At 71.1% G+C, this 57,671-nt stretch carries 50 protein-coding genes and 3 tRNA genes (2 of these 53 cut by a window edge); 24 read left to right on the top strand and 29 right to left on the bottom strand.

Annotated features, from left to right (window positions below; genetic code table 11):
• Both J0P97_RS03635 and J0P97_RS15865 read left to right on the top strand, forming a co-directional pair.
• Positions 1–215, top strand: partial view of an LPXTG cell wall anchor domain-containing protein gene (locus J0P97_RS03635; RefSeq protein WP_215486407.1) — the end only. It extends 469 nt beyond the left edge of the window; only the last 215 of its 684 coding nucleotides appear in the window; its start codon lies off the left edge, out of view; the stop codon is at positions 213–215.
• Between the two features lie 3 nt (positions 216–218).
• Complete coding sequence (locus J0P97_RS15865) at positions 219–1,991, top strand: DUF4012 domain-containing protein (RefSeq protein WP_215486406.1); 1,773 nt, start codon at positions 219–221, stop codon at positions 1,989–1,991.
• A 4-nt stretch (positions 1,992–1,995) separates the two neighbouring features.
• Here the strand turns inward: J0P97_RS15865 and J0P97_RS03625 are convergent, their stop codons facing one another.
• Positions 1,996–3,759, bottom strand: coding sequence for a bifunctional 3'-5' exonuclease/DNA polymerase (locus J0P97_RS03625; RefSeq protein ID WP_215486405.1), 1,764 nt, complete (start codon positions 3,757–3,759; stop codon positions 1,996–1,998).
• A gap of 13 nt (positions 3,760–3,772) precedes the next feature.
• The gene (locus tag J0P97_RS03620) at positions 3,773–4,504 is read right to left on the bottom strand and encodes a zinc ribbon domain-containing protein (RefSeq protein WP_215486404.1); all 732 of its coding nucleotides are present in this window, start codon (positions 4,502–4,504) and stop codon (positions 3,773–3,775) included.
• 113 nt (positions 4,505–4,617) lie between these two features.
• On the opposite strand from J0P97_RS03620, the gene J0P97_RS03615 reads away from it, so the two are divergent.
• Positions 4,618–6,120, top strand: coding sequence for an amino acid permease (locus J0P97_RS03615; protein WP_215486403.1), 1,503 nt, complete (start codon positions 4,618–4,620; stop codon positions 6,118–6,120).
• A 13-nt stretch (positions 6,121–6,133) separates the two neighbouring features.
• Positions 6,134–6,206 (top strand) — tRNA-Val (locus J0P97_RS03610).
• Between the two features lie 5 nt (positions 6,207–6,211).
• Here J0P97_RS03610 and J0P97_RS03605 read toward each other — a convergent pair.
• Positions 6,212–7,024: an MOSC domain-containing protein gene (locus J0P97_RS03605; RefSeq protein ID WP_215486402.1), complete on the bottom strand. Its 813-nt coding sequence runs from the start codon at positions 7,022–7,024 to the stop codon at positions 6,212–6,214.
• 158 nt (positions 7,025–7,182) lie between these two features.
• Between J0P97_RS03605 and aceE the strand changes: the two genes are divergently transcribed.
• The 6 genes from aceE to J0P97_RS03575 all read left to right on the top strand — a co-directional run bounded on the left by aceE (position 7,183) and on the right by J0P97_RS03575 (position 14,822).
• Positions 7,183–9,912 carry a pyruvate dehydrogenase (acetyl-transferring), homodimeric type gene (gene aceE, locus J0P97_RS03600; protein WP_215486401.1) on the top strand — a complete coding sequence of 910 codons (2,730 nt, stop codon included), beginning with the start codon at positions 7,183–7,185 and terminating at the stop codon, positions 9,910–9,912.
• 8 nt (positions 9,913–9,920) lie between these two features.
• Entirely contained in the window at positions 9,921–11,129 is a 1,209-nt protein-coding gene (locus J0P97_RS03595; RefSeq protein ID WP_215486400.1) for a PucR family transcriptional regulator, read from the top strand.
• Positions 11,130–11,247: 118 nt separating this feature from the next.
• A complete protein-coding gene (locus J0P97_RS03590; RefSeq protein ID WP_215486399.1) occupies positions 11,248–12,168 on the top strand; it encodes an ACP S-malonyltransferase in 921 nt (306 codons plus the stop codon).
• Positions 12,165–13,184 (top strand): beta-ketoacyl-ACP synthase III, encoded by a 1,020-nt coding sequence (locus J0P97_RS03585; protein WP_215486398.1) that lies wholly within the window; start codon positions 12,165–12,167, stop codon positions 13,182–13,184. The genes J0P97_RS03590 and J0P97_RS03585 overlap by 4 nt, the downstream gene beginning before the upstream one ends.
• Before the next feature lie 87 nt (positions 13,185–13,271).
• Positions 13,272–13,520 (top strand): acyl carrier protein, encoded by a 249-nt coding sequence (locus tag J0P97_RS03580; protein WP_005049448.1) that lies wholly within the window; start codon positions 13,272–13,274, stop codon positions 13,518–13,520.
• 63 nt (positions 13,521–13,583) lie between these two features.
• Positions 13,584–14,822, top strand: coding sequence for a beta-ketoacyl-[acyl-carrier-protein] synthase family protein (locus tag J0P97_RS03575; protein ID WP_215486397.1), 1,239 nt, complete (start codon positions 13,584–13,586; stop codon positions 14,820–14,822).
• Positions 14,823–15,029: 207 nt separating this feature from the next.
• On the opposite strand, the gene J0P97_RS03570 is transcribed toward J0P97_RS03575, so the two are convergent.
• The 3 genes from J0P97_RS03570 to J0P97_RS03560 all read right to left on the bottom strand — a co-directional run bounded on the left by J0P97_RS03570 (position 15,030) and on the right by J0P97_RS03560 (position 16,935).
• Positions 15,030–15,542, bottom strand: a complete 513-nt coding sequence (locus tag J0P97_RS03570) for a DUF3145 domain-containing protein (RefSeq protein WP_215486396.1) — start codon at positions 15,540–15,542, stop codon at positions 15,030–15,032.
• A gap of 155 nt (positions 15,543–15,697) precedes the next feature.
• Positions 15,698–15,772: transfer RNA gene (locus J0P97_RS03565), tRNA-Ile, on the bottom strand.
• A 71-nt stretch (positions 15,773–15,843) separates the two neighbouring features.
• The gene (locus J0P97_RS03560) at positions 15,844–16,935 is read right to left on the bottom strand and encodes a DMT family transporter (protein WP_215486395.1); all 1,092 of its coding nucleotides are present in this window, start codon (positions 16,933–16,935) and stop codon (positions 15,844–15,846) included.
• A gap of 42 nt (positions 16,936–16,977) precedes the next feature.
• Here J0P97_RS03560 and def point away from each other — a divergent pair, with 42 nt between their 5' ends.
• Genes def through J0P97_RS03530 form a run of 6 tightly spaced genes read left to right on the top strand, consistent with a single transcriptional unit; the run spans position 16,978 to position 21,660 of the window.
• Positions 16,978–17,544, top strand: a complete 567-nt coding sequence (gene def, locus J0P97_RS03555) for a peptide deformylase (RefSeq protein WP_215486394.1) — start codon at positions 16,978–16,980, stop codon at positions 17,542–17,544.
• A 10-nt stretch (positions 17,545–17,554) separates the two neighbouring features.
• Positions 17,555–18,298, top strand: a complete 744-nt coding sequence (locus tag J0P97_RS03550) for a DUF4129 domain-containing protein (RefSeq protein WP_215486393.1) — start codon at positions 17,555–17,557, stop codon at positions 18,296–18,298.
• Positions 18,295–18,750, top strand: coding sequence for a hypothetical protein (locus J0P97_RS03545; protein WP_215486392.1), 456 nt, complete (start codon positions 18,295–18,297; stop codon positions 18,748–18,750). Before J0P97_RS03550 ends, J0P97_RS03545 begins: the two co-directional genes overlap by 4 nt.
• A 23-nt stretch (positions 18,751–18,773) precedes the next feature.
• Positions 18,774–19,739 (top strand): AAA family ATPase, encoded by a 966-nt coding sequence (locus J0P97_RS03540; protein WP_215486391.1) that lies wholly within the window; start codon positions 18,774–18,776, stop codon positions 19,737–19,739.
• On the top strand, positions 19,736–21,085 hold the full coding sequence (locus tag J0P97_RS03535; protein ID WP_215486390.1) for a DUF58 domain-containing protein: 1,350 nt from the start codon (positions 19,736–19,738) through the stop codon (positions 21,083–21,085). The genes J0P97_RS03540 and J0P97_RS03535 overlap by 4 nt, the downstream gene beginning before the upstream one ends.
• A complete protein-coding gene (locus tag J0P97_RS03530; protein ID WP_215486389.1) occupies positions 21,082–21,660 on the top strand; it encodes a hypothetical protein in 579 nt (192 codons plus the stop codon). The genes J0P97_RS03535 and J0P97_RS03530 overlap by 4 nt, the downstream gene beginning before the upstream one ends.
• An 8-nt stretch (positions 21,661–21,668) precedes the next feature.
• Here J0P97_RS03530 and J0P97_RS03525 read toward each other — a convergent pair.
• From J0P97_RS03525 to dusB, 5 genes are all read right to left on the bottom strand, one after another.
• Positions 21,669–21,741, bottom strand: a tRNA-Asn gene (locus J0P97_RS03525).
• A gap of 69 nt (positions 21,742–21,810) precedes the next feature.
• Positions 21,811–22,575: an ATP-binding cassette domain-containing protein gene (locus J0P97_RS03520; protein WP_215486388.1), complete on the bottom strand. Its 765-nt coding sequence runs from the start codon at positions 22,573–22,575 to the stop codon at positions 21,811–21,813.
• A gap of 55 nt (positions 22,576–22,630) precedes the next feature.
• Positions 22,631–24,508, bottom strand: a complete 1,878-nt coding sequence (gene dnaG / locus J0P97_RS03515) for a DNA primase (protein ID WP_215486387.1) — start codon at positions 24,506–24,508, stop codon at positions 22,631–22,633.
• A gap of 19 nt (positions 24,509–24,527) precedes the next feature.
• Positions 24,528–25,916, bottom strand: a complete 1,389-nt coding sequence (locus J0P97_RS03510) for a deoxyguanosinetriphosphate triphosphohydrolase (protein WP_215486386.1) — start codon at positions 25,914–25,916, stop codon at positions 24,528–24,530.
• A complete protein-coding gene (gene dusB, locus J0P97_RS03505) occupies positions 25,906–27,063 on the bottom strand; it encodes a tRNA dihydrouridine synthase DusB (RefSeq protein WP_215486385.1) in 1,158 nt (385 codons plus the stop codon). Before dusB ends, J0P97_RS03510 begins: the two co-directional genes overlap by 11 nt.
• Before the next feature lie 62 nt (positions 27,064–27,125).
• On the opposite strand from dusB, the gene J0P97_RS03500 reads away from it, so the two are divergent.
• Complete coding sequence (locus J0P97_RS03500; protein ID WP_215486384.1) at positions 27,126–27,629, top strand: glutathione peroxidase; 504 nt, start codon at positions 27,126–27,128, stop codon at positions 27,627–27,629.
• Positions 27,630–27,650: 21 nt separating this feature from the next.
• Here J0P97_RS03500 and J0P97_RS03495 read toward each other — a convergent pair whose 3' ends face one another.
• The 3 genes from J0P97_RS03495 to recO all read right to left on the bottom strand — a co-directional run bounded on the left by J0P97_RS03495 (position 27,651) and on the right by recO (position 29,936).
• On the bottom strand, positions 27,651–28,313 hold the full coding sequence (locus J0P97_RS03495; RefSeq protein ID WP_215486383.1) for a DsbA family oxidoreductase: 663 nt from the start codon (positions 28,311–28,313) through the stop codon (positions 27,651–27,653).
• A 94-nt stretch (positions 28,314–28,407) separates the two neighbouring features.
• Entirely contained in the window at positions 28,408–29,211 is an 804-nt protein-coding gene (locus J0P97_RS03490; protein WP_215486382.1) for an isoprenyl transferase, read from the bottom strand.
• On the bottom strand, positions 29,208–29,936 hold the full coding sequence (gene recO / locus J0P97_RS03485; protein ID WP_215486381.1) for a DNA repair protein RecO: 729 nt from the start codon (positions 29,934–29,936) through the stop codon (positions 29,208–29,210). Before recO ends, J0P97_RS03490 begins: the two co-directional genes overlap by 4 nt.
• A 109-nt stretch (positions 29,937–30,045) precedes the next feature.
• On the opposite strand from recO, the gene J0P97_RS03480 reads away from it, so the two are divergent.
• On the top strand, positions 30,046–30,741 hold the full coding sequence (locus tag J0P97_RS03480; RefSeq protein WP_215486380.1) for a trimeric intracellular cation channel family protein: 696 nt from the start codon (positions 30,046–30,048) through the stop codon (positions 30,739–30,741).
• Positions 30,742–30,866: 125 nt separating this feature from the next.
• Here J0P97_RS03480 and leuA read toward each other — a convergent pair whose 3' ends face one another.
• From leuA to lepA, 13 genes are all read right to left on the bottom strand, one after another.
• Positions 30,867–32,627, bottom strand: a complete 1,761-nt coding sequence (gene leuA / locus J0P97_RS03475; RefSeq protein WP_215486379.1) for a 2-isopropylmalate synthase — start codon at positions 32,625–32,627, stop codon at positions 30,867–30,869.
• Between the two features lie 186 nt (positions 32,628–32,813).
• Positions 32,814–33,749 (bottom strand): quinone oxidoreductase family protein, encoded by a 936-nt coding sequence (locus tag J0P97_RS03470; RefSeq protein WP_215486378.1) that lies wholly within the window; start codon positions 33,747–33,749, stop codon positions 32,814–32,816.
• Positions 33,749–34,642 (bottom strand): GTPase Era, encoded by an 894-nt coding sequence (gene era, locus J0P97_RS03465; protein ID WP_215486377.1) that lies wholly within the window; start codon positions 34,640–34,642, stop codon positions 33,749–33,751. The genes J0P97_RS03470 and era overlap by 1 nt, the downstream gene beginning before the upstream one ends.
• On the bottom strand, positions 34,639–35,988 hold the full coding sequence (locus J0P97_RS03460) for a hemolysin family protein (RefSeq protein WP_215486376.1): 1,350 nt from the start codon (positions 35,986–35,988) through the stop codon (positions 34,639–34,641). The genes era and J0P97_RS03460 overlap by 4 nt, the downstream gene beginning before the upstream one ends.
• Positions 35,985–36,452 (bottom strand): rRNA maturation RNase YbeY, encoded by a 468-nt coding sequence (gene ybeY, locus J0P97_RS03455; RefSeq protein WP_215486375.1) that lies wholly within the window; start codon positions 36,450–36,452, stop codon positions 35,985–35,987. The genes J0P97_RS03460 and ybeY overlap by 4 nt, the downstream gene beginning before the upstream one ends.
• Positions 36,449–37,561: a PhoH family protein gene (locus J0P97_RS03450; protein WP_372449667.1), complete on the bottom strand. Its 1,113-nt coding sequence runs from the start codon at positions 37,559–37,561 to the stop codon at positions 36,449–36,451. Before J0P97_RS03450 ends, ybeY begins: the two co-directional genes overlap by 4 nt.
• Positions 37,554–37,901: a histidine triad nucleotide-binding protein gene (locus tag J0P97_RS03445; protein ID WP_215486374.1), complete on the bottom strand. Its 348-nt coding sequence runs from the start codon at positions 37,899–37,901 to the stop codon at positions 37,554–37,556. Before J0P97_RS03445 ends, J0P97_RS03450 begins: the two co-directional genes overlap by 8 nt.
• 52 nt (positions 37,902–37,953) lie before the next feature.
• Entirely contained in the window at positions 37,954–38,679 is a 726-nt protein-coding gene (locus J0P97_RS03440) for a 16S rRNA (uracil(1498)-N(3))-methyltransferase (protein ID WP_215486373.1), read from the bottom strand.
• A 1-nt stretch (position 38,680) separates the two neighbouring features.
• Positions 38,681–39,793 carry a molecular chaperone DnaJ gene (gene dnaJ / locus J0P97_RS03435; protein WP_215486372.1) on the bottom strand — a complete coding sequence of 371 codons (1,113 nt, stop codon included), beginning with the start codon at positions 39,791–39,793 and terminating at the stop codon, positions 38,681–38,683.
• Between the two features lie 53 nt (positions 39,794–39,846).
• Positions 39,847–40,893 carry a heat-inducible transcriptional repressor HrcA gene (hrcA, locus tag J0P97_RS03430; protein WP_215486371.1) on the bottom strand — a complete coding sequence of 349 codons (1,047 nt, stop codon included), beginning with the start codon at positions 40,891–40,893 and terminating at the stop codon, positions 39,847–39,849.
• A gap of 100 nt (positions 40,894–40,993) precedes the next feature.
• Positions 40,994–42,211: a radical SAM family heme chaperone HemW gene (gene hemW / locus J0P97_RS03425; protein ID WP_215486370.1), complete on the bottom strand. Its 1,218-nt coding sequence runs from the start codon at positions 42,209–42,211 to the stop codon at positions 40,994–40,996.
• A complete protein-coding gene (locus J0P97_RS03420) occupies positions 42,211–42,861 on the bottom strand; it encodes a DUF1990 domain-containing protein (protein WP_215486369.1) in 651 nt (216 codons plus the stop codon). Before J0P97_RS03420 ends, hemW begins: the two co-directional genes overlap by 1 nt.
• 21 nt (positions 42,862–42,882) lie before the next feature.
• Positions 42,883–44,730, bottom strand: coding sequence for a translation elongation factor 4 (lepA, locus tag J0P97_RS03415; RefSeq protein WP_215486368.1), 1,848 nt, complete (start codon positions 44,728–44,730; stop codon positions 42,883–42,885).
• Between the two features lie 232 nt (positions 44,731–44,962).
• Here lepA and J0P97_RS03410 point away from each other — a divergent pair, with 232 nt between their 5' ends.
• Both J0P97_RS03410 and J0P97_RS03405 read left to right on the top strand, forming a co-directional pair.
• Positions 44,963–49,738: an ExeM/NucH family extracellular endonuclease gene (locus J0P97_RS03410; RefSeq protein WP_308163392.1), complete on the top strand. Its 4,776-nt coding sequence runs from the start codon at positions 44,963–44,965 to the stop codon at positions 49,736–49,738.
• A 40-nt stretch (positions 49,739–49,778) separates the two neighbouring features.
• A complete protein-coding gene (locus J0P97_RS03405; protein WP_215486366.1) occupies positions 49,779–50,519 on the top strand; it encodes an alpha/beta fold hydrolase in 741 nt (246 codons plus the stop codon).
• Here J0P97_RS03405 and J0P97_RS03400 read toward each other — a convergent pair.
• The gene (locus J0P97_RS03400) at positions 50,508–51,770 is read right to left on the bottom strand and encodes an MFS transporter (protein ID WP_308163391.1); all 1,263 of its coding nucleotides are present in this window, start codon (positions 51,768–51,770) and stop codon (positions 50,508–50,510) included. The two genes, J0P97_RS03405 and J0P97_RS03400, sit on opposite strands and share 12 nt — an antisense overlap.
• Before the next feature lie 216 nt (positions 51,771–51,986).
• On the opposite strand from J0P97_RS03400, the gene rpsT reads away from it, so the two are divergent.
• A complete protein-coding gene (gene rpsT / locus J0P97_RS03395) occupies positions 51,987–52,247 on the top strand; it encodes a 30S ribosomal protein S20 (RefSeq protein ID WP_215486364.1) in 261 nt (86 codons plus the stop codon).
• Between the two features lie 235 nt (positions 52,248–52,482).
• Here the strand turns inward: rpsT and J0P97_RS03390 are convergent, their stop codons facing one another.
• A complete protein-coding gene (locus J0P97_RS03390) occupies positions 52,483–53,406 on the bottom strand; it encodes a heme o synthase (protein WP_215486363.1) in 924 nt (307 codons plus the stop codon).
• 266 nt (positions 53,407–53,672) lie between these two features.
• On the opposite strand from J0P97_RS03390, the gene tkt reads away from it, so the two are divergent.
• The 3 genes in view from tkt to J0P97_RS03375 are tightly spaced (each overlapping or abutting the next) and all read left to right on the top strand, a layout consistent with a single transcriptional unit that may run on beyond the window.
• A complete protein-coding gene (gene tkt, locus J0P97_RS03385) occupies positions 53,673–55,751 on the top strand; it encodes a transketolase (protein WP_215486362.1) in 2,079 nt (692 codons plus the stop codon).
• A complete protein-coding gene (gene tal / locus J0P97_RS03380; protein WP_215486361.1) occupies positions 55,748–56,872 on the top strand; it encodes a transaldolase in 1,125 nt (374 codons plus the stop codon). The genes tkt and tal overlap by 4 nt, the downstream gene beginning before the upstream one ends.
• Positions 56,869–57,671: the 5' portion of a glucose-6-phosphate isomerase gene (locus tag J0P97_RS03375; RefSeq protein WP_215486360.1), read on the top strand. Its footprint extends 826 nt past the window's final position; only the first 803 of its 1,629 coding nucleotides appear in the window; it begins with the start codon at positions 56,869–56,871; the stop codon falls past the right edge of the window. Before tal ends, J0P97_RS03375 begins: the two co-directional genes overlap by 4 nt.

Here is a 57,671-nt window from a genome sequence, read left to right as displayed (position 1 = left end):
CGTACGCGGTGGCCCTGAGCTACCCGCCGTCGACGCCCGAGTGCCTCACCGCTCCGGAGGGCTTCGCCGCGGTCGCGGCGCTGTCCGACACCTCGGCGCTTCCCGAGACCGGAGGATCAACCCAGGCCGTCCTTCCGCTCGCCGCGGGTGGAGCCCTTGTCGTCGCGATCGGGTCCGTTTTGCTTCTGCGTCGCCGCCGGCACGAACGGGGCTGAGAGGTGCCGCAGCGCGACGGGGGGTCGCGCCGCAGGCACCGCTGGCTCTGGTGGATCGCCGCGGGTGCTGTCGCACTCGTCGCGGCCGCCGGCATCTGGGTGGGGGTGCGCGGCATCCTCGCCAAGAATCAGCTGGAAGCCCTTCCGCCGCTGGCGACCCAGGCGCAGCAGGCCGCCGCGGCCGGTGATCTCGTCGCACTGCGCGAGGTCACCGGTCGCATCGCCGCGCACGCCGGCGAAGCCGCGAGCCTCACGTCCGATCCGATCTGGCGGGCCACGGAGGTTCTCCCGTGGGTCGGGCCGAACACGGCGGCCGTCCGGCTGACGTCACAGTCGCTTCGGGACGTCGCGACATCGGCGGGGCCGGTCATCGACGCGCTGGACGCGACAGGCGAGGCGTCGACGGATGCCGAAGGGTGGGACCTCGGCCTCATCCAGAACGCGGCGTCACCGCTCGCGGACTTCGCCGGGGCGCTCGGCGCCGCATCGACAGAGCTCTCGGGGATCGATCCGTCGGTCCTCCTCGCACCCCTCCGTGACGGCGTCACCCGGCTGAGTGCGCCGATCACCGAGGCGGCGGGGGCCGCGGCCTCGGCATCGTCCGCGGCGTCCGTCCTCCCGGGGATGCTGGGAGCGGATGGTCCCCGGAGCATCCTGCTGATGGTCCAGAACCCCGCGGAGGTGCGCACGGCGGGCGGTCTCGCCGGATCGTTCGTGCTCCTGAGCGCCGATAATGGACGCGTGCGGATCGCCGGCCAGGCGGACTCGTCGCAGTTCCCACCGCTGCCCGACCCGGCGCCTCTCATGACCCCGAGCTCGATCGAGCTCTACGGCGAGAACGCCGGCACCTACGTGCAGAACATCACGATGACGCCCGACTTCGCCGCGACCGCGCAGTTGGCGCTGCAGTGGTGGGCGTCGGTGTCCGCAGAGCGCCCCGATCTCGTCGTCTCGATCGACCCGACCGTCCTCGGAGCGCTCATCGGGCCGAGCGCCCCGATCACCCTCAGCGACGGAAGCACGCTGACCTCCGACAATCTCGTCGATCGTGTTCTCGTGAATCCCTACCTCACGATGACGGCCGAGGAGCAGACCGCCTTCCAGCGCTCGGTGACGGAGGCCGTCTTCGATCGCGTGCTCACGGGTCGCCCCGACCCTGTCGGCTGGGCGCGCGCACTCGCGGATCCGATCGGCGCGGGACGGGTGTCCCTATGGAGCGCGCGCGAGGACGAGGAGAACCTCCTCGCGGCGAGTCCGCTCGGGGGATTGCGCGCGCGACAGCTCGCGGCCGGACCCGGCGCGGTCTCCGTCGCCCTCAACGATGCGACGACCGGAAAGCTCGACTCGTTCCTCGAGACATCGGTGAGCGCCGGCATCGCCGCGTGCGGGTCCACCGGTCGGGAACTCGTCGTCGAGGTCTCGCTGACGTCGACGGCGACCGACGCCGCGCGCGCGTACCCTCCGCTGATGACCGGATCCCTGGGGGAGGTCATCCCACCGGGCGACATCGCGACGAACGTCGCGGTGGCCGCTCCCCCGGGCTACCTCTCGCAGGGCGTGTTCCTCGACGGGACACCCATGACGTCGCGGTCCGCGGATGATGACGGTCGTGCGACGACGGTGGCGCGGCTGCAGCTCCCGCCCGGGGCCGGCGGGACGCTCGCGTTCCACTTCCTCGCCGCGTCCGGCGCCGCGGAGGCGGAACCGGTGGTCGTCCTCCCGCCGCTCCTGCGCCCGGCGTCCCTGGGCTCCCCGGTGACGCCGACCTGCTCCTGAGCTCTCAGCCTTTGGCGGCGTCCGGCGTGATGCGCAGATCCAGCGGGAAGTCGATGGGGAATCCGCCGAACAGCAGGTGCGTGGCGCGCACCGCGGAGCACCGGATGAGATCGGCGACGACCTCCGCCTGGCCGAGCGGCGCATGGACGATGATCTCGTCGTGCAGGAAGAAGCACAGGTGGGCGCGCCCCGCGAAGGCGGGCCCCGATGCCCGCGCCTTCACCGTCGCGCTCCCCCCGCCGTCCCCGTCGTCGGGCAGCGCCCGCAGCTCGCGTCGAAGGTCTGCGAGCCACGCGAGCGCCCACTCGGCCGCCGTGCCCTGCACGACGAAGTTCCGCGTGAAGCGGCCGCGGTTCGCTGCGGAGCGCCGGGCACGGGCACGATCGCCTTCCGTCGCCTCCGGTGCCCCGGCGGCGTCCTGCACCGTGCGCCAGTCCGGCGAGGGGGCGGGGCTCGAACGACCGAGCCAGGTGGTGACGACGCCGCCGCCCGCCCCGACCCGCGCGGCGTCGTCCACGAGGCCCATCGCGCGCGGGTAGGCGCGACGGAGAGCCGGCACGAGGCGTCCGCTGTCGCCCGTGGTCGCGCCGTACATGGCGCCGAGCATCGCGATCTTCGCCTCCTGCCGGGTGCCGACGACACCTCGCGCGACGATCCCGTCGTACAGATCTGCGCCACGCGCAGCACCGGCAAGTGTCAGATCACCCGACATCGCGGCGAGGACGCGGGGCTCGAGCTGAGCGACATCGGCGACCACGAGCGTCCATCCCTCGTCGGCGCGTACGGCGGGGCGGAGCTGCCGCGGCAGCTGCAGCGCTCCCCCGCCCGATGACGCCCACCGCCCGGTCACCACGCCGCCGGGGACGTAGACCGGCCGGAACCTCCCCTCCGATGCCCACTCATCGAGCCACGCCCAGCCGTTCGCGCTCACGAGCCGGGTGAGCTTCTTGTAACGCAGAAGGGGTTCGATGACGGGGTGGTCGTAGCGGGCGAGCTCCCACCGGCTCGTCGACGAGGCGAGGACACCGACGCGGTGCAGGCTGCGCAGCAGCTTGGGCTGCGAATCGAGGCTCGCCGTCGGATCCCCGAGGGCACGGCGCACCGTCACGGCCAGATCGCGCACCCGCGGCGCGATCTCGCCCGGCGCCGGACGGGCGCCGAGGACCTCCTCGAGGATCGCCTCGTGGACGGCGCGGCTCCAGGGCAGCCCCGCGGCGTGCATCTCGGCGGCCAGCAGCGCCCCCGCCGACTCGGCCGCGAGGAGGAGCGTCAGCCGACCCGGGTTCACCGAAGCGGCCACCGCGGCGATCTGCCGACGAAACTCCGCCAGTGCCGCGTCGACGGCGTGCGGAGCCTCCGATGCCGCCGCCGCAGCATCCGCGACATCCTCCAGGTCGAAGAGCGCGTCGTCCGCGGCGACTCCCGCCTCGCTCGCCGCGGCATCCCAGTCCCGCGCGTCGCGAAGCGCTGCGGCCTCACCGGTCCAGGCGCTCGTGCGGAGGATCGCGTGGCACAGTCGCAGATCGTGGCAGCGCGCGACAGTCGCCCCGGCCTCCAGGATGCCGCGGTACCACCGCGCGGTGTCGCTCCACACCCAGCGGACGGCGTCGGGCGCGGGTGCCTCCGCGACCGCCGCAGGCCAGCTCGCGCGCGGGAGGATGATCCTGCCGAGTTCGACCAGGTCCGCGTCGAGATCGACGATGCAGAGCGCGTCGGCCTGCGTGTCGGCCGCTGTGCCGACGACCCGCCACCGGGTGGCGGTGGTCATGACCGCTGTCGGATCACAGACCGGACTCGTCGGTGCGGACGAGGATCGCGCCGCATTCCGGACAGGTGACGACGTCATCGTCGGCCACCCGACGCAGCGCCTGCAGGTCGGTGCCGGAGAGGACCATGTGACACGCCTCGCACGTGCGGCGGCGGAGTGCCCCGGCCCCCACGCCCCGCGCGGCGAGCCGCTCGTAGAACGCCAGAAGATCTGCGGGCACGCGGGCGGCGAGCGCGCCCCGATCGCGGGAGGCCGACTCCCACGCGGCGGTGGCTGCAGCGACGGCGGCCTTCCCCTCCGCGCTCACGCGCGCGCCTTCGGCGTTGATCTCGGCGATGGCCGCCTCTTGAGCAGCCACGGAGGCGTCGGCCGCTTCGAGCCTCTCCATGATCGTCAGCTCGGCGTCTTCGAGGTCGCTCTTGCGCTTGGCGAGGGAGGCGAGCTCGTGTTCGAGCCCCTGCGCTTCCTTCACGTTGCTCGTGGACGCGAGACGCTCGGTGTCTCGCGCGACGCGCGCGTCGACGACCGCGACATCGGATTCGAGTCGGTCGAGCTCGGCGCGCGCATCGTCCCGGTCGCCGAGGAGACCGGTGAGCACCGCCGACTCCGCCTGACGCGTGCCGAGGAGCTCGGAGACCCGCGCGCTCTGGGTGGGATTGCGTCGTGCCTCATCCGTCGCTCGGATCGTTCCGTCGAGACGGGCGAGGTCGATCAGGAGCAGCTGGTCGGCGGGGCGGGCTTTCACCTCTCCAACCTATCGCGCGTCGCGACGGATAGTCCCTCCCGCGCAGCGGCGCGCGGGCGCTAGCATGTCGTCCCTGACGGCTGGGGCGATCCGGCACGGAAAAGGAGCACGACATGAGCGTGATGCGCACGAAGTCGGTGGAGCGGTCGATCGCCGATACGGAGGAACCGGAGTTCCAACTCAAGAAGTCGCTGTCGGCCCTCGACCTCACGGTCTTCGGCGTCGGAGTCGTCATCGGCGCGGGCATCTTCACCCTCACCGGCCGCGCGGCGCACGAGGTCGCGGGGCCCGCCATCGTCGTGAGCTTCATCGTCGCGGCGATCGCCTGTGCGCTCGCTGCCATGTGCTACGCCGAGTTCGCCTCGACCGTTCCGGTGTCCGGCTCTGCGTACACCTTCTCGTACGCCTCTCTCGGCGAGCTGTTCGCGTGGATCATCGGGTGGGACCTCATCCTCGAGATGTTCCTGGGGGCATCCGTCGTCGCGCAGGGCTGGAGCGCCTACCTCGGCGTGCTCCTGGACCAGCTGGGGGCTCCGATCCCCGCGGTGATCGGCTACGGCGGCACGGTCGACGTGATGGCGATCGTCCTCGTCCTCGTGCTGGGCGCGCTCATGACCTACGGCATCCGCGAGTCGATGCGGGTCAACCTCGTCCTCGTCGGGGTGAAGCTCTTCATCGTCCTGTTCGTCATCGTCGCGGGGATCATGTTCGTCAATCCGGCCAACTACTCCCCCTTCGTGCCGGACGCCGCACCGCGCGAGAGCGCGACCGGGCTCACGCAGCCCCTGCTGCAGTTCCTCTCCGGCGGGGAGCCGATGGCCTTCGGCGTCGGCGGCATCTTCGCCGGTGCCGCCCTGGTGTTCTTCGCCTACATCGGGTTCGACGTCGTGGCCACGACCGCGGAGGAGACGAAGAACCCGCAGCGCGACATGCCGATCGGCATCATCGCCTCGCTCGCCATCTGCACGCTCCTGTACTGCGCCGTGGCCCTCGTCGTCACGGGGATGGTCTCGTACGACGAGCTCGACCCGGCGGCCGCGCTCGCCAACGCGTTCACCTATCACGGGCAGGCCTGGATGGCGACGGTGATCTCGGCCGGCGCGGTGGCGGGCCTCACGACGGTCGTCCTGACCCTCCTCATCGGGGCGACGCGCATCATCTTCGCCATGTCCCGCGACCACCTGCTGCCCGCGGGTCTCGCGAAGGTCCACCCGACCCGCCGCACCCCGTGGATCATCTCGATCATCGTGACGGTCATCGTGGCGCTGGTCGCCGGGCTCACCCCGGTCGGGGTCCTGGAGGAGATGGTGAACATCGGCACCCTCTCCGCCTTCGTGCTGGTGTCTGTCGGCGTCGTCGTGCTCCGTCGCAAGCGGCCGGATCTGAAGCGGGGCTTCCGCGTGCCGTGGAGCCCCGTCCTGCCGATCCTCTCGGCCCTCGTGTGCACCTACCTCATGCTCAACCTGACGGTCGAGACCTGGCTGCGCTTCCTCGTCTGGCTGGTGATCGGGTTCGTCATCTACTTCACCTACTCACACCGCCACTCGCGGCTCGGCAAGGACGGGGACCCGTATCTCAACCCCGCAGAGCCGAAGGTGGTGGGGCGCGACTCGTAGACTGGACGCGTCAGGGCCTTTAGCTCAGCTGGTAGAGCGCCACGTTTACACCGTGGATGTCGTCGGTTCGATCCCGGCAGGGCCCACCCGCTCAGTGTGCGTCGACGCGCACCTCGTCGCCCACGTGGATCGTCCCACCCGCCCCCGCGCCGTCGCCCACCGGCAGGAGGAGGCGGCCGAGAGTGGGCTGGGCCTGTCCGAAGCCGCGGGTGAGTGTGGTGAGCACGGGCGCATCCCGGATGCCGCTGTCGGGATCGGCGTGGGTCGCGAGGCATCGGACGATGACGCCCTGCGGCGCGAACGCGAGGTCGCCGATCCGCACCGTGCCGCTCCATCCATGCTCGGCCCAGGCCTCGATCCCGTCGATGACGATGTTCGAGCGGAAGCGGCGGTCATCGACGGATGCCGGCAGCGCGGCATCCAGCGCGGCCACGCTGGCACGCCCGTGCAGCGAGACGAAGCCGCGCGCGCGGTCCTGGAACCGCGCTGTCACCCCATCGCCCACGAGGACGAGGGGCAGGCGTCCGGCGCGGTCGAGGCGCGCCGCGTCCGACGTCGTGCGGACGAACGCGGTGACCGCATCGACGAGGGCGCTCCGCCCCGCCGCATCCACTCCCGCCTCGACGAGGACCTCGCCCCCCAGACGCACGGACACCCGCCGGACCTCGTCGTCGTAGGAGACGGCGAGCCGCGCGAGCGAGGGGAAGTCCTGCAGCGCCAGGCCCTGCGCCTTCGGCCAGGACTCCAGGCCGTCGCGCACCTCGGGGGTCACGGCGTCGGCGAAGCGGAAGGCGAGCACGCGGTCGCCGCGGACGCGACCGTCGCCCTGCACGACGAGGCTTCGGAGCGCCTCCGGCGTGAACCCTTTGATCGGGTAGCGGAACAGTGCGGCGACGTGGGGCATCACGCCAGTCTGGCATCGCGCGATCCTGCCCCGTCGGCATCCGCCACCCGCGCGATTGTGACTAGGCTGATCCAGGATGCGTTGTCGTCGCGCCACAAAGCCGCACGCGTCCCATCCCGCATCACTGGCACGATCCGCCAGACGAAGAAAGGTCTCCCGTGACTGTCAACGATCAGGATCCGTATTCGCAGGGCCCGCAGGACAGCGACCCCGAAGAGACCGGCGAGTGGGCGGAGTCGCTCCAGCAGCTCGTCGATGCCAAGGGCGCGGGTCGCGGCCGCGAGATCATGCTGAGCCTGCTCAACAAGTCGCGTGAGCTGCAGCTGAATGTCCCCCAGGTGCCGGTCACGGACTACATCAACACGATCGCGCCCGAGAACGAGCCGGAGTTCCCCGGCGACGAGGAGCTCGAGCGTCGCTACCGCCGCTGGATCCGCTGGAACGCCGCCATCACGGTCCACCGCGCGCAGCGCCCCGGCATCGGCGTCGGCGGTCACATCTCGACGTACGCGTCCTCCGCCTCGCTCTACGAAGTCGGCTTCAACCACTTCTTCCGGGGCCTGGACGCCCCCTCCGGCGGCGACCAGATCTTCATCCAGGGTCACGCCTCCCCGGGGATCTACGCCCGGTCGTTCCTCGAAGGACGACTGAGCGAGGAGCAGCTCGACGGTTTCCGCCAGGAGAAGTCGAAGGCGCCCGACGCCATCCCGTCCTACCCGCACCCCCGCCTCATGCCGCACTACTGGCAGTTCCCGACGGTGTCGATGGGCCTCGGCCCGATCAACGCCATCTACCAGGCGATGACCAACAAGTACCTCACCAACCGCGGCATCAAGGATGTCGGCGACTCGCACGTCTGGGCCTTCCTCGGCGACGGCGAGATGGACGAGGTGGAGTCGCGCGGTCAGCTCCAGGTCGCGGCGAACGAGGGTCTGGACAACCTGACCTTCGTCGTCAACTGCAACCTGCAGCGCCTCGACGGCCCGGTGCGCGGCAACGGCAAGATCATCCAGGAGCTGGAGGCCTTCTTCCGCGGTGCGGGATGGAACGTCATCAAGGTCGTCTGGGGTCGCGGCTGGGACGAGCTGCTCGAGGTCGACACCGACGGCGCCCTCGTGCGCCTCATGAACACGACGCCGGACGGCGACTTCCAGACCTACCGCGCCGAGGACGGCACCTTCATCCGCGACCACTTCTTCGGTCGCGACGAGCGCACCGCGGCGATGGTCAAGGACTGGTCCGACGAGGACATCTGGGGCAAGCTCCGCCGCGGCGGTCTGGACTACCAGAAGCTCTACGCCGCCTACAAGGCCGCCACCGAGCACAAGGGCCAGCCGACGGTCATCCTCGCCAAGACCATCAAGGGGTACGGGCTCGGGCACCACTTCGAGGGACGCAACGCGACCCACCAGATGAAGAAGATGACCCTCGAGGACCTCAAGCACTTCCGCGACTCGATGCGCATCCCGATCAGCGACGCGCAGCTCGAGGAGAACCCCTACCTGCCGCCGTACTACAACCCGGGGCTCGAGAACGACACCATCCAGTACATGGTCGAGAAGCGCCGGTCGCTCCAGGGCTTCCTCCCGGAGCGCCGCACGCACCACGTGCCGATCACCCTGCCCGACGACAACGCCTACGCGCTGCCGAAGAAGGGCTCGGGCACCCAGGAGATCGCGACGACCATGGCGTTCGTCCGTCTGCTCAAGGACCTCCTGCGCGCCAAGGGCTTCGGCAACCGGATCGTGCCGATCATCCCCGACGAGGCCCGCACGTTCGGCCTCGACGCGTTCTTCCCGACCGCGAAGATCTACAACCCCAACGGCCAGAACTACACCTCGGTCGACCGGGAGCTGCTGCTCGCCTACAAGGAGAGCCCGCAGGGTCAGATCATGCACGTCGGCATCAACGAGGCCGGCGCGATGGCCGCGTTCACCGGAACCGGGACGTCGTACGCGACGCACGGCGAGCCGCTGATCCCGGTGTACATCTTCTACTCGATGTTTGGCTTCCAGCGGACCGGCGACGCCCAGTGGGCCGCCGGGGACCAGATGGCGCGCGGGTTCATCATGGGCGCCACCGCCGGTCGCACCACCCTGACCGGTGAGGGCCTGCAGCACGCCGACGGCCACTCGCATCTGCTCGCATCCACGAACCCGGCGACCGTCTCGTACGACCCCGCCTACGGCTACGAGATCGCGCACATCGTGCGCACGGGCATCGACCGGATGTACGGGGGCAACCACCCCGACCCGGACGTCATGTACTACATCACGCTCTACAACGAGCCGATCGTGCAGCCGGCCGAGCCGGAGGGCGTGGATGTCGAGGGAATCGTCCGCGGCATCCACCGCATCTCGGAGGGCGGCGGCGAGGGCCACCGCGCCCAGCTGCTCGCCTCGGGCGTCGGCGTGCCGTGGGCCCTGGAGGCCCAGCAGCTGCTGGCCGAGGACTGGGGCGTGAGCGCCGATGTCTGGTCCGTCACGAGCTGGACCGAGCTGCGACGCGACGGCCTCGCGGCCGACGAGCACAACTTCCTGCACCCGATGGATGAGCCGCGCACGGCGTACCTGACCGAGAAGCTCCAAGGCAGCGCCGGTCCGGTCATCGCGGTCAGCGACTACATGCACGCCGTGCAGGACCAGATCCGCCCCTGGGTGCCGGCACGCTTCGCCACGCTCGGCGCCGACGGTTTCGGCTTCTCGGACACCCGCGCCGCGGCCCGCCGGTTCTTCAAGATCGACGGTCCCTCGATCGTGGTGCGCGCCCTGCAGGCGCTCGCCGACGAGGGTGCGCTCGATCGCTCGCTGTCGGCGCAGGCCATCGAGAAGTACCGCCTGTACGACGTGACGGCGGGGACGAGCGGCAACGCCGGCGGAGAGAGCTGATCGGCTCGATGCCCGCACGTCCCACACCGCAGGAGAAGGCGGAGACCCTCGCCTGGCTGCGGCGGATCTCCGGGGACCTCGCGACGGCCACGATGGGACGTCTCGAGGACTCGCTGCCGTGGTACGCGGACATGCCGCCTGCGCGACGCTCCGCCGTCGGACTCGTCGCGCAGGCGGGCATCGCCTCGTTCATCCAGTGGTACGACGACCCCGGGTCGACCCCGTGGATCGCGGCGGACATCTTCGCCGCCGCCCCACGGGAGCTCCTGCGCAGCGTCAGCCTGACCCAGACGCTGCAGCTGATCCGGGTGACGGTCGCCGTCACCGAGGAACGGGTCGCGGGGCGCGCGGAGGACCTGCGCGAGAGCATCTTGCTGTTCTCGCGCGAAGTTGCCTTCGCGTCCGCCGACGTGTACGCACGCGCCGCCGAGGCTCGGGGCCTGTGGGACGCGCGACTGGAGGCGCTCGTCGTCGACTCGATCCTCACCGGGGAGGCCGACGAGGAGCTTCCGAGCCGCATCGCCGCCCTCGGCTGGCATGGCCACGGCGAGGTGGCCGTCCTGGTCGGGACGACCCCGGTCCAGGTGGATGTCGACCAGCTGCGTCGGATCGCCCGCAAGATGGGCGTCGACGTCCTCATCGGCGTCCAGGGCTCGCGGCTCGTCCTGGTGATCGGCCGCGCCGATGCCCCGACCGCCGGAGAGGGCGGCGTGGAGCTGCCGTTCACCGAGATCGCCAAGCGGCTCGAGCCCGGTTTCGGCAGCGGGCATCTCGTCCTCGGCCCGACGGTCCCGGCACTGGTCGACGCCGGGCAGAGCGCTCGCGCCGCGCTGGCCGGCTTCGCCGTCGCCGGCGCCTGGCGGAACGCCCCCCGCCCCGTGGAGGCGGACGACCTCCTCCCCGAGCGGGCGCTGGCAGGAGACTCGGCTGCGAAGGCGACGCTCGTCGAGCGCATCTACCGGCCGCTGCAGGCGCATTCGTCCGACCTCGTGACGACGCTGTGGAGCTATCTCGACAACGGACGCTCCCTCGAAGCCACCGCGCGCGAGCTGTTCGTCCATCCGAACACGGTGCGGTACCGACTCAAGCGCGTGTCGGATGTCATCGGATGGGATGCCACGGGCCCGCGCGAGGCCCTCATCCTCCAGACCGCCCTCATCATCGGGTCGATCGGCACCGAGGTCACTCGGCGCCGTTCGGTACGACGCGGGGCGTGAGCACCGTGCGTCCGGCGCGTCCGGGCGCGCAGACCGTTGTCGGGTGGACACAAGCCATCCGGCGTTTCTTGTGACAACACTTCCAGCACTCCCGCCCAGATCTTGACAGGATAGAGCAGTGATCATCACCGTCTTCCCCGGCCAGGGCTCCCAGACCCCCGGGTTCCTCTCGCCGTGGCTCGAGCTCGACGGCGCCCGCGAGCGGCTCGCGCAGTACGCGGAGGACGCCCAGGTCGACCTCGTCGCCGCCGGCACCGAGTGGGATGCCGACCGCATCCGCGACACGCAGGTCGCCCAGCCCCTCATCGTCGCCGCGAGCCTCCTCTCCTCCGCGGCGCTGGCGGATGCCGCCGGCGCCGCTCCCGCCGGTGTCGCCGGCCACTCCGTCGGTGAGGTCGCGGCGCTGGTCGCCGCCGAGGTCCTCTCCGAGGTCGACGGCATGCGCCTCGTCGGCATCCGAGGACGGGCGATGGCCGAAGCCGCCGCCGCGGAGAAGACCGGGATGAGCGCCGTGATCGGCGGTGATCGTGACGCTGTCCTCGCGCGGCTCGCCGAGCTCGACCTCACCCCCGCCAACCACAACGGCGGCGGTCAGATCGTCGCTGCCGGCGCGCTGCCCGCCCTTGCCGCGCTCGCGGAGAGCCCCGTGGCCGGGACGCGGGTCATCCCGCTGCAGGTGGCCGGCGCCTTCCACACCGGCTACATGGCCCCCGCCGTCGAGACGCTCCGCGCCGCCGCCGCGGACGTGACGGTGTCGGACCCCCGCCGCACGCTGTGGACCAACCGCGACGGGAGCATCGTGGCGGACGGCCGCACCGCGCTCGACCTGCTCGTCGCTCAGGTCGCCTCCCCCGTCCGCTGGGACCTCTGCATGGAGTCCTTCGCCGCACACGGAGTGACGGGGATCATCGAACTGTCCCCCGCCGGCACGCTCACCGGTCTGGCCAAGCGCGCGCTGCGCGGCATCCCCACCGTCGCGGTCAAGACGCCCGACGATCTCGCGGCCGCGGCCGCCCTGCTGACAGGAGACGGCGCGTGAACACCTCACAGCCCGCGATCCGCACGATCACCCAGCCCACCGGTCCGGCGCACACCCGCATCTACGCCTACGGCGCCGCGCGGGGCGAGAACGCCGTCCCGAACGACGACCTGGTCGGGCCGATCGACTCCAGCGACGAGTGGATCCGCCAGCGCACGGGCATCGTGACGCGCACGCGCGCGAACGCCGGGACGACCGCCATCGAGCTGTCCACGGATGCCGCTGCCGAGGCGATCGCGCGCTCGGGCGTCGACCCGTCGCAGATCGACGCGGTGATCGTCGCGACCATCTCCAACCCGAAGCAGACGCCCTCGGTCTCGGCGATCGTCGCCGACCGCGTCGGTGCGAACCCCGCGGCCGCCTACGACGTGAACGCGGCGTGCGCCGGCTTCGCGTACGCCGTCGCGCAGGCCGACGCGCTCATCCGCGGCGGCGCCGCCCATTACGCCGTCGTGGTGGGCGCGGAGAAGCTCAGCGACGTCGTGGACCCCACCGACCGCTCCATCTCCTTCCTCCTCGGGGACGGCGCGGGCGCGGTCGTCATCGGACCGAGCGACTACCCCGGCATCGGACCGACCGTGTGGGGCTCGGACGGCTCGAAGGCGGACGCCGTGGGCATGAATCACACGCTCGTCGAGTTCCGCGACGGCGTCGCCCCGTGGCCGACCCTGCGCCAGGAGGGCCCGACCGTGTTCCGCTGGGCCGTCTGGGAGATGGTGAAGGTCGCACGCCAGGCACTCGAGGAGGCCGGCGTCGAGGCATCCGACCTCGCCGCGTTCGTCCCGCACCAGGCCAACATGCGGATCATCGACGAGTTCGCGAAGCAGCTGAAGCTGCCCGAGAGCGTCATCATCGGCCGGGACATCGAGACCACCGGCAACACCTCCGCGGCATCCATCCCCCTCGCGACGCACCGCCTGCTCGAGGAGCATCCGGAGCTCAGCGGCGGACTCGCGCTGCAGATCGGCTTCGGCGCCGGTCTCGTGTTCGGCGCCCAGGTCGTCGTCCTCCCGTGACGCGCGCGGCCTCACACCTAGACTGATCCCGACCCGGACGGGGACGCCCCGTCCGTGACACCACACCGAGTAAACAAGGAGAAACCCATGGCATTCAGCAACGACGAGGTCCTCGCCGGGCTTGCCGAGCTCATCACCGACGAGACCGGCATCTCGGCCGACGAGGTCGCGCTCGAGAAGTCGTTCACCGACGACCTGGACATCGACTCCATCTCGATGATGACGATCGTGGTCAACGCCGAGGAGAAGTTCGGCGTGACGATCCCCGACGAAGAGGTCAAGAACCTCAAGACCGTCGGCGACGCCGTCACCTTCATCACCACCAACCAGGCCTGACCCGGCCGCGCCGACCCGCACCCCGGTGGGGGCATCGCCCCCACCGGAGCATCGAGGACACCCATGAGCACTTCCCGCATCGTCGTCACCGGCATCGGCGCGTCCAGCCCCATCGGAGGCACGGCACCCGACAGCTGGTCGGCCCTCCTGGACGGCGCGTCCGGCACGCGCACCCTCGAATACGACTGGGTCGAGCAGTACAACCTCCCCGTCACGTTCGCCGCGCAGGCGGCGGTGCGCCCCGACACCGTGCTCGAGCGTCCGATCGCCAAGCGGCTCGACCCCTCGAGCCAGTTCGCTCTGGTCGCGGCGCAGGAGGCCTGGGCGGACGCGGGCAGTCCGGAGGTCGATCCAGAGCGACTCGGCGTCGACTTCGCCACCGGCATCGGCGGCCTCTGGACGCTGCTGGATGCCTGGGACACTCTTCGCGAGAAGGGCCCCCGTCGAGTGCTGCCGATGACGGTCCCGATGCTCATGCCGAACGCCGCCGCGGGGAACCTGTCCCTGCATTTCGGCGCGCGTGCGTACGCCCGGACCGTCGCGAGCGCCTGCGCCTCCAGCACGGAAGCGCTCGTCAACGCGATCGAGCACCTGCGCGACGGGCTCGCCGACGTCGTCATCGCCGGCGGCACGGAGTCGGTGATCCACCCCGTGACGATCGCCTCCTTCTCCTCGATGCAGGCGCTCTCCAAGCGGAACGACTCCCCCGAGACCGCCTCGCGGCCGGCGAGCATCGACCGTGACGGCTTCGTCATGGGAGAAGGGGCCGGGGTCCTCATCCTCGAGACCGAGGAGCACGCGCGCGCCCGCGGCGCGAAGATCTACGCCGTGCTCGCCGGGGGCGGGGTGACGGCGGACTCGTACCACATCACCGCGAACGACCCCTCCGGCGCGGGCGCCTCCCGCGCCGTGCGACTCGCGCTGGAGATGGCCGGTGCATCGCCCGACGACGTCACCCACATCAACGCCCACGCGACCTCGACGCCCGTCGGCGACCCCAATGAGTACGTCGCGCTGCACAGCGTCTTCGGCGACCGTCTCGACGAGATCCCGGTCTCGGCGACGAAGGCATCCACCGGACACCTCCTCGGCGGGACCGGCGCCCTCGAGGCGATCTTCACGGTCCAGGCGCTCCGCGACCGCGTCGCGCCCCCGACGATCAACATCACCGAACAGGACCCGGCCGTGCCGTTCCTGCTGTCGGGCGAGCCGACGCCGCTCGGTGCCGGCGACCAGCTCGCGATCAGCAACTCGTTCGGCTTCGGCGGGCACAACGCCGTCGTCGCCTTCGCGTCCGCCTGACCGGCGCCCCGAGGCCACGTGAAAGGGCCCCTCCCCCACCCCTGACAGCTGCAGGGAGTGGACGGAGGGGCCCTTCTCGGGTGAGGCGACGGATACGCGATCCCCGTCCCCGGGAAGCCGTCCGAGGCGGGTACGGGCGCATGAGCGCCGCCTGGTCTGTGAAGTTGTGCGGTTCTGGAGCCGGTGGGACTCCGAGCCTGTCGGCCGTCAGCCCACCTTGTGCAGCCAGACGACCGGCGCATCGTCGCTGGCGTGACGGAAGGTCTCGAGCTCCTCGTCCCAGGCAGCCCCGAGCGCCACATCGAGCTCGCGCTGGAGTTCGATCATGTCGCCCGCCGCGATCTCCATCGCGTACCGGATGCGGTCCTCGCCGATGACCACGTTGCCCGCGGTGTCGGTCTGCGCGAAGTGGATGCCGAGGTCAGGGGTGTGCATCCACCGTCCACCGTCGCTGCGCGGCGAGGGATCCTCGCTGACTTCGAAACGCAGGTGCTCCCAGCCGCGGATGGCTGTCGCCAGCGCCGCGCCCGTCCCCGCCGGGCCCTCCCAGTAGAACTCCGCGCGCCTGCTGCCGGCGAGCACCGGCTGATCGGCCCAGTCGAAGTTCACGGCGCGCCCGAGGGCACGCCCCACCGCCCACTCGAGATGGGGGCACAGCGCTCGCGGCGCGGAGTGGATGTAGATCACTCCGCGCGCCAGTGTGGTCGCCACAGACGCCATCGGTTTCTCCGTTTCTTCAGGTACGTCTTCCCCTACGACCTGATGGAAACAACCGGCGGAACTACTGGCGGAACTATGCGGTTATGGGCCCATTATGACCGATCGCGGCCCGCAATCACAACCGTGTGATTCGCGGCACGGCGAAGCGGTCGCGGTAGGGCGGGTGGGACTTGAACCCACGAATCGTCGGGTTATGAGCCCGCTGCCTTAACCAGCTTGGCCACCGCCCCGCGCCGGCAGGGCCGGCTCACCGATTCTAGCGATGGCGAGGGCGCCTGGCCGAGCGGCGCCCGCGCCCGGGTCAGGGTCTCGGCGTCGGGCGAGGGTCGTCCGGGTCGCGGACGGGCGGCTCCGGCCAGACCTTCGCCACGGCATCCGTCAGCTTCTCGGAGTTCGTCCGCGCCTCGCCCGGGGTGCGTCGACCCCCGTCACTGCCTCGAGGAATCGGGACCTCCTGGCTGTTGCTGACGACCTCCGGGTGGTAGCGCGCCAGCAGGAACACGCCGACCACGGCGAGCGCCCCGGCGACGACGAAGCCGATGTACGCGCCGAACGGGGCGCCGTCCGCCTCGTGCAGCACGGCGAGACCGATGATGATCGCGACGATCGGGTCCACGACGGTGAGTCCGGCGATCACCAGGTCCGGGGGGCCTGACGCGTAGGCGGTCTGCACGAAGTAGGCGCCCGACGCCGTCGCCGCCACCAGAGCGACGATGCAGACGATGGTCAGCCAGTCGAAGTTCCCGTTCTGGACGCGGTTGATGACGACCTTCGCGAGCGTGGCGACGAAACCGTAGATCATCCCGGCGGCGAGGATGTAGAACAGCGCGGACACGCGGCTGCGCAGCCACACCCACGTGCCGCCCAGGACGACGATCACGACGGCGAGGATGATCAGGACGGTGATGAGCTGCCCGTTGCTGATCGGCGTCTCCGTCGCGTAGAGCGCGGCGATCGTGACGAAGATGAGGATGCCCGTGATGCACAGTGCGATCGCCATGATCGAACGGCGGGTGGGCTTGTGCCCACTGATGCGGGCATTCAGGAGCGTGGTGATGACGAGGGAGACGGCCCCCAGCGGCTGCACGAGGATAAGCGGCGCGAACGAGAGCGCGGCGAGCTGGCACACGATCGCGAGACCCAGCATGACCGTGCCGGCGACCCACGAAGGACGCCGCAGGAGGTTCCACATCTGCCCGCCGGTGAGGCCCGCTCCCCCGTCGGTGCGCGTGAGCCGTTCGACCTTCTGCACGCCGCGGTGCTGGTACTGGGCGCCGAAGGACATGAAGATCGCGCCCAGGAGAGCCAGCGGGATGCCGATGAGGATCCCGGGGTCCGCGAAGACACCGACGAGCTGGTCGGCGACGTCGTCCAGGGAGGGTGCGGCATCCATCACTCGACACTAACCGCCGGGTGCGCTCGATAGGCTCAAGGCGTGGCTGTTCTCCCGATTCGCATCATGGGCGATCCCGTCCTGCACGCCCCCGCCGCTCCCGTCGAGCAGATCACCGACGACGTGCGTCGCCTCGTCGCGGATATGTTCGAGACGATGGATGCCGCTCCCGGCGTCGGTCTCGCCGCACCCCAGGTGGGCGTGGGCCTGCGCATCTACACCTACACCTACCCGGATGACGACGGAACGCCGTGGCGCGGCGTGATCATCAACCCGGAGCTGTGGATGGTGCCGCTCGAGCCGGGAGCCCCGGACCCCGACGAGGAGGCCGAGGGATGCTTGTCCTTCCCGGGGGAACGATTCCCCCTGCGCCGGTCCGAGCGCGTCACCGTGACGGGGACCGACCTCGACGGGGAGGCCGTGCGGATCGAGGTCGACGGATGGCGTGCGCGCATCATGCAGCACGAGTTCGATCACCTCGACGGCATCCTGTACCTCGACCGTCTCGACGACGGCGATTGGAAGACCGTGCAGAAGATCGCCCGCAAGCGCGGCTGGGGTCGGCCGGGCGCAGCGTGGACGCCGGGCATCGACGACATCGACGCCTGACCCTGACCCGATGACAAGACCCGTGCGCCGCCGCACCCGCGCCGCGGGTCTGGTCGCCGTCGCGGTCTGCATCGGGCTGGCTTTCGCGAGCGCCTTCGCGCCGCCGACGCTCATCACGTCCGCGCCAGGCCCGGTCGCCGACCAGCGCGGCCGGTCGGTGATCCTTCCGACCGCCTCCGGATTCCCGGCCCCGACGCTGATCCAGCCGCCGCGCCGGAACGTACAGGTGCCGGAAGACGTGCAGAGCATCCTGGGCACGCTCCTCGCCCTCGCGGCACTCGCCGCCGTCATCCTGATCGTCGTGCGCGTGGCGCGCGCGTTCGCTGCGCGGACGGCGCCGGCGCGCATCGACGAGGTGGTGACCGCACCGGTGGTCGATGCCGGAGCGGTCCAGGACGCGTTCCGCCGGGCGAGGGAGCAGATCGCGCTCGAGGACGACGCGAACCGCGCGGTGATCCGCTGCTGGGAGTCGGTCGAGTCGCTCGGCGGCGAGGCGGGGATCCCCCGCGAGGCGAGCCAGACCGCATCGGAGTACGTCATCGGCATCCTCTCCCGCCTCGACGCTCCGGCCGCTCCCGCCGCGCGCCTCTCCCGGCTGTACACGCAGGCGCTGTTCGCCGCCGCCCCCCTCCCTGCCGGCGCCGTGGTGCAGGCGCGTGCCGACCTTGCGGAGCTGGACGCCGCGCTCGCGCGCCCGGGGGGTCGAGTCCCGCCGGCTGTCGCCCGGTCGGATGCCGGGACGGACGCGCCATGAGGGGGTGGACTCGGGATTCTCCTCTCGTCGCCCTCCTGTGCGGCGCCGTACTCGGCGCACTGGCCTGGACCGCCGCTCTGCTGATGGGCTTCGGCGCACCTCTGCTCGTCTGGACTCTCGGCGGCGGCCTGGTCGGGGTGATCTGGTGGATGTTCCGCCACGTGGTGCCCAGCGATCCGGGCGAAGGCGTATCGGAGCCCCGCACGCCCGACGAGGCGTGGCCGTCGGGCGTCGAACGCGGGGCGCGTCTGCTGGAGAGCAGAATCCGCGGAGCCCGGCAGGGGCGGCCGGACGACCTCGCCGCCCTGCACGCGACGATCGCGGACATCGTCCGCGATCGGGGAGTCGACCCGAGCGCCGCACCCGCCGTTCACACCTACCTGAGTGCGCCGCCGCACACCCTCACCCGCGCACGATTGCGCACGATCCTGAGAGAGCTGGTCGACCTGTGACGACGCACGAGGAGAACGCCCGCATGTCCCTGACCGAGGCGGGCGCGGCCTGCCGGAGCGTGCTGGACGAGGTCGAACGAGCCATCGTCGGCAAACGGGAGGCGCTCGAGCTGGTGCTGACCGCGATCGTCGCGGGCGGCCACGTGCTGATCGAGGACTTCCCGGGGCTCGGCAAGACGCTCGCGGCCCGCAGCTTCGCGCACGCGCTGGGCCTCGACTTCCGGCGCGCCCAGTTCACTCCCGACCAGCTGCCGGCCGATCTCACCGGCAGCTACATCTACGACCAGTCCCGCGGCGAGTTCTCCTTCCGCGCGGGGCCGGTGTTCGCGGGCTTCCTCCTGGCCGACGAGATCAACCGCACCCCGCCGAAGACCCAGGCGGCGCTGCTGGAGGCGATGCAGGAGCACCAGGTCACCGTCGAGGGGCGCACGCACGCGCTGCCGCGCCCGTTCCATGTGATGGCCACGGCGAACCCCGTCGAGACGGAGGGCACGTACCCCCTGCCCGAGGCCCAGCTCGACCGCTTCCTGCTGCGGCTGCGGTTCGGCTACCCCGACGCGGCGCAGGAGTGGGAGATCGTCGAGCGGCGCATCGCGCGCCGCGCCGACGACATCGAAGTCGGGCGGGTGCTCGACGCGCGCGCAGTGCTCGCGGTGCAGCAGGCGGCCGAGGACGTCTACGTCCACCCCGCCGTCGGCCGCTACGCCGTGGAGGTGACGGCGGCGACCCGGAGCGATTCCGCGGTGCTCGTGGGCGCCTCGCCGCGCGGCAGCCTCGCCCTCGTGACCTGTGCTCGCGCTCGCGCACTGATCGATGGGCGCGGATTCGTCTCCCCCGATGACATCAAGGCGCTGGCCTCCGCCGCGCTGGCGCACCGCATCACCATCCGGCCCGAGCTGTGGCTGAGCGGGCGATCCGGCGAGCAGGTGGTGGGCGCGGCCCTCGAGCGCGTTCCGGTGCCGGTCGAGTACCGTCCGGACCGCGCATGAGCCCCGCGGTGCACCGCCCGACACCATCGTTCGTGCGCGCCGTTCTGCTCGCTGCGGGCACAGCCCTCCTCGCCCTCGTGACGGGCCGACCCGAGCTCGTCGTCCTCGCGGCACCGTTCGTGGTGTGGTGCGTGGTCGGGGTGCTCGGGCGACCGCGCGCGACGGAACCGCCGCCGTCGGTCACCGTGTCGGCGCGTGCTCTTGCGGCGGGAGAGGCGGTCGCCGTCACCGCTCGGGCAGGCCGTGACGGCGCCTCCCGCTCGGGTGAGGCCGCCGGTGCGGTCGTCGATCTCTCGCTGGCTCCGGCGGCGGACGTCGAGCTCGATCCGATGTGGGGCGCGACGTGCGGCGTCGACGCGACCACCGTCAAAGCAAGGCCGCGGCGCTGGGGGCGTTTCGATCTGGGCGAGGCCATCGTGGTCGCATCCGATCCGCGGGGCTTGTGGCAGACAGAGGTGCGCGTGCCGCTCGGCGTCGTGGATGTGGCGCCGACGGCGACGGTCCCCGGGCGGGGCGATGCGATCCCGCACCCGATCGGCGTCGCCGGCATCCATCACTCCCGGCGCGCCGGCGACGGCAGCGCCCTGGCCGACATCCGCGTGTACGTGCCGGGCGACCGCCTCACGCGTATCAACTGGCGGGTCACCGCGCGGACGGGCAGCCCGCATACCAACGCGACCACGGCCGACCGCGACACCGACGTCCTCATCGTCCTCGACACCCTCACCGACGCGACCTCCGCGCAGATGCCGGGAGAGTTCGCCTCGAGCCTCGATGCGACGGTCGTGGCCGCGGCATCCCTGGCCGAGCACTATCTGCGCCTCGGCGACCGCGTCGCCGTGCACGACCTCGGCGGCCTCGTCGCGGATCTCCCCCCGCGCGCCGGCATCCGCCAGTTCGCCGTGCTCGCCGCACGGTTCGGAGGCGTCCGGCGCGACGACCGGGTCCAGAGGGCGCTCCGACCCGTGCGGCGCCTGCGCCCGGGGACGTTCGCCGTCGTCTGCTCACCTCTTCTCGACGAGCAGGTGCGGGGCGAGATCTCCGCGCTGGTGCGGCGCGGCGCCGCCGTCCTCGTCGTCGACACCCTGCCCGCACGGCTCGGCCGGATCGAGCGCGGCACCCTCGACCGGCCCCGGGCCCTGCAGGCGGCTCTCGGAACCTCCGGGACCGCACTCTGGGAAGAGGCGTGGGCGCTCCGCCGGCTGCAGCGCGCTCCCGAGGTCGCGCGGCTTCGTGACGCCGGCATACCCGTCGTGCCCTGGCGCGGGGTCGGGGGCGTCGGCGCACTCGCGGCGGCGCTCGCCGCGCAGCGCCCGACGGCCCGCAGCGGAAGGATGCCGGGATGAGCGCCGTGACCGAGTTGCTGATCGCCCTCATCGAACGCGTACGGCGGCGCCCCGCCGCGCACTGGATGCTGCGCCTCGCGCTCGCGGCCTGCGGGCTGGCGGCGCAGGGCGGCATCACCCTGCACGCCGGTGCGAGCTTCTGGACCTCGATGGGCGTCGTGGCGGTCGCCACCGGAGTCGCTCTTCCCCGCACGGTCGTGCCGCTCCTCACGGCAGCCCTGCTGATCCTCCAGGCCGCCGCGGCGGCCCTGCCGACACTCGCCCTCGTTCCGGTGGCGGTCGCCCTGCTCGGCTGGCACACGTGCGCCACGCTGCTGTCGATGGGAAGGCCCTGGGCGCGGGTGGACCGGAGCGTGCGGGTGGGCATCCGGATGCCTGTCCTCGCGAGCCTCGGGACGATCGCCGTGACCGCGGCGGCGGCCGCGGTCGCGCAGGGCCTGGACGCCGGCGAGGCGGGCATCCTCACGGTGACGGCGGCCTTCGCGGTCGTGTTCGGAGCGATGGTGGCGCTCTGGCCGGCGCAGGACGCGGGAGTGCCCAGGGAAAAGGAGAACGCCCCAGGGGTGGAGCCCTGAGGCGTTCGCTCCCCGGCTTGGACTCGAACCAAGAACCTGCCGGTTAACAGCCGGCTGCTCTGCCAATTGAGCTACCGAGGATCAGTCACCTGCGAGCAGGCAACCCGTCCATATTAGCAAAGCCGAAGGGGTGCTCGCGACGCGAGGGCGCTAGGAGACCAGGCGGGTCTCCTCGTCCGGGGTCCACAACACATCGCCCGTCCCGTGGCCGTAGCCGACCGGGTGCCCGCCGCGCAGCACGAGCACATCGGCGTCGAGCTCTCGGACGGTCTGCGCGTCGTTGGTGACGACGACGATGGCCATGCGCTCCTCATCGCGGCGGCGCAGAAGCGCATCCCGTGAGGCCACGCGCACCTCGGGGTCGAGGTTCGCGTAGGGGTCGTCGCCCACGAAGACCCGGGGCTCCAGCACGAGCGCTCGAGCCAGCGCGACGCGCTGCCGCATCCCCGAACTCAGCTCGTAGGGGTACTTCGAGGCTGATCCGAGCGGCAGCTGCAGCTCGTCGAGGAGTCCCGCGATCCGGTACGACAGCGCGCGCTGGTTGACCCGGCGGTCTCGCGACGTGACGGGTTCGCCGATCAGCTCCGCGACGGTCAGCCGCGCGGCGAGGGCTGCGCCCGCCCCCTGGGCGAGATATCCGGTCAGATACGAGCGGACACGCAGCGGGCGGCCGCCCTTGCGCATCGGGATGCCGTCCACGAACCCGACGCCGCCGACGATCGACAGGGAGGGGTCGGCGTCACCGGCGATCACCGCGGCCAGACTCGACTTCCCCGAGCCGGTGGGACCCATGAGGGCGAAGGCCCCGCCGGGGGCGAGACGGAAGGAGATCCCCTCCGCGACCCGCACCCCGCCGCGGGCGACGGACAGGTCGTCGCACTGCACGGCGATGTCGGACGGGAGGCGTCGGTGCATGCGATCATCCTGCCTCGTTCACCCGTGCGGCGCCACCGCGGCCGCCGCCGCGCGGTCATGACCCCTCGGTCAGACCCCTCCGACGCGCATCGAGATCGCGGAGACTCAGTCGGACGGCGCGTCCCTCCTCGGACTCTGCGGGGACACGCTGGATCGCGCCGAGCAGCGCCACCTTCTCCCGGTCGATCGCGCGGATACGGAGGGTCCGGGCGAGCGAGCGGGTGGACAGCTGAGCCTCGAGTTCGGTCAGAGCGGGGAAGCTCGCCGTCAGGAGTTCCACGGCGAGCGAGCGCAGCGGTTCTCGGACGGACTCGGCGGCGGCGACGGCCCACCCGATCCGCGTGCGGTCGGGCTGAGCGAGGATCGACTGCCGCACGACGTCGAGAGCGGGCACGGTCATCGGGATCGCCAGGGCGGCGTCGATCTCCGCCGCCTCGACGAGGTGACCGTACTGCAGGATGCCCATCAGCGCGTCGCGTTCCAGCGCCGCGTCCGACGTCCGCGGCAGCGAGGCGATCGTCGCCCGGGCGATCGTCGCAGGCTGGTCCGTCGTCATCGCGGCCGCCCCGGATGCCGGGGCCGCGGGCCCGCGCGCATCGGGGCGCTCCGACCCCTCGGACTCGCGCCGCGCGGCTCGCAGGACCGCCCGGTGCACGTCGCGCAGGTCCTCGCCGAGCCGGCGCGCGAGGACGTGCTCGTACCTGCCGCGGATGCCGCTGTCCTTGATCTCCGCCACGATCGGCGCGGCGGAGCCCAAGGCGGCCACCCGCCCCTCGACCGAGGCGAGGTCGTGGCCGGCGATCCGCTGATCGATGACGAACTCGAACAGCGGAGACTTGGTGTCGATCATCGCGCGGACCGCGCCGTCGCCGCGGTTCAGCCGGAGGTCGCACGGGTCGAGGCCCTCCGGGCCGACGGCGACATAGCTCTGCAGCGTGGAGGTGCGCGCCTCGGCGAACGCCCGGACTGCGGCCTTCTGCCCGGCGGCGTCGGGGTCGAAGGTGAACACGACCTCACCCGAGGCATCCGTGCCGACGATACGACCGACGACGCGCATGTGCTCCGAGCCGAACGCCGTCCCGCAGGTGGCGATCGCGCTGGTCACGCCGGCGAGATGGCACGCCATCACGTCGGTGTACCCCTCGACGACGACGACACGGTGCGAGCGGGAGACCTCCTTCTTCGCGAGGTCCAGGCCGTAGAGCACCTGCGCCTTCTTGTAGATCGGCGTCTCGGGGGTGTTCAGGTACTTCGGGCCCTGGTCGTCCTCGTACAGGCGTCGCGCGCCGAAGCCGATCGTCTGACCGGTGATGTCCCGGATGGGCCAGATCACCCGTCCGCGGAACCGGTCGTAGACGCCGCGCTGTCCCTGCGAGAGGATGCCGGCCGCCAGCAGCTCCTCGTCCGTGAATCCCTGCGCATGCAGCGCATCGCGAGCGCCGTTCCATCCCTTCGGGGCATAACCGACCCCGAAATGCGCGGCGGCGCCGGCATCGAAACCGCGCTCCCCGAGGAAGCGGCGCGCAGCATCCGCCTCGCCGGTCGCGAGCTGCCCGCGGAACCACTCGGCGGCGGCGGTGTTCGCTTGATAGAGCCGCGTGCGGCCGCTCGTCTCAGGCGCCGCTCCCCCGTCCTCGTAGTGCAGCGTGTAGCCGATGCGCGCGGCGAGGCGCTCGACGGCCTCGGTGAAGGACAGGTGGTCCATCGCCCGCAGGAAGGAGTAGACATCGCCCGACTCTCCGCAGCCGAAGCAGTGGTAGTAGCCGACCTGTGGGCGCACGTGGAAGCTGGGACTGCGCTCGTCGTGGAAGGGGCAGAGCCCCTTGAGCGACCCGACGCCCGCCGATTTCAGCGCGACGCGCTCCCCGACGATGTCGGCGATGTTCGTGCGCGCTTTGACCTCTTCGACGTCGGCCTGCGCGATCCGTGCCATCAGCGGCCCGCGTCCGCGGTCATGAGCTCTCCCCCGGCCACAGGCCCGAAATCGGCTCGGGCAGGGCGAACCCGGCGTGCACGGTCGCGCGATCATCGCCCGAGCGCAGGCCGAGCTCCCGGAGATCCACCGGGCCGATCAGTCGGGCGTGCCATTCGATCGCGAAGCGGTCGGTGAGGCTCGCGACCTGGTCGACGACGGCGCGCTTGCGCGCCTCATCCGTCACCGCGACGCGGAAATCCTCGCTGTGCTGGCGGTCCAGATTCTCGGGGCGCTCCCACAGCGCGGTCGCGAGTCGTTTCAGAACGCGGCGCTGCTCCTTGTAGAGCCCCTTGCGGCCGTCGATCGAGACGACGAAGGCGCCGATGATGCCCTTGAGCACCGCCATCTCCGCCTCCACCACACGCGGGACGACGACGCGACCGCGGTAGCGGGCGAGGCTGGGCGCCGGGTAGTGCTCCCGCGTCGCGGTCGTCGCCGCCCGCGCGAAGCGCCCGATCAGGTCGGAGGTGAGGTTCTTCAGCCGGGCGACGTCGGCGCGGCCGGCCGAGAAGCCGGACAGCCACTCCGGCAGTCGCATGAGGCGGTACAGCGCGTCCTCGAGCTCGTCGCGCGCGAAGCCGTAGCCGACCCAGGTCTGGATGGCCGTGAGCAGCGCCTCCCGCTCGCGCGGGTCGGCGAGGCGGGCGGGGTCGAGATACCCGTTGAGGACGGCGTCCTCGAAGTCGTGCACCGAGTAGGCGATGTCGTCGGAGAGGTCCATGACCTCCGCCTCGATGCAGCGCAGACGCCCCGGAGCGCCCTCCCGCATCCACAGGAAGAGGTCCTCGTCCTCCGGGTACACGCCGAACTTGTCGCGCCCGCCCGGATCGGGCACGGCATGATCCACCGTCCACGGATACTTGCACGTTGCATCCAGACTCGCCCGCGTGAGGTTGAGGCCGATCGAGCGTCCGGCGGCGTCGAGCACCTTCGGCTCGAGCCGGGACAGGATCCGCAACGACTGCGCGTTTCCCTCGAACCCGCCGATGTCGGAGGCCCACTCGTTCAGGGCCCGCTCGCCATTGTGGCCGAACGGCGGATGCCCGAGGTCATGGCTCAGGCACGCCGTGTCCACGACGTCGGGCGAGAGCTCGAGTGCGACGGCGAGCTCCCGGCCCACCTGCGCGACCTCGAGCGAGTGCGTGAGACGATTCCGCGCGAAATCCGCGGGGCTGGCCGGGCTCAGGACCTGCGTCTTCGCGGCCAGACGGCGCAGCGCCGCGGAGTGCAGCACCCGCGCACGGTCGCGGGCGAAACTGTCGCGCTGCGAGCGGTGCGTCTCGGCGAGGAAGCGCTCGGCGTCGTGGTCGTCGTATCCGGCAGGGCGACCGCGGAGCGCGCCGAGGCCGCCGCCCTCACCCGCCACTGGTGTCCAGTTCGGCGTCGGCGAGGGTGCGGGATGCCTCTCCGGACATCTCCCGCGTCGTCAGCCAGCCGTCGGGGAGCGCCGGACGCTTCGGGGTTCCGGCTCGGCCGCGCTGGCCCTCGGCGGCCGCACCCGGGTAGGGCGCGTCCAGATCCATCGTCGCGACGAGCTCGTCGATCTCGGCGAGCGAGGACGCGGTCGCGAGCGCGGCCCGGAGCTCTCCGCCCACCGGATACCCCTTGAAGTACCACGCGACGTGCTTGCGGATGTCGCGGCATCCACGGCCCTCGTCCTCGAAGAACTCGACGAGGAGCTCCGCGTGGCGGCGGAACGCCGCGGCGACATAGCCCAGCGTGGCGTCGGGCCGGATGCCCGGCGCGCCGAATGCCGCGGCGAGATCGCCGAACAGCCAGGGCCGACCGAGGCACCCGCGGCCCACCACGACGCCGTCGCACCCGGTCTCGGCCATCATGCGCACGGCGTCCTCCGCCGACCAGATGTCGCCGTTGCCCAGCACCGGGATGCTCGTCACGGCCTGCTTCAGCTGCGCGATCGCGCTCCAGTCCGCCTGACCCGAGTAGAACTCGGCGGCGGTGCGGGCGTGGAGGGCCACGGCGGCGACCCCGGCGTCCTCGGCGATCCGGCCCGCATCGAGGAACGTGAGGTGGTCGGAGTCGATGCCCTTGCGCATCTTGACCGTGAGCGGAACGTCGCCGGCGGCGCGCGCCGCGCGCGTGACGATCTCCCGGAACAGCTCGGTCTTCCACGGGAGGGCCGCTCCGCCCCCCTTGCGGGTCACCTTCGGCACGGGGCAGCCGAAGTTCAGGTCGATGTGATCGGCCCGATCCTCCTCGACGAGCAGGCGCACGGCCGCCTCTGTGGTGGCGGGATCGACGCCGTAGAGCTGGATGGAGCGGGGGGTCTCCGACTCGTGGTGCGTGATGAGCCGCATCGTCGTCGCGTTCCGCTCGACGAGCGCGCGCGTCGTGATCATCTCGCTCACGTACAGCCCCGCGCCGTACTCGCGGCACAGGCGCCGGAACGCCGTGTTCGTGATGCCCGCCATGGGCGCGAGCACGACGGGCGCGTCAAGCGTGATCGGCCCGATGCGCAACGGGGCGACGGCGGTGGTGGTGGCGGTCGACATCCTGTCCATTCTCCCAGACGCGAGCCCGCACGGGCGCCCCCGGCAGGCCTATCGTGGACGGTATGGCCGAGACGACGACTGTGGACATCCGCGACATCACCTACACCGACGCCGACGGGGGCGAGCGGACGCTGTCGGAGTTCGGCGACCGGGCGCTCCTCATCGTCAACGTGGCATCGCGCTGCGGCCTCACGCCGCAGTACGAGCAGCTCGAAGAGCTTCAGAAGACGTACGGCGAGCGCGGGCTTCAGGTCATCGGGTTCCCGTGCAATCAGTTCATGGGGCAGGAGCCGGGCTCGATGGACGAGATCCTCGAGTACTGCGCGACGACCTACGGCGTGACCTTCCCCATCGCGCAGAAGGTGAAGGTGAACGGCTCGAACGCCGCGCCTCTCTACAAAGCCCTGAAGAAGGCGCGCAACGCGGAAGGCGCGAAGGGCCCGGTCATGTGGAATTTCGAGAAGTTCCTCGTGACGCCCGGCGGCGCCGTCCACCGCTTCCGCCCGCAGACGAAGCCCGACGCCCCGGAGGTCATCGCGGCGATCGAGGCGAGCCTCCCCGCCTGATCCGTCTGGTGCGGTGACCGCTCAGGCGGTCTTCTCGGCCCACACCTGCCGCGCGATCTGAGCGAACGCCTCAGGCGGCTGCGCACCGCTGACCCCGTACGTGCCGTCGATCACGAAGAACGGCACACCCTGGATGCCGTACGCCTGCGCCTGCGCCTGGTCGGCGCGGACGTCGGGGAGGTGGCGCTCCGACTCGAGCGCCTCACGGACGGCGTCGCCGTCGAGCCCGACCTCCACCGCCAGCTCGACCAGGTCATCGACGCGGCCGACGTGCCGACCCTCGGTGAAGTAGGCGGCCATGAGGCGCTCCTCCATCGCGTGCTGCGCACCCTCCGCCTTCGCGAAGTGCAGGAGCTCATGGGCTTTGACGGTGTTCGTGTGCTGGAGGAGGTCGAAGCGGTAGTCCAGCCCCGCGTCGGCGGCGACCCGAGTGACGTTGCCCAGCATCTCCTCCACCTTCTCGCGTGGCATCCCCTTGTGTCCGGAGAGGAAGTCCAGCTCGTCACCGTCGAAGTCGACCGGGGTGTCGGGAGAGAGTTCGAACGAGTGATAGGTGATCTCCACCTGAGGGGCGTCCTCGTCATCGGCGGCGACCCGCAGACCGGTCTCGAGGTTGCGCTTGCCGATGTAGCACCACGGGCAGGCGATATCGCTCCACACGTCGATTCTGATCTTGTCCGTCACACCAGAGGAGAACGACGGCGCGCGCCGTCTATTCCCGCCGGGGCATGACCACTCGAGCCGCGCCGCCTCTGGCGGGTCGGACGACCTCGAGGGGTCAGGCGGTCGGGGCGTCCACGGCCCCGCCGAAGCGGCGGCTCCGGCTGAGGTACAGCTCGATCGCATGCCAGAGGTCCGTGCGGGAGAAGTCCGGCCAGAGCGTGTCGAGGAAGACCATCTCCGCGTACGCCGACTCCCAGAGGAGGAAGTTGGACGTGCGCTGCTCGCCGCTCGATCGCAGGAACAGGTCGACGTCGGGCATGTCGGGAACGTACAGGTGGCGCCGGAGGGTCTTCTCGGTGATCGCGGAGGGCTTCATCCGGCCTGCGGCGATCTCGGTGCCGAGAGCGCGCATCGCGTCGATGATCTCGTGCCGGCCGCCGTAGTTGATGCACATCGTGAGGGTGAGGGTGTCGTTGCGTCGCGTGAGCTCCTCGGCGTACTGCAGCTCGGTGATGACCGATCCCCAGAGCCGGGGCTTCCGCCCGGCCCAGCGGATGCGCACCCCCCATTCGTTGAGCTGGTCGCGACGGCGGTGCAGGACATCACGGTTGTACCCCATGAGGAAGCGCACCTCGTCGGGCGAGCGCGTCCAGTTCTCGGTCGAGAAGGCGTACACGCTCAGGTGGCGCACCCCCGCCTGGATCGCGCCGGCGACGACGTCGAGGAGGACCTCCTCCCCCGCGCGGTGGCCTTCGACGCGCGTCAGCCCGCGTCGATTCGCCCACCTCCCGTTGCCGTCCATGACGATCGCCACGTGACCGGGGACGCTCCCCTTCGGGAAGGCAGGCGGGCGGATGCCGGTCCAGTCCAGCGGTCGGTACGGGACGGCGTCGCGGTGGGTATAGGGCTTGGGCGTCACCGGAGGGTCTCCACATGGGACAGGGAGCGGATGCCGCGCTCCAGGTGGTACTGGGTGTAGGCGGCCACGAGACCGGACGCCGCCGCGGAGGTGGCGTCGGGTGCGGCATCCACCGTCTCCCACTCGCCCGCGATGAGCGCCTGCAGGAGCTCGCGCGTCTCAGGCCGCACCCGTGCCGACCCGACGGGTGCGCACGCGGCGCACACCGTCCCGCCGAGCTGGGCCACGAAACCGTCGTGCGGGCCGGGGGCGGCGCACCGGGCGCAGTCCTCGAGCGAGGGCGCCCATCCCGAGAGCGCCATCGCGCGGAGGAGATACGAGTCGAGCACGGCCCGCGCCGTATGGCTGCGCAGCGAGAGGGTCCGCAGGCCCCCCACGAGAAGCAGGTACTGCTGCGGGGTGGCCTCGGCCTCGCCGAGCCGGTCGGCGGTCTCGACCATCGCGTGGGCGGCCGTGTAGCTGTCGTAGTCGGAGACGATCGTCGCGCCGTATGCGCCGAGCGATTCCGCCTGCTGCACGATGTCGAGCGTACGGCCCTGATAGAGCTGCACGTCGGCGACCATGAAGGGCTCCAGGCGCGCCCCGAAGCGCGACGACGTGCGCCGCACGCCCTTCGCGACGGCGCGCACCTTGCCGTGACGACGGCTGAGCATCGTCACGATGCGGTCCGCCTCCCCGAGCTTGTGGGTACGCAGGACCACGACTTCGTCGCGGTAGGTGGGCACCCCTCCATTATCGTCGCGGGCTCCGACGTGGGCTCGGAGGTGGACGGCGGCGCGTCCCGCCGGTGGTGTCGGTGCGGCGCGGGCGGGCCCGGGCCGGGACAATGGGGTGGTGACCGAGCCTCTCTTCGTGATCCCCCTGTGGGCGGACCTCCTCGCCGTCGGCCTCGGCGGCGTGCAGGGCGCGCTGTTCGCCTCGGGCTTCGTCGGGCGTCAGCGCCTCGACCTCCTCGGGGTGACCCTCATCGGGATCGTGATGGGCATGGGCGGAGGACTCATCCGCGATCTCCTGCTGAACGTCACGCCGACGACCCTCCAGAGCAACTGGTACCTGCTGACCGCCGTCGGCGCATCGCTGGTCGGCATGCTGCTCGCGGGCGTCTTCCGAAGGCTCAACGCCGTGATCGTCGCGTTGGATGCCGTCGTGATCGGACTGTTCGGCGCGTTCGGCACCGCGAAGGCGCTCGCCCTCGGCCTGCCGTTCGTGCCCGCGGTGTTCGTCGGCGTGTGCTCGGCGGTCGGCGGCGGCATCCTGCGCGACGTCATCCTGGGGCTGCCCGTCGCCATCATGCACGTCGGCTCGCTCTACGCGGTCGCCGCGGGGGTCGGCTGCGTCGTGCTCGCCGGTTCCGCTGCCCTGGGCGCACCGATCGCGGTCGCGGCGATCGCGTGCGTGGTGGTGACGACGGTCATCCGCCTGCTCGCCGTGATCTTCGACATCTCGCTGCCCGAACAGCGGGCGCTGCATCGCCGGAAGGTCGCCATCGAGACGAGCGCGATCCCGATCATCCGCCCCTCCGACGGCTGAGCCGACCGCGCCCGGCCCGGCCCGGCCTCCCACCTGACCGCGAGACACGCTCCACGCGCCGAGACACCCGCGCTGAGCAGGTGTCTCGGCGTTTAAACCGTGTCTCGCGGTTGCGGGGCGCGGGGTCAGACGGCGGCGAGCTCGCCGGAGCGCGAACGGGTGCGGATCGCCCGGTTGACGGCCGACACGATGGCCTTGAGGCTCGCGGTCGAGATGTCGCCGTCGATGCCGACCCCCCACAGCCGCTCGCCGTCGACCTGCACCTCGACGTACGAAGCCGCCTGGGCGTCCCCGCCCGCCGAGAGCGTGTGCTCGACGTAGTCGTAGAGCGTGATGTCGAAGCCCTGCTCGCGCACGACCTCGAGGAACGCCGAGACCGGCCCGTTCCCGACGCCGCGGGTCGCGACCTCGGTGTCGCCGTCGCGGAGGGTGACCTCCAGCGACACCTCGCCCGACATGTCGCTCTGCGTGCGGGTCGAGAGCAGCTCGAAGCGCCCCCACTTCTCATCCGCCGCGATCGCGGGCAGGTACTCGTCGGTGAAGATCGACCAGATCTGGTCGCTCGAGACCTCGCCGCCCTCGGCATCCGTCTTCGCCTGCACGACACCCGAGAACTCGATCTGGAGCTTGCGGGGCAGATCCAGCGCGTGGTCGCTCTTGAGCAGGTAGGCGACGCCGCCCTTGCCGGACTGCGAGTTCACCCGGATGACCGCCTCGTACGAGCGGCCGAGATCCTTCGGGTCGATCGGCAGGTACGGAACGGCCCACTCGATCTCGTCGACCGTGACACCGGATGCCACGGCGCGGGCCTCCATGGCCTCGAAGCCCTTCTTGATGGCGTCCTGGTGGGACCCGCTGAACGCCGTGAACACGAGGTCGCCGGCCCAGGGGCTGCGCTCGTGCACGGGCAGCTGGTTGCAGTACTCGGCGGTGCGCTTGACCTGGTCGATGTCGCTGAAGTCGATCTGCGGGTCGATGCCCTGCGTCAGCATGTTGACGCCCAGCGCGACCAGGTCGACGTTGCCGGTGCGCTCGCCGTTGCCGAAGAGGCATCCCTCGATGCGGTCGGCGCCGGCCATATAGCCGAGCTCGGCGGCCGCGATCGCGGTGCCGCGGTCGTTGTGGGGGTGCAGCGAGATGATGACGTTCTCGCGGTGCGCGAGGTGGCGGCCCATCCACTCGATCGAGTCGGCGTACACGTTGGGGGTCGCCATCTCGACGGTGGCGGGCAGGTTGATGATGACCTTGCGCTCCGGAGTCGGCTCGAAGATCTCGATCACCTGGTTGCAGACGTCGACCGCGAACTCGAGCTCGGTGCCCGTGTAGGACTCGGGCGAGTACTCGTAGTAGACCTGCGTCTCGGGGATCCGCTTCTCGAACTCGCGGCACAGGCGCGCTCCCGCGAGCGCGATGTCGACGATGCCCTGCTTGTCGCTGCGGAACACGACCTCGCGCTGCAGCACGCTCGTCGAGTTGTAGAGGTGCACGATCGCCTGCTTCGCGCCGGCGATGGACTCGTACGTGCGCTCGATCAGATGCTCCCGCGCCTGCGTCAGCACCTGGATCGTGACATCGTCCGGGATCGCGCCGTCGTCGATCAGCTGACGGACGAAGTCGAAGTCCGTCTGGGATGCCGAGGGGAACCCGACCTCGATCTCCTTGTAGCCCATGCTCACGAGCAGCTCGAACATGATCCGCTTGCGCTCGGGACTCATCGGGTCGATGAGGGCCTGGTTGCCGTCGCGGAGGTCGACGGCGCACCACCGCGGGGCGGTCGTGATGCGGGCGTCCGGCCAGGTGCGGTCGGGCAGGTCGACGCGGAGCTGCTCGTGGTACGGGCGGTACTTGTGGATCGGCGCGCCGGAGGGCTTCTGAGTGTTCTTCATGATGGTCGCTTCTGTCTCGTCGAGGGTTCGGGCCGGCGGTGTCGGAAAACGACGAGCTCCGCGACGAGGAAGGCCCTAGATCGAGGCCTCGTCGCGGCAGCTAAGAAGGAGCTGGCCGAAGCGCATGCAGAAAGAGTACACCCTTCGATCCGATCGGGATCACGACGCCGCCGGGACGCGGGGGCGTCAGGGCAGCAGCGCGAGTGCGCCGCCGGGGTGGCCGCTCGCGAGCAGCTCGAGCGCGCCCGGTGCCTCTCCGAGCGGGAACGTCGCGGCGATCGGGACGAGGAGGGTCCCCGCCGCGGCGGCCTCGATCAGGGCGGGCCGGACGGCATCCCGGAACCGCGCGCTGTCGGGGAGCGACCCGGCGATCCACCGGATGCCGTCGTCCTCCGCTCGCCCGCGGGCGGCGATCGTGACGATCCGCGAGCGGTCCGCGACGAGTGCGAGTGACACGTCGATCGCCTCGTCGGTGCCGACGGCATCCAGCGCCGCGGCGATCGGAACGTCGCCGGCGGCCGCGAGCACGCGCTCGCGCAGACCCGGCCCGTAGGTGATCGGGATCCCGCCGAAACGACGCACGCGGTCGAACGAGCCCTCCGCCGCCGTGCCGATCACGCGGATGCCGCGGGCGGCCGCCTGCTGCAGCACGCTGACGCCGACGGCGCCCGAGGCGCCGTGCAGGAGCACCGTGTCCCCCGGTGCCGCCGCGACGACGGCGAGCATCTCGGCGGCGGTGGTGCCGGTCAGCAGCAGGTTCGCGGCCTCGGGATGCGTCAGGGTCGCGGGCTTGTGGAACACCTTCTCGGCCGCCACGGTCACCGCCGAGGAGTAGCCGCCCCCGATGCGGAAGGCGAGGACCTCGTCACCGACGGCGACGGCACCCGAGCCGATCCTCGTATCGGGGCCGACCCCGGTGATCTCGCCGGAGACCTCGTACCCGATCGCGACCGGCCAGTCCTGGCCGCTCTCGGTGGCCACGTGCTTGGCGTCCGCGGGATTGACGCCCGCCGCGCGCACCCGGATCGTGACCTCGCCCGGTCCGGGCGCGGGCACCGGCACCTCCGCGAGCTGCCACGAGCGCGGCGGCCCGGGCCGGCGGGCGATCCACCCGCGGGCCATCAGAAACCGAGCCGTCCGAGCTGCTTCGGATCGCGCTGCCATTCCTTGGCGACGCGGACGTGCAGCTTGAGGAAGACCCGACGCCCGAGGAGCGGCTCGATCTGCGCGCGCGCCCGCGCGCCGACCCCGGCCAGCCGCGATCCCTTGTGCCCGATGATGATCGCCTTCTGACTGTCCCGCTCCACGACGACGTTGGCGTGGATGTCGGTGAGGTCGCTGTCCTCGCGGTCGGCGATGTCCTCGATCGTCACGGCGATCGAGTGCGGCAGCTCGTCGCGGACGCCCTCCAGCGCCGCCTCGCGGATGATCTCGGCGATGCGGTCCTCGAGGGACTCGTCCGTCACGACGCCGTCCTCGTAGAGAGCGGGCCCCTCCGGCATGAGGCTGAGCAGCTCATCGGCGAGGACGTCCAGCTGCGAGCCGGCGACGGCGGAGAGGGGGATGACGGCGTCCCAGTCCTCGCGGAGCGCGTCGACCTCCATCAGTCGATCGGTGATCTCCTCGCGCGAGGCGATGTCGGTCTTCGTCACGATCGCGATCTTCTTCGCACGGCGATAGCCGTCCAGAGACGCGGCGATGCGCCGGTCGCCCGGCCCCACCTTCTCGGTGGCGGGCACGAGGAAGCCGATCGCGTCGACATCGCCGAGCACCTGCTCGACGAGATGGTTCAGCCGCTCGCCCAGGAGGGTGCGCGGCTTGTGGATGCCGGGGGTGTCGACGATGACGAGCTGCCCGCCGGGGCGGTTCAGGATGCCGCGGATCGCGCGGCGGGTCGTCTGCGGCTTGTCGGACGTGATCGCGACCTTCTCACCCACGAGCGCGTTTGTCAGCGTCGACTTGCCGACGTTCGGGCGACCCACGAACGTCACGAATCCGGACCTGTGCTCGGTCATCTCTCCTCCTCCGTGCGCGCGGACACCCGCGGGAGCGGGATCGACCCGGTGCGGGGCGCGCGCCCCCCGAAGGCCTCGTCCGCGTCGGCGAGCGCCGCGGAACGTTCGACGAACACCGTCTCAAGACCGCGACCTCGACCGCGCGAGGTGCCCCCGGTGATCAGGACGCCGCCGTACTCCGCGGTCGAGCCCGGGAGCGGCACGCGCCCGATGAGCTTTCCGAGGAGACCGCCGATCGAGTCCACGTCCTCGTCGTCGAGGTCGGTGTCGAACAGCTCACCGACCTCGTCGAGGCCGAGACGCGCGCTGACGCGGTAGCGGCCGTCGCCGAGGTCGACGATCTCGTTCGATCGCGGGTCGTACTCGTCGGCGATCTCGCCGACCAGCTCCTCGATGAGATCCTCCAGCGTCACGAGCCCGGCGACGCCGCCGTACTCGTCCACGACGAGGCATACGTGCACGGCATCCCGCTTCATCTGCTGCAGGAGCGTCTCGGCCTTCATCGACTCGGGCACGAAGACCGCCGGCCGGGCGATCTGGGCGACGGGCGCGTCGCGCCACGCCGACTCGTCGCGGAAGGCGAACTGCACGAGGTCCTTGAGGTAGACGACGCCGGTGATGTCATCCGCCTCGCCGTCGGCGACGGGCACGCGCGACACACCGCGGTCGAGGAAGAGGCGCATGGCCTCTTGCGTCGTCGCGCCGGCATCCATCGTCACCATGTCGGTGCGCGGAACCATCACGGCGCGGACGAAGGTGTCGGTGAAGTCGAACACGGAGTGGATGAGCTCGCGGTCATCCTCCTCGATGAGATCCTGCGACGCGGCCTCGTCGACCATCGACAGCAGCTGCTCCTCGCTGGCGAAGGAGCTGCCGCGCGGGATCCCGGGGGTGACCCGGTTGCCGACGACGACGAGGAGATGCGCGAGGGGGCCGAGGACGATGCGGGCGCCGCGCACGATCGGGGCGAACGCGCGGAGGAGCCCCCGCGCGTGCTGGCGGCCCACGGCGCGGGGGCTCGCGCCGACGAGGACGAACGACACGGCTGTCATGAGGATCGCCGCGGCGAGCATCGCCCACCAGATGCTGTCGAAGAGCGACGTGAACGCGGCGGTGACGAGGACAGCGGCCGTCGTCTCGGCGAGGATGCGGATGAACACCACCGCATTGCCGTGCGCCTCCGGATCGGCCGCGATACGCAGGAGCGACGTGCCGCTGCGCCCGGTGGCGGCGGAGTCGATGAGGTCGCTGCGCGAGGTGACGCCCAGGGCGGCGTCGAGAGCCGCCATCAGTCCGCCGAGCGCCACCAGCAGAGCAGCGGCGACGAGCAGCAGCGCGACGGTCATGCGCGCCGTCGGCGTTCGGCCGAGTGGAACGCCGCGATGAGCTCGCGCTGCAGGCCGAACATCTCGCGCTCCTCGGCGGGCTCGGCGTGATCGAAGCCGAGGAGGTGGAGCGTGCCGTGCGTCGTCAGGAGGATCAGCTCGTCGAGCGTGGAGTGCTTCGCCGCGACGGCCTGCGTCTCGGCGACCTGCGGGCACAGCACGATGTCACCGAGGAGGCCGGCGGGCGTCGGCTGCTCCTGCGTGCCGGGGCGCAGTTCGTCCATGGGGAAGCTGAGGACGTCGGTCGGTCCGGGCTCGTCCATCCACTGCACGTGCAGGGCCTCCATGGCGCCCTCGTCGACGAGGAGGATCGCGACATCGGCATCCGGGCTCACGTGCAGCTCGGCGAGGTTGTGCTCCGTGAGGCGCAGCAGCACCGTCTCATCGACGTCGACGCCGGACTCGTTGGTGATCTCGATCGTCATGACATGCCTCGCTTGGGGAGATGGTCGCGCGGTCCGCCGGGGCGGGAGGGCCGCCCACGCCGTTCGGCGCGATTCGCGAATTCGGATGCCTCGTCGCGCTCGCGCCGTGAGGCCAGTCGCTTCTCGTCGTACTCCGTGTAGGCGTCGACGATCCGCCCGACCAGGGTGTGCCGCACGACGTCGTCGCTCGTGAGGTAGCTGAAGTGGATGTCGTCGATCTCGCCCAGCACGCGCGTCACGAGGCGAAGGCCCGACGCGCCCTGCGGCAGGTCGATCTGGGTGATGTCGCCGGTGACCACCATCCGCGTCCCGAACCCGAGGCGCGTGAGGAACATCTTCATCTGCTCGGGAGTCGTGTTCTGGGCCTCGTCGAGCACGACGAAGGAGTCGTTCAGCGTTCGTCCGCGCATGTACGCCAGCGGCGCGACCTCGATCGTGCCCGACGCCATGAGCTTCGGCACGATCTCGGGGTCCATCATCTCGTTGAGCGCGTCGTACAGGGGCCGCAGGTACGGGTCGATCTTGTCGTTGAGAGTGCCCGGCAGGAACCCGAGGCGCTCCCCCGCCTCGATCGCGGGGCGCGACAGGATGATCCGGCTGACTTCCTTGCGCTGCAGCGCCTGGACGGCCTTCGCCATCGCGAGGTAGGTCTTCCCCGTGCCGGCGGGGCCGATCCCGAACGTGATCGTGTTCTCGTCGATCGCGTCGACGTAGGCCTTCTGACCGACGGTCTTGGGCCGGATGACCCGGCCCCGTGAGGACAGGATCGCCTCGCCGAGGACCTCCGACGGGCGCGGCCCGCCCTCGCTCCGGAGGATGCGGTCGCTCGTGACGACATCGGACGGGTCGAGTCCCTGACCGCTGCGCGAGAGGGCGATGAGCTCATCGACGAGGTCGCGCGCGCGGGCGACGTCGCCGGACGCGCCCGCGAGGGTGATCTCGTTTCCGCGGACGTGCACCTGGACGAGCGGGTGCTCGCGCTCGACGACGCGCAGGAGCCGGTCCTGCGGGCCGAGGAGCTGGACCATGGCGACGCCGTCGGCGTAGATGCGCTCGACGACATCCGCCTCGGGCGCGTCGTCGGGCGTGGGCTCGGAGGGATCAGCCACCGAGGCTCCCTTCGGTCAGCCCTCCGGAGAGCACGTGGGCGTGCACATGGAAGACGGTCTGGCCGGCGTGCGGGCCGGTGTTGAAGATGAGGCGGAAATCGCCGTCGCCCTGCTCGGCGGCGAGCGCGTTCGCAAGGCCGATCATCTCGGTCAGGAGGGCGGGGTCCCCCGCTGCGAGCTCGACGACATTCCGGTACTCGGCGCTCTTCGGGATGACGAGGAGGTGCACGGGCGCCTGGGGCGCGATGTCGCGGATCGCGAAGACGTTCTCGGTCTCGGCGATGATCTCGGAAGGGATCTCCCCTGCGAGGATGCGGGTGAAGATCGACGGCTCGCTCATGCCATCCAGTCTATGGCGCGGGTGTCGGAGCGGACCGGAGTCGGCCGCGGCGTCACCACCGGCCGAGCCGCGCGTTCAGGAGCGCGAGAGCGGCAGGCCCCGCGGTCGAGGTGCGCAGCACCGTCGCGCCGAGGCGCACGGCCTCGCCTCCGGCATCCGTGAGCGCGGCGATCTCCTCGGGAGCGATCCCGCCCTCCGGGCCAACGACGAGGACGAGGTCGCGCGTGTCCGCATGCTCCAGCGTCAGCGCGGACAGGGGCAGGGATGCCGTCGGCTCGAGCACGAGGAGCCGCGCCCCGGCGCGGGCGGCGAGCTGGGCCGTGGTGACGGGTGCGGAGACCGTCGGCACCCAGGCGCGGTGCGCCTGCTTGGCCGCCTCCCGCACGATGGTGCCCCACCGTGCGACCCCCTTGGCCGCCTTCTCGGCACTCCACCGCGAGATGCTGCGGGCGGCCTGCCACGGCACGATCTCGTCCACGCCGAGTTCGGTCGCCGCTTGGACCGCGAGCTCGTCGCGGTCGCCCTTCGCGAGCGCCTGCACGAGCACGAGCCTCGGGGAGGGCGCCGCGACGTCCACGCGGGCGTCGATCCGGATGGCGACGCGCCCGGAGGCCGCCTCCTCGACCAGACCGGTGAGCCACACGCCCCGCCCGTCGCCGACGGTGACCTCTTCGCCCGGGCGGACGCGCCGCACGACGGCGGCGTGGTGCGCCTCGGCTCCGGTGAGCTCGACGCGATCGCCGTCGGGGACGCTCTCGACGAGGAAGTGCAGCGCCATCTCAGCCCCGGAGGCGGTCGCGGAGCTTGGAGAACAGGCCCTGATGGAACTGCGCCAGCTGCGGTGCGGGCGCCTTCGTCTTCTTCGCGAAGTCCTCGATGAGCGCGCGCTCCCGAGGGCCGAGCTTGGTCGGCGTGACGACCTGGACTCCCACCCGGAGGTCGCCGCGGTTCCCGCCGCGCAGCGGCGTGATGCCGCGCCCCTTGATCGTGAGGACATCGCCCGACTGCACCCCGGCGCGCACCTCGAGGTCGACGTCGCCGTCGAGGGAGGTGATCGTCGCCGTGGAGCCGAGGATCGCGTCCGGCATGGAGACCTCGAGCGTCGCGAGCAGGTCGTCGCCCTCGCGGCTGAAGATCTCGTCGTGCGCGACGGTCACCTCGAGGTACAGGTCCCCGTGCGGGCCGCCGGCGGGTCCGACCTCGCCCGATCCGGGCAGCTGCAGGCGCAGCCCGGTCTCGACGCCGCCGGGGATGTCGACGGAGACGGTGCGGCGCGCGCGCACGCGGCCCTGACCCTGGCAGGTCGCGCACGGGTACGGGATCGTCGTGCCGTAGCCCTGGCAGGTGGTGCAGGGCTGGGAGGTGACGACGTTGCCGAGGAGGCTTCGCACGGTCCGCTGCACGTGCCCGGCGCCGTGGCAGATGTCGCATGTCACGGGCTGGGTGCCGGGCTGGCAGCAGGAGCCGTCGCACGTCTCGCAGAGGACGGCGGTATCGACCTCGATGTCGCGGTGCGTCCCGAAGACGACGTCCTTCAGGTCGAGGGTGACCCTCACCAGGGCGTCCTGACCACGCTCGCGGCGCGAGCGGGGACGGCCGGCACGGGCTCCCCCGCCGCCGCCGAAGAAGGTCTCGAAGATGTCCCCGAACCCGCCGAAGCCCGCGCCGCCCGCGCCGAACGGCGAGCCGTCGCCGCCCATGTCGTAGCGCTGACGCTGCTCGGGGTCACTGAGCACGTCATACGCGTGGGTGACGAGCTTGAAGCGCTCGGAGGCATCCTCCCCGGGGTTCACGTCGGGGTGGAGCTCGCGCGCCAGACGGCGGTACGCCTTCTTGATCTCCTCGGGCGAGGCGTCGCGGGAGACGCCCAGGACTTCGTAGTGGTCGGCCACAATCGCCTTTCGTGACCGCGCGCCGCGCGGCCGGTCGTACGTATGATCTCCGCTCAGCGGGACGTGTCGTCCTCGTCGAGCAGACGGCTGAGGTAATGCGCGACGGCACGGACCGCCGCGAGGTTGGTGGGGTAGTCCATGCGCATCGGACCGAGCAGTCCGAGGCGGGAACGGATGCCGGCGCCGTCGTAGTCGCTCGTCACGACCGACGCCTCCGCGAGCCCGAAGTCGGCGTTCTCTCGCCCGATGCTGGCGGCGAGCCCCTTGTCGTCGGCGACCATCTCGCCCATGAGGCGCAGGAGGGTCACCTGCTCCTCGATGGCCTCCAGGAGTGGGTAGATGCTCCCTCGGAAGTCGCCCTCGCGCCGCGCGAGGGTCGCGCTGCCCGCCATGACGAGCTTGTCCTGGCGGAAGTCCTCCAGCTCTTCGGCGACGATCCGGGCCACGATCCGCACCGCGTCGTCGACGCGCGAGGACGGCGTGGACGCTTCCGCCGGGAGGTCGAGGTCGGCGATCGCCTGAGCCGCCGCCGCGACCGGCTTGCCCGTGACGAGCGCGGCGATCGCGTGCTTCACCGATGCCGCCTCGGTCTCGCCGAGCTCATGCGGGAGGAACGCGACGCGCTGGGACACGCGGCCCGTGTCGGTGACGACGATGACGACGACGCGTGTGCCGCCGAGGTGGACGAACTCGACGTGCGACACGCTCGCGCGCGCGAACGACGGGTACTGGACGATCGCGACCTGCCCCGTGAGTCGGGTCAGAGCGCGCACCGTGCGCATCAGGAGGTCGTCGAGGTCGGCGGGGTCGGCGAGGAAGGTCGAGATCGCTGCGCGCTGGGCGCCCGACAACGGGCGCAGCTCGGCGAGATGATCGACGAAGACGCGATAGCCCTTGTCGGTCGGCACCCGACCCGACGAGGTGTGCGGCGCCGCGATCAGCTCCTCATCTTCGAGGAGGGCCATGTCGTTGCGGATGGTCGCCGCGGACACGCCGAACTGATGCCGGTCGACGATGGTCTTGCTGCCGACGGGCTCGTTCGTGTCCACGTAGTCCTGCACGATCGCGCTGAGGACCTGCAGGCCGCGTTCCGAGACCATCACTCCTCCTCCGCCCGAGGGTTGGCACTCCGAGCTGTCGAGTGCCAATCTTACCGCGATCGGGCTGTGGCCCAGCGCTCAGACGATCCGCGCGCCGCGCTCACGCGGCCAGTGCCCGCACCACGGCATCCGCGAGGAGGCGCCCGCGCCGCGTGAGGACGACGCGGCCACGGACGGCCGCCGCGCCGTCGATGAGGCCGTCGGCGATGAGGGATGCCACGGCGTGCCGCCCTTCCCCCTCGAGCTCCGAGACGGCGACGCCCTCGGCGATCCGCGAGCGCAGGAGCACGTCCTCCAGGCGACGCGCGGCCTCGTCGGGCCGCTCGCGGCCCGCGGCGGGCGAGGAGCTGTCGGCGAGCCGCTGCGCATACGCGGCGGGGTGCCGCACGTTCCACCACCGGAGCCCGGCGACATGACTGTGCGCGCCCGGGCCGTAGCCCCACCAGTCCGTGCCGCGCCAGTACGCGAGGTTGTGGCGCGAGCGGTGAGCGGGCGTCCGGGCCCAGTTGGACACCTCGTACCAGCCGAATCCTCCGGCCGCGAGCAGATCGTCGACGAGCTCGTACATGTCGGCCTGCAGGTCATCGTCGGGCGCGGGCACCTCGCCGCGCCGGATCTGACGGGCCAGCTGCGTGCCGTCCTCGACGATGAGCGCGTAGGCGGAGATGTGATCGGGCGCGAGGGACATCGCCGTCCGTACGGACTCCTCCCAGTCGGCGAGCGACTCCCCCGGCGCGCCGTAGATGAGGTCCACGCTGACATCCATACCGGCCGCACGGGCGGCGGCGACGGCCGTGCCCACGTTCGACGGGTCGTGCGTCCGGTCGAGGGCTGCCAGAACGTGCGGGACTGCCGATTGCATCCCGATCGACAGACGGGTCACGCCGGCCTCGGCGAGTGCGAGGGCGAGGTCGGGGGTCACCGTGTCGGGGTTCGCCTCGACCGTGACCTCGGCATCCGGAGCGAGCCCGAAGGCCCCGCGGACCCCCTCCAGCATGCGGGCGAGATCGCCGGCGGGGAGGAGCGTCGGGGTCCCTCCTCCGAAGAAGACGGTCTGCGCGGGGCGCAGCGGCGCGCGCGCGGCGAGAACCTCGCGCGACAAGGCGATCTCGCGGAGGACCTCGTCGGCGTAGGCGTCCTGCCGGGCGCCCCGCAGCTCGGTGGCCGTGTAGGTGTTGAAGTCGCAGTAGCCGCAGCGCACGCGACAGAACGGCACGTGCAGATAGACGCCGAAATCTGCGCCTCCGTCGATGTCGAGGTCATCCGGCAGCGCGCCGCTGGGGGGCGCCGGATCGCCCAGCGGGAGGGCGGCGCCCATCAGGCCGAGGTGGAGTACAGCGGCGAGATCGCGCGCAGATACCCCTGGAAGAGCTCGCGACGTCGCCGTCTGACGAGCGGCGGGAGGAGACGGTAGGCCAGCGCGGTGGGACGGTCGAACGCACGCACGACGAAGCGGACCTCGTCGCTCTCGTCCCACTCGATCGCGAAGGACTCCTCGCCGCTGACGACCGACCCGCCGACGGTCCCGAGGGTGAACCCGACACGTCGCGGCTCCTCGACGGCGGAGATGACCCGCAGCTCGCCGTCGGCGTTCATCCCCTTGATCCGACCGCGGACGCGGATCGTCGTGCCGGCCGCGACGTACGGCGTCCCGTCGGCGTCGAATCGCTGCTCGGTCTCGAGCCTGCTCGGCGCGACCGGCGCGCCCTCGTCGTCGAAGCCGACGCCCGAGTACATCGGGCCGGCGGCGGGGCGCACATCCGTGATCTCGAGGCCGGATCCGCGCAGCGCCGACCACGACAGCAGGGCGTCGGCGGATGTCTCGAAGCGGCTCTCTCCGCTCCCCAGCCGCCACGACGCCTCGGCCGGGATGCTGTGCTCGGGCGGATAGCCCATGAGGTCCGGAGCACCCGTCGCCCCGACAGCGGCGTAGTCGACCGTGCCATCCTGGAAGTTCCCGCGACGCATGGGTCCCACCCTAACCGGGGGCTACTTCTTGGTCTCGACGTCGCCGGACAGCGCGGCGATGAACGCCTCCTGCGGCACCTCGACCCGACCGACCATCTTCATGCGCTTCTTTCCCTCTTTCTGCTTCTCGAGGAGCTTGCGCTTGCGGGTGATGTCACCGCCGTAGCACTTGGCGAGGACGTCCTTGCGGATGGCGCGGATGTTCTCGCGCGCGATGATGCGCGCCCCGATCGCCGCCTGGATGGGCACCTCGAACTGCTGACGCGGGATGAGCTTGCGCAGGCGCTCCGTCATCATCGTGCCGTAGCCGTAGGCCTTCTCCCGGTGGACGATCGAGGAGAAGGCATCCACCTTCTCGCCCTGCAGCAGGATGTCGACCTTCACGAGATCGGCCTCCTGCGATCCGGCGGGCTCGTAGTCGAGGGACGCGTAGCCCTGCGTCTTCGACTTGAGGTGATCGAAGAAGTCGAAGACGATCTCGCCGAGCGGCATGTTGTAGCGCAGCTCCACCCGGTCCTCGGACAGGTAGTCCATGCCCAGGAGTGTCCCGCGACGCTGCTGGCAGAGCTCCATCACCGTGCCGACGTAGTCCTTCGGCAGCAGGATGCCGACCTTCACGACCGGCTCTGAGACGGAGGCGACGCGGCCGTCGGGGTACTCGCTGGGGTTCGTCACGACGACGGTCTCACCCGTGTCGGTCGTGACCTCGTACGTGACGCTGGGCGCCGTCGTGATGAGGTCCAGCCCGAACTCGCGGGAGAGGCGCTCGGTGATGATCTCGAGGTGGAGCAGGCCGAGGAAGCCGCAGCGGAAGCCGAAGCCCAGGGCGACCGACGTCTCCGGCTCGTACTGCAGGGAGGCATCCGACAGCTTCAGCTTGTCGAGGGCCTCGCGGAGGTCCGCGTAGTCGCTGCCGTCGATCGGGTAGATGCCCGAGAAGACCATCGGCTTCGGGTCGGTGTACCCGGGGAGGGCGTTGGATGCGGGCTTGCGCTCGTTGGTGATCGTGTCGCCGACCTTGGACTGGCGCACGTCCTTCACCCCGGTGATGAGGTAGCCGACCTCGCCGACGCCGAGGCCGCGCGTGGGGATCGGCTCCGGGCTCGACACGCCGATCTCGAGGAGGTCGTGCTTGGCGCGGGTCGACATCATCTGGATGCGCTCGCGCGGCTCGAGCTTGCCGTCCACCATCCGGACGTAGGTGACCACGCCGCGATACGAGTCGTACACGGAGTCGAAGATCATGGCGCGGGCGGGGGCGGCGGGGTCGCCGACGGGCGCAGGGATCTGCTCCACGATGCGGTCGAGCAGCTCCTCGACGCCCATGCCGGTCTTCCCCGAGACGCGCAGCACGTCATCGGGCGAGCCGCCGATGAGATTCGCCAGCTCGGCCGCGTACTTCTCGGGATCCGCGGCGGGGAGGTCGATCTTGTTGAGCACCGGAATGATCTGCAGATCGTTCTCGAGCGCGAGGTAGAGGTTCGCGAGGGTCTGGGCCTCGATGCCCTGCGCGGCGTCGACGAGGAGGATCGCCCCTTCGCACGCGGCGAGCGACCGGCTGACCTCATAGGTGAAGTCGACGTGTCCGGGCGTGTCGATCATGTTCAGCGCGTAGGTGGCGCCCGTGCCCGTCGCCCACGGCATCCGCACGGCCTGCGACTTGATCGTGATTCCGCGCTCGCGCTCGATGTCCATGCGGTCGAGGTACTGGGCGCGCATGTCCCGGTCGCTGACCACGCCGGTGATCTGCAGCATGCGGTCGGCCAGGGTGGACTTGCCGTGGTCGATATGGGCGATGATGCAGAAGTTGCGGATCAGCTCGGGAGGGGTCGCAGACGGCTCGAGAGGCTTCAGGGCGCGGGGTGACATGTCGGTCCGAGTCTACCGGCGCGCGGCCGTGCGAACGGCGGGACGTCCTCGGCGGGCGGGTGTCGCGCACTCTAACGCTGCCAGCCACCGACACGCCAGCGATCCGCCCGATGAGAAAGAATTAACCGTTCTGTTACTTGCCACGCGGCTGTGTGACGAAGAATGCTCAATCTGGCGGCCGACGTCTGCGCGAACCCCCCAGTCGTGCGCGGACCGCCTCGGAGAGATCATCGTGACGCACGCGCACCCGTCCCAGGCCCCTTCCCCGTCGCGCCGCCGGCAGCCGCGCAGCGCCCTGACGATCGCGACGGCGCTGGCCACCGTCGCGGCGAGCGCTGTCTTCGCCCCTGCGGCCCAGGCGGCGGTCTCCTCCGACGCGCCGGTCGTGATCTCCGAGGTCTACGGCGGAGGCGGCAACACGGGAGCACCCCTCGCCCGCGACTTCATCGAGCTGGCGAACGTCTCGGATGCCGCCGTGGATCTCTCCGCGTACAGCGTGCAATACGCCTCGGCGACCGGCGGGTCGTGGCAGGTCACTCCGCTGACCGGCATCACGGTGCCCGCCGGCGGCCAGGTGCTGATCGGCGAGGCGACGGGCGCGAACACCTCGCTCCCCGGGTTCACCGCCGACGTCGACGGGGCGATCGCCCTGTCCAGCTCGCAGGGGAAGGTCGCCCTCGTCTCCGACCAGACCGCGCTCAGCGGCGCGTCCGGGCTGACCTCTCTGCCGCAGGTCATCGACTTCGTGGGCTGGGGAGGTGCGACCCACTTCGCCGGCGCCGCGCCCGCTCCGGGGACGGGCAATGCGACGAGTGTGGCGCGCGGCGCGTCATTCGCCAACACCGGCGACAACGCCGCCGACTTCACGGCCGGGACGCCGACACCCACCGGACTCGCCGTCGACCCGACCGATCCCACGGACCCGACCGATCCCACAGACCCGACCGATCCCACCGATCCCACAGATCCGACCGACCCGACGGTCCTTGCGATCGCCGAGGTGCAGGGAACCGGGGACGCCTCTCCGTACGCCGGCCAGACGGTCACCACCGAGGGCGTCGTGACGGCTCACTACCCCACCGGCGGGTTCGACGGCTACGTCATCCAGACCTCGGGCACCGGCGGGGCTCTCGACCTCGCCGCCCACCCGGCATCCGACGCGCTCTTCGTGCACGCGCCCGGCGCGGTCGCGGAGGTCGCACCCGGCGACACGGTGCGTGTGACCGGCACCGTCTCCGAGTGGAACGGCCTGACCGAGATCACGGTGGCCGCCGGTGCCGCACAGCGCATCGACGCCCAGCCGGCCCCCGAGCCCGCCACCGTCGGCTGGCCGGCGGATGCCGCGCAGCGCGAGAGCCTGGAGTCGATGCTGGTCGCACCGCAGGGCGATTTCACCGTCTCGAACACCTACTCGACGAACCAGTACGGCGAGGTCGGCCTCGCCGCGGGCACCACCCCGCTGCGCCAGCCGACGGATGCCGCACGCCCCGGATCGGCGGAGGCGTCCGCGGTCGCAGCCGACAACGCGGCGCGCGCGGTGACCCTCGACGACGGCACGAGCATCAACTACCTGACGGGCGCGAACAGCGCCCTCACCCCCGCGTACGTCTCGCTCACCGAGCCGATCGTGGTCGGGGCATCCGTCACCTTCACCGCGCCGGTGATCGTCGACTGGCGGAACGGCTCGTGGAAGCTCAACCCGACCGCTCCGCTCGCGGGCGACGGCACCGGGACCGACGAGGTCGCCTTCGCCGACCCGCGCACGGCCGCTCCCGACGCGGTCGGTGGCGACGTCCGGCTCGCCTCGTTCAACGTCCTCAACTACTTCACGACGCTGGGCACCGACACGGCCACGTGCGTCCCCTACCGCGACCGCCTCGGCGACGGCGTCACCGTCCGCGACGGCTGCCCGCAGCGCGGGGCCTGGGACGCGGCGGACCTCGCACGCCAGCAGGCGAAGATCGTGGCGGCGATAGGCGCGCTGGACGCCGACGTCGTCGGCCTCATGGAGATCGAGAACTCCGCTGCGCTGGGCGAGGCGACCGACGAGGCGACCTCCACGCTCGTCGACGCCCTCAACGCCGCCGCCGGAGCGGGCACCTGGTCCTTCGTCCCCTCCTCGGGTGATCTTCCCCCGGCATCCGAGCAGGACGTCATCACCAACGCGATCATCTACCGGACCGCGGCCGTCGAGCGCGTCGGCGATTCCCGTGCGCTGGGAGACCAGAGCGAGGATGGAGAAGCGTTCGGCAACGCCCGCGAGCCGATCGCGCAGACGTTCGCACCCGCCGAGGGCGGGGCGCCGTTCCTCTTCGTCGTGAACCACTTCAAGTCGAAGGGCTCGGTCGGTCCGTGGCCGGGCGACGCCGACGCCGGCGACGGGCAGGGCACCTCCACCGAGTCGCGTGTGCGCCAGGCCACCGCGCTGCGGGACTGGGTCACGCAGATCCGCGGCGACGTCTCGTCGGTCGCTCTCGCGGGCGACTTCAACTCCTACACGCAGGAGGATCCGCTCGAGGTCCTGTACCAGGCGGGCTATGTCGACGCCGCGCAGGCGTTCGGTGTCCCGTCCTCCTCGTACAGCTTCCAGGGGCTGTCGGGATCACTCGACCACATCCTCCTGAGCGGCCCCGCGAAGGAGCGCGCCACCGGGGCAGACGTCTGGAACATCAACTCCGGCGAGTCGGTCGCGCTCGAATACAGCCGCTTCCGCTCGCACGGCACCGAGTTCTACGCGCCGGATGCCTATCGCTCGAGCGACCACGATCCGGTCCTGGTCGGTCTGTCCGCGCAGGCGGCGCCGGTGGAGTTGACCCTCCTGGGGATCAATGACTTCCACGGTCGCATCGATGCGAACACCGTCGCGTTCGCGGGCACCGTCGAGCAGCAGCGTGCGCAGGCTCCCGGGCCGGTGCTGTTCCTGTCCGCCGGCGACAACATCGGCGCGTCGCTGTTCGCCTCCTCGGTCGCGAAGGACCAGCCCACGATCGACGTGCTGAACGCCCTCGGGCTCCAGGCCTCCGCGGTCGGCAACCACGAGTTCGACCGCGGCTTCGCCGACCTCGCCGGACGCGTCACCGACGCCTCCGACTATCCGCAGCTCGGCGCGAACGTGTACACCAAGGGCACCACCACACCCGCCCTCCCCGAATACCAGCTGCTCGATGCCGGCGGACTCACCGTCGGCGTGATCGGCGCCGTCACCGAGGAGACCCCGAGCCTCGTGTCTCCCGCCGGCGTCGCCGACCTCGACTTCGGCGACCCCGTCGAGGCTGTCAACCGCGTCGCGGCGCAGCTGCGCGACGGCGACCCCGCCAACGGCGAAGCCGACGTCCTCGTCGCGCTCTACCACGAGGGCGCCGGGGCGGGCACCCCCGACGGCGCCACCCTCGACCAGGAGCTCGCCGCCGGCGGCCCCTTCGCCCACCTCGTCAACGACACGGACCCCGCCGTCGGCGCGATCTTCACCGGGCACACCCACAAGGAGTACTCCTGGTCCGCACCGATCCCCGGCACCGACCGCACCCGCCCGGTCGTGCAGACCGGCTCCTACGGCGCCAACCTCGGAAAGATCACCCTCACCCTCGACGGCGCCTCCGGCACCGTCCAGGCCCACACCGAGCAGATCATCAAGCGCACCACCACCCCCGCTGCGGAGCTCATCAGCACCTACCCCCGCGTCGCGGCCGTCGACACCATCGTGAAGAAGGCCCTCGCGGCCGCCGCCGAGGTCGGCAGCACCGCGATCGGCGAGGTGTCGGGCGACATCACGACAGCGTTCGCGGGCGGCTCGTTCGTGAACGGCGTGTGGACCGGCGGGTCACGCGATGACCGCGCGAGCGAGTCTGCTCTCGGCAACACGGTCGGCGACATGCTGCGCGACAGCCTGTCGGCCCTGCCGAACGGTGCGCAGATCGGCGTGACGAATCCGGGCGGGCTCCGCGCCGACCTGTGGGACACGCAGGCGGAGTTCGGTGCGACGGCCGTTCCCGGCCTCGCCGACGGGACCGTCTCGTTCTCGCAGGCGAACGCGGTGCTGCCCTTCAACAACACGCTCGCGCTCGTCACCCTCACGGGCGCCCAGTTCACGACGCTCCTCGAGCAGCAGTGGCAGCGGGCGGCGGACGGCAGCGTGCCGCAGCGCCCCTACCTGCAGCTGGGCCTGTCCGACAACGTGTCCTACACGTTCGACGCGAGCCTCCCCGAAGGGGCGCGGATCACGTCCGTGACCGTCGACGGCAAGCCGATCGACCCGGCCGCGAACTACCGGATCGGGACGTTCTCCTTCCTCGCCAGCGGCGGAGACAACTTCCGCGCGTTCACCCAGGGCACGGACTACGTCGACACCGGGCTCCTCGACTACGAGGCGTGGATGGACTACATCGCCGATAACTCGCCGCTCGCTCCGTCCTTCGCGAAGCAGGCGGTCCAGGTGACGGGCGTGCCCGAGACGGTGGATGCCGGGACGACGGTCGCCTTCCAGGTGTCGGGCCTCGACATGACGAGCCGCGGCGCGCCGCAGAACACGTCGCTGCAGGTCGCGCTCGGCGACACCGTGCTCGGAGAGGTACCCGTGAGCGCCGGCGCGGCGACGGTGAGCGTCACGCTTCCGGCCGATGTTCCGGCCGGGGCGGCGGAGCTCACCCTCACGGCCCCCGCGTCCGGAACCACCGTGCGGGTGCCGCTCGAGGTGGAGGTGCCCGTCGCCCTCATTCAGACGACGACGCGCCTGCACGCCATCCTCCCCATCCACATCAACCGCCTCGTCCCCTCGACCCTCGTCGCCACGGTCCGCCAGGAGGACGGAGCGCGCCCCGACGGCGTGGTCGTCTTCCGCGAAGGCGACACGATCGTCGCGACGTCGAAGGTGCGCTACGGGATCGCGACGTACACGCTCGGCCGCCTCAAGGCCGGGACGCACGATTACACGGCGACCTTCGTCCCCTCGGACGACGCGACGGTCGCCGGATCGACGAGTACCCCGACACGCGTCCGCGTGCTCTTCTGAGCCGCGCCACCGTCGTCGTCGCCCTGCGTAGGCTGGCAGGGTGACGACGACGGTGGTGATGGTCCACGGCATCCGCACGTCCGCCACGATGTGGCGCTCGCAGCTCGCGCACCTCGCGGATCGGGGCGTCGCGGCGGTCGCGGTCGATCTCCCCGGCCATGGCACGCGCATGGCCGAGACGTTCACCCTCGAGACCGCCTGGGCGACGATCGACGACGCGGTCCGGACGGCGGCGCGCTCGGGTGAGGTCCTCCTCGTGGGGCACTCGATGGGAGGGCTTCTCTGCACCGCCTATGTCGGTGCGGAGGACCCGCCTCCGGTCGATGCCTACATCGGCGCCTCGTGCACCGCGCTCCCCCGTGGTGCGGCGCTCACGACGTACCGCGTGCTCGCGCGCGGGTTCGACCGGCTGCCGGGTCGCGGCTTCCCGATCGCCGAGTGGGTTCTCGACCGGACACTCCCCGACGAGACGCGCGCGGACTTCGGTGCCGGCGGCTACGCCTACGACGCCCAGGATGCCGCGCTTCGCAGCCTCTCGATCCTCGACCTGCTCGCGGCGCTGCGCCGGATCGAAGTGCCCACATGGTTCATCAACGGCCAGTACGACCAGCTGCGCGTGAACGAACGGCTCTTCGTCTCCCTGGTGCCGCACGCGGAGCTCGTCGTCGTCCCGCGCACGAGCCACCTCGTGACCGCGATGCGACCGCGCGTGTTCAATGCGCTGCTGGACGTCGCCCTCGCGACGATGGCGGGCAGGGCATCCGGCGGGTCAGCGCGCTGACGCACGGCGCGCGCCGATCGCGAGGGTCATGAGCCCTCCGACGATCGAGAGCATCCCGCCAGCGACGAACAAGAGCCAGAACCCGCCCACGAGGGCGACGAGCCCCGCTCCCAGGAGCGGACCGATGAGCTGACCGAGGGCGGCCGAGACGTTGACGAGCCCCAGGTCGCGGGCGCTGTCCTCGGCCGAGGGGAGCAGATCGGTGGCGAGGGCGAGCCCGACCGACATGTACGCCCCGTAGCCGACCCCGAGGAGGGCGGCGGCGACGAGGGTCGTCTCGAACGAGGGCAGAGCGGCGATGAGGAGCGACGCCGCACCCTGCACGAGCGCCGACCCGACCGTGAGGCGGATCCGATGCCCGGAACGGTCGGAGAGCCGGCCCGCGCCGATCGACGCGATGACGACGAAGACGGTGTACACGACGATGAGGAGCAGGAGGTCGTCCTCCGCGCCGCCAGGGTCCCGCCGGAGCCCGTAGAGCAGGAAGAACAGCAGGAGCCCCGTGCCGAGTGCGTTGCCGACGTTGACCGTGAGCCGCCCCCAGAGCAGCCAGCCGAAGTCGCGGTCATGGAACGCGGAGAGGCGTTCGGCGAGAGTCCGCGGTTCGCGAGCGAGCGCGGACGCCGCGGGTGCGGGCGGGTCGGGCAGCGCCAGCGCCGCCGCGACACCCGTCGCGAGGACGAATCCGGCGAGGGCGAGGTAGCCCGTGACGACACCGAGCCCGAGCAGGACGATGACCCCGACCCCCACCACGATGCCCACGGCCTGCGCGGACGCCACAGCGGCCGACGCGGCGCCACGCTGGTCCGCGAGCTGATCGGCGATGAGCGCGGTGAAGGCCGCGGACGCCACGGCGACGCCGACCGACACGCCCACCCAGGCGGCGCCGACCGACCACGGGCCCGTGGCGAACGCGATCGCGACGAGGGAGAGCGCCGCCAGCACCGAGCCGGCGATCGCCCACGGTCGCCGGCGGCCGGTGGAGCCGCGGGTCCGGTCGCTGAAGCCGCCCGCGAGGGGGCCGGCGATGACGCCCGCCAGTCCCCCGGCGGCGAGCACCAGGCCGGAGGAGACGATGCCCGTGACCCAGCCGCTCGCGTCGTCGGGCGTGTCGAGCTGGAGCGGGATGAGCAGCTGCAGCGGGGTGAGCTGCACCGTCCAGATGCCGAGCCACGCCAGCGTGAAGAACGTGAACCACCGGGCTCCCGCGCGCCGAGGAGGGCGAGCGCGCGAAAAGGAGGATGCGGTCACGGACGACTCCTTCGTCGAGGCGGCCCCGAGGGGACGGGCCGGTGATCCGATCATGCCGCACCGGCGCATCCCGACGAATGCAGGTCGAAGGCGACACACCTGATAGACTCGGTGATTGGCTTGCGTACGGGTCCCACCTCGTACGCCGCCGGAGGCGCCCCTCTACCGCTACCCCGGCACATCCAACGAAAACTCCGAACGAAAGAGCCGTCGAACGTGGCGAACATCAAGTCGCAGATCAAGCGCAACAAGACCAACGAGAAGGCGCACGAGCGCAACAAGGCCGTCAAGAGCGCGCTGAAGACCGAGGTGCGCCGCACCCGTGAGGCGATCGCCGCCGGCGACAAGGCCGCGGCCGAGAAGGCCCTCGCCTCGGCGACCCGCAAGCTCGACAAGGCCGTGAGCAAGGGCGTCATCCACGAGAACCAGGCCGCGAACCGCAAGTCGTCGATCGCGAAGCAGGTCGCCGCTCTCTGAGCCGCACAACGTACCGAGAAGGGCCCGCCACGCGCGGGTTCGACCAGTGGTCGCATCGCCCCGAGCCCGGGGAGGTTGCGGCCACTGTCTCGTTATCCGAGAGTCATCACGGAACGCCGTCGACGAATCCCAGACACGTCCGGCGCGTCAACGAATCATCGACGCGACCGGCGGGATTCTCGAGCGAGACGGCTGTTCAGCGGTGCGAGCGCGCGACGCTCATCGCGGGCGGCGGTCAGAACGGCAGGAGCGGGTCGATCGCGATCGCGAGGAAGAGCAGCGTCAGGTAGGTGATCGACGCGTGGAACACGCGCATCGGCTTGATCTGCTCTCCACGGGCGGCACGGTTGTAGAGCACGTGCGCCTCAACGATGAACCATCCCCCGAAGACGAGCGCGGAGACCGTGTAGACGAGGCCCATACCGGCGACCGGCGTGAGCAGCAGTGAGCAGACCACCGTCGCCCACGCGTACAGGATGACCTGGAGGCCGACCTGCATGCCGTTGCGGGTCGCGCCCAGCATCGGCACATCCGCCTCCTGATAGTCGCCCTTGTACTTCATCGACAGCGGCCAGTAGTGCGGCGGCGTCCACAGGAAGACGAGCAGGAAGAGGATGAACGGGGGCCAGGCCAGCGATCCCGTGACCGCCGACCAGCCGATGAGGACCGGGAAGCAGCCTGCGATCCCGCCCCACACGATGTTCTGCTCGGTCCGGCGCTTCAGGATCATCGTGTACACGACGACGTAGAAGAAGATCGCCGCGACGCTGAGGACGGCCGCGAGCCAGTTGGTGGTGAGAAGCAGCCACACCGTCGATGCGACGGCGAGCGTCCACGCGAAGATCAGTCCCGCGCGGGGCGAGATCTCGCCCGTCACGAGCGGACGGTTCTCGGTGCGGTGCATGTGCGCGTCGATGTCGCGGTCGAGGTACATGTTGAATGCGGCCGCCGATCCGGCGCTCATGGCGCCGCCGACCGTGGTGGCGAGGACGAGCCACAGGTCCGGCATCCCGCCGTGGGCGAGGATCATGACGGGGACCGTCGTGACCAGGAGCAGTTCGAGGACGCGGGGCTTGGTCAGCGTGACGTAGGCACGGACGGTGCTGCCGACGGTGCGTCGCCCCACCTCGGGTGCGGCCGTCGCGCTCGCCTGCGTCATCTGTGCTTCCCTCCGCTGCCTGCCGGGTCCATTCTAGGTCAGCGCCTGTGACGGAGGAGCCGCCCTTGTGTTCACTCTGCTGAACTACGTACACTCAGTTGTATTGACGGCGTCCTCCGGACCCGACGCGCAGTTGCGTCACATGGCCTGGCCGGCACGCGCAGTCGGTAAGCTGAAACCACAAGCGCCGCCGAGCGCCGGATCCCAGCGGCGCCGCCGCCGGGCATCGCCTCGGCCGCACTCCCTCACTCTCGAAAGGGCGGTCCGTGTCCGAATTGCGTTGGGATGAAATCGATCGGCGTGCGGTGGACACCGCCCGAGTTCTCGCGGCGGATGCCGTGGAGAAGGTGGGCAACGGTCACCCTGGAACGGCCATGAGCCTCGCGCCCGCGGCATACCTGCTGTATCAGCGGGTCCTGCGGCACGACCCCGCCGACACCCACTGGCTGGGCCGCGACCGCTTCATCCTCTCCGCGGGGCATTCTTCGCTCACCCAGTACGTGCAGCTGTACCTCGGCGGTTTCGGTCTGGAACTCACCGATCTCGAGGCGCTCCGGACCTGGGGGTCGCTGACCCCGGGCCACCCGGAGTACGGCCACACGAAGGGTGTGGAGATCACGACGGGCCCGCTCGGCCAGGGCCTGTCCTCCGCCGTCGGCTTCGCCTACGCCGCTCGCTACGAGCGGGGCCTCTTCGACCCCGAGGCGGCCGCCGGCACCTCTCCCTTCGACCACTTCGTCTATGTGATCGCCGGTGACGGCGACCTCCAGGAGGGTGTCACCAGCGAGGCGTCGAGCCTCGCCGGCCACCAGGAGCTCGGCAACCTCATCGCGATCTACGACTCCAACCAGATCTCGATCGAGGACGACACGAACGTCGCCTTCACCGAGGACGTCGCCAAGCGCTACGAGGCCTACGGCTGGCAGGTGCAGACGGTCGACTGGAAGAAGACCGGCCAGTACGTCGAGGACGTCGCCGAGCTCTACGCCGCGATCGAGGCGGCTCAGGGAGAGACCGCCAAGCCGTCCCTCATCATCCTGAAGACGATCATCGGCTGGCCGAGCCCCGGCAAGCAGAACTCCGGCAAGATCCACGGCTCCGCCCTCGGCGCCGACGAGCTCGCCGCCACCAAGAAGGTCCTCGGATTCGACCCGGAGAAGACCTTCGACGTGGCGGACGACGTCATCGCGCACACGCGCGAGCTCGGTGAGCGGGCCGAGCAGGAGCGCGCCGCCTGGCAGGAGGCCTTCGACGCCTGGGCGTCGGCCAACCCCGAGCGCAAGGCGCTCCTCGACCGGCTCGAGTCCGGGCAGCTCCCCGAGGATCTCTCGGTGCCCTCGTTCGCAGCGGGCAAGGATGTCTCCACCCGCGCCGCCTCCGGACAGGTCATCAACGCGCTCGCCGCGCAGCTCCCCGAGCTCTGGGGCGGATCCGCCGATCTCGCCGAGTCGAACCTGACGACCATCAAGGAGGCCAAGAGCTTCATCCCCGCCGAATGGTCGACCCACGAATGGTCGGGTGACCCGTACGGGCGTGTGCTGCACTTCGGCATCCGCGAGCACGCCATGGGCGCGATCGTCAACGGCATCAAGCTCCACGGCCCGACCCGCCCCTTCGGCGGCACGTTCCTGATCTTCAGCGACTACATGCGGCCGCCGGTGCGCCTGGCCGCGCTGATGGACATCCCGTCGATCTTCGTGTGGACGCACGACTCCGTCGCCCTCGGCGAGGACGGCCCGACGCACCAGCCCGTCGAGCAGCTGTCGACCCTGCGCCTCATCCCGAACTTCACGGTGGTGCGCCCCGCGGACGCGAACGAGACCTCCGCCGCCTGGCTCGAGATCGTTCGCCGCACCTCGGGAGGCCCCGTGGGCATCGCCCTCACCCGCCAGAACATCCCGGTGTTCCCCCGCGGCGAGGACGGCTTCGCGACGACGGACGGGGTCGCCAAGGGCGCCTACGTGCTCGTCGACGCGGACGGCGGCGCGCCCGATGTCGTGCTCATCGCCACCGGCTCCGAGGTCCAGCTCGCCGTCCAGGCGCGCGAGACGCTCGCGGCGGAGGGCATCCGCGCCCGCGTCGTGTCGGCCCCGTCGCTCGAATGGTTCGCCGAGCAGGATGACGCGTACCGCGAGAGCGTCCTCCCGGCCGCAGTGAAGGCCCGCGTGTCGGTCGAAGCCGGATCGACGCCGCTGTGGCGCAGCGTGGTCGGCGACACCGGCCGCACGGTCGGCATCGACCACTTCGGCGCCTCCGCCGACTACAAGACCCTGTTCGAGAAGTTCGGCATCACCGCCGACCACGTCGTGGAAGCGGCGCGCGCAACCGTCAAGGAGAACTCATGAGCACGCCCACGCAGGAGCTGGCCGCCGCCGGCGTCAGCATCTGGCTCGACGACCTGAGCCGGGGGCGCATCGACTCCGGCAACCTCGCGCAGCTCATCCAGACCCGCGACATCTCGGGTGTGACGACGAACCCGTCGATCTTCCAGGCCGCGATCGGCAACACGGAGGACGACTCGTACGACGCTCCCCTCGCGGCGCTCGCCGCGCGCGGCGTGTCCGCCGACGAGGCGATCTTCGAGATCACGACGACCGACGTCCGGGATGCCGCCGACATCTTCCGCCCCGTCTATGACGCCACGGGCGGCGTGGACGGCCGGGTCTCGATCGAGGTCTCCCCCGACCTCGCTCATGACACCGACGGGACCATCGCCGAGGCGCAGCAGCTGTGGGCGAAGGTCGACCGCCCCAACGCCCTCATCAAGATCCCTGCGACGAAGGCGGGCCTGCCCGCCATCACGGCGACGATCGCCGCGGGCATCTCGGTCAACGTGACGCTGATCTTCTCCCTCGAGCGCTACGACGCGGTCATCGACGCGTACCTCTCCGGCCTCGAGCAGGCGAAGGAGAACGGGCACGACCTCTCCGGCATCCACTCGGTGGCATCGTTCTTCGTCTCTCGCGTGGACACCGAGGTCGACAAGCGCCTGAACGCCATCGGCACGGACGCTGCCGCCGCCCTCCGCTCGAAGGCGGGCCTGGCGAACGCCCGTCTGGCCTACGAGCTGTTCGAGAAGCGCTTCGGCGAGGACCGCGCGCGCCAGCTGACCGCCGCCGGCGCGAACGTGCAGCGTCCGCTGTGGGCGTCCACCGGCGTCAAGGACCCGGCACTCCCCGACACCCTCTACGTCACCGAGCTCGTCGCCCCCGGCACGGTCAACACCATGCCGGAGAAGACCCTCCAGGCGACCTTCGACCACGGCGTCATCACCGGCGACACCATCACCGGTCAGTACGCCGACGCGCACCGCGTGTTCGACGAGCTCGCCTCCGTGGGCGTGGACGTCGCCGATGTCACCCAGCTGCTCGAGGACGAGGGTGTCGAGAAGTTCATCGCGTCCTGGCAGGACCTGAAGTCGACCGTCTCCGCCGCCCTCGCCGCCGCTCCGGAGAACGCGCGGTGAGCTTCGAGATCCACGTCTCGGGGCGCGTGAAGGAGGTCGTCGAGGCGACCCTGCCCACCCTCGTCGACTCGCTCATCGCGAGCGGGATCACGGCCGGCGATGCCGACCTGTGGGGGCCGGATGCCGCAGACGAGGCCGCGCGCCGGCTCGGCTGGGTCGACGCGGTCACCGTCTCTCGTCCGCTGGTCCCCGAGATCGAGGCGCTTCGCGCCGATCTGGTCGAGCGCGGTCTGACCCGGATCGTTCTCGCCGGCATGGGCGGATCGTCGCTCGCGCCCGAGGTGATCGCGGCCACCGCCGGGGTTCCGCTGGTCGTCCTCGATGCCACGGCGCCCGGCCAGGTGCTCGCAGCGATCGACGGCGACAGCGAGAGCGGCGGCCTGGCTGAGACGGTCTTGGTCGTCTCCTCCAAGTCGGGGTCGACCGTGGAGACCGATTCCGCACGCCGCGCCTTCGAAGCTGCCTGGCGCGACCTCGGCATCGACCCGGCGGAGCGGATCGTCGTGGTGACCGACCCGGGCTCGCCGCTCGAGGCGTCAGCCCGCGAGGCCGGCTACCGCGTCTTCACCGCGGACCCCACCGTCGGCGGCCGATACTCGGCGCTGACCGCGTTCGGGCTCGTGCCGTCCGGGCTCGCCGGCGTCGACCTCACCGAACTGCTCGACGAGGCCGAGGCGACACTGCTCGAGGTCGCGATCGATGACCCGCGGAACCCCGCGCTGGTCCTGGCGGCCGCGATCGCCGGCAGCACGGCGGAGATCCCGCGCCGCGACAAGCTCGGCCTCGTCTCCGACGGCAC

Source organism: Microbacterium flavum (assembly GCF_018717645.1).
GTDB classification, from domain to species: domain Bacteria; phylum Actinomycetota; class Actinomycetes; order Actinomycetales; family Microbacteriaceae; genus Microbacterium; species Microbacterium flavum.
This window is presented reverse-complemented; position numbering and strand designations above follow the sequence as displayed.

Excerpts from the sequence above, each read along its gene's own strand:
- hrcA (WP_215486371.1), bottom strand. The coding sequence starts at position 40,893 with ATGGTCTCGGAACGCGGCCTGCAGGTCCTCAGCGCGATCGTGCAGGAC.
- J0P97_RS03390 (WP_215486363.1), bottom strand. The coding sequence starts at position 53,406 with ATGACGCAGGCGAGCGCGACGGCCGCACCCGAGGTGGGGCGACGCACC.
- J0P97_RS03535 (WP_215486390.1), top strand. The coding sequence starts at position 19,736 with ATGAGCCCCGCGGTGCACCGCCCGACACCATCGTTCGTGCGCGCCGTT.
- J0P97_RS03560 (WP_215486395.1), bottom strand. The coding sequence starts at position 16,935 with ATGGATGCCGCACCCTCCCTGGACGACGTCGCCGACCAGCTCGTCGGT.
- J0P97_RS03500 (WP_215486384.1), top strand. The coding sequence starts at position 27,126 with ATGGCCGAGACGACGACTGTGGACATCCGCGACATCACCTACACCGAC.
- J0P97_RS03470 (WP_215486378.1), bottom strand. The coding sequence starts at position 33,749 with ATGGCCCGCGGGTGGATCGCCCGCCGGCCCGGGCCGCCGCGCTCGTGG.
- J0P97_RS03575 (WP_215486397.1), top strand. The coding sequence starts at position 13,584 with ATGAGCACTTCCCGCATCGTCGTCACCGGCATCGGCGCGTCCAGCCCC.
- dnaG (WP_215486387.1), bottom strand. The coding sequence starts at position 24,508 with ATGGCACGGATCGCGCAGGCCGACGTCGAAGAGGTCAAAGCGCGCACG.
- J0P97_RS03570 (WP_215486396.1), bottom strand. The coding sequence starts at position 15,542 with ATGGCGTCTGTGGCGACCACACTGGCGCGCGGAGTGATCTACATCCAC.
- J0P97_RS03595 (WP_215486400.1), top strand. The coding sequence starts at position 9,921 with ATGCCCGCACGTCCCACACCGCAGGAGAAGGCGGAGACCCTCGCCTGG.
- J0P97_RS03550 (WP_215486393.1), top strand. The coding sequence starts at position 17,555 with ATGACAAGACCCGTGCGCCGCCGCACCCGCGCCGCGGGTCTGGTCGCC.
- tal (WP_215486361.1), top strand. The coding sequence starts at position 55,748 with ATGAGCACGCCCACGCAGGAGCTGGCCGCCGCCGGCGTCAGCATCTGG.
- J0P97_RS03545 (WP_215486392.1), top strand. The coding sequence starts at position 18,295 with ATGAGGGGGTGGACTCGGGATTCTCCTCTCGTCGCCCTCCTGTGCGGC.
- J0P97_RS03520 (WP_215486388.1), bottom strand. The coding sequence starts at position 22,575 with ATGCACCGACGCCTCCCGTCCGACATCGCCGTGCAGTGCGACGACCTG.
- J0P97_RS03615 (WP_215486403.1), top strand. The coding sequence starts at position 4,618 with ATGAGCGTGATGCGCACGAAGTCGGTGGAGCGGTCGATCGCCGATACG.
- hemW (WP_215486370.1), bottom strand. The coding sequence starts at position 42,211 with ATGGGCGCCGCCCTCCCGCTGGGCGATCCGGCGCCCCCCAGCGGCGCG.
- J0P97_RS03625 (WP_215486405.1), bottom strand. The coding sequence starts at position 3,759 with ATGACCACCGCCACCCGGTGGCGGGTCGTCGGCACAGCGGCCGACACG.
- J0P97_RS03440 (WP_215486373.1), bottom strand. The coding sequence starts at position 38,679 with ATGGCGCTGCACTTCCTCGTCGAGAGCGTCCCCGACGGCGATCGCGTC.
- J0P97_RS03445 (WP_215486374.1), bottom strand. The coding sequence starts at position 37,901 with ATGAGCGAGCCGTCGATCTTCACCCGCATCCTCGCAGGGGAGATCCCT.
- J0P97_RS03460 (WP_215486376.1), bottom strand. The coding sequence starts at position 35,988 with ATGACCGTCGCGCTGCTGCTCGTCGCCGCTGCTCTGCTGGTGGCGCTC.
- J0P97_RS03605 (WP_215486402.1), bottom strand. The coding sequence starts at position 7,024 with ATGCCCCACGTCGCCGCACTGTTCCGCTACCCGATCAAAGGGTTCACG.
- era (WP_215486377.1), bottom strand. The coding sequence starts at position 34,642 with ATGACCGAGCACAGGTCCGGATTCGTGACGTTCGTGGGTCGCCCGAAC.
- dusB (WP_215486385.1), bottom strand. The coding sequence starts at position 27,063 with ATGTCGACCGCCACCACCACCGCCGTCGCCCCGTTGCGCATCGGGCCG.
- J0P97_RS03580 (WP_005049448.1), top strand. The coding sequence starts at position 13,272 with ATGGCATTCAGCAACGACGAGGTCCTCGCCGGGCTTGCCGAGCTCATC.
- leuA (WP_215486379.1), bottom strand. The coding sequence starts at position 32,627 with ATGAAGAACACTCAGAAGCCCTCCGGCGCGCCGATCCACAAGTACCGC.
- lepA (WP_215486368.1), bottom strand. The coding sequence starts at position 44,730 with ATGTCACCCCGCGCCCTGAAGCCTCTCGAGCCGTCTGCGACCCCTCCC.
- J0P97_RS03530 (WP_215486389.1), top strand. The coding sequence starts at position 21,082 with ATGAGCGCCGTGACCGAGTTGCTGATCGCCCTCATCGAACGCGTACGG.
- ybeY (WP_215486375.1), bottom strand. The coding sequence starts at position 36,452 with ATGACGATCGAGATCACCAACGAGTCCGGCGTCGACGTCGATGAGACG.
- J0P97_RS03420 (WP_215486369.1), bottom strand. The coding sequence starts at position 42,861 with ATGCGTCGCGGGAACTTCCAGGATGGCACGGTCGACTACGCCGCTGTC.
- J0P97_RS03540 (WP_215486391.1), top strand. The coding sequence starts at position 18,774 with ATGTCCCTGACCGAGGCGGGCGCGGCCTGCCGGAGCGTGCTGGACGAG.